Origin of the sequence: Paenarthrobacter histidinolovorans, assembly GCF_014647595.1 — a bacterium.
Classification (GTDB): Bacteria; Actinomycetota; Actinomycetes; order Actinomycetales; family Micrococcaceae; genus Arthrobacter; species Arthrobacter histidinolovorans.
On record NZ_BMPM01000004.1, the window covers coordinates 113,819 to 171,489 of the forward strand.

At 62.8% G+C, this 57,671-nt stretch carries 53 protein-coding genes (2 of these 53 running past the window's edge); 45 read left to right on the forward strand and 8 right to left on the reverse strand.

Annotated elements, in window-relative coordinates:
* The 7 genes from IEY62_RS11265 to IEY62_RS11295 form a co-directional block, all read left to right on the forward strand.
* Window positions 1-157 carry the 3' end of an FAD-dependent monooxygenase gene (locus IEY62_RS11265; RefSeq protein ID WP_189017595.1) on the forward strand. It extends 899 nt beyond the left edge of the window, so 157 of the gene's 1,056 nt are visible here — the last part of the coding sequence; its start codon lies beyond the left edge, outside the window; the stop codon is at window positions 155-157.
* A gap of 82 nt (window positions 158-239) precedes the next feature.
* A complete protein-coding gene (locus IEY62_RS11270; RefSeq protein ID WP_189017598.1) occupies window positions 240-572 on the forward strand; it encodes a DUF6504 family protein in 333 nt (110 codons plus the stop codon).
* A gap of 3 nt (window positions 573-575) precedes the next feature.
* Window positions 576-4,112, forward strand: coding sequence for a DNA polymerase III subunit alpha (locus IEY62_RS11275; protein ID WP_189017601.1), 3,537 nt, complete (start codon window positions 576-578; stop codon window positions 4,110-4,112).
* Between the two features lie 129 nt (window positions 4,113-4,241).
* Window positions 4,242-6,251, forward strand: a complete 2,010-nt coding sequence (gene thrS / locus IEY62_RS11280; protein WP_189017604.1) for a threonine--tRNA ligase — start codon at window positions 4,242-4,244, stop codon at window positions 6,249-6,251.
* An 18-nt stretch (window positions 6,252-6,269) separates the two neighbouring features.
* A complete protein-coding gene (locus IEY62_RS11285) occupies window positions 6,270-6,863 on the forward strand; it encodes an HIT family protein (RefSeq protein WP_189017607.1) in 594 nt (197 codons plus the stop codon).
* On the forward strand, window positions 6,853-7,479 hold the full coding sequence (gene pgsA, locus IEY62_RS11290; protein WP_189017610.1) for a phosphatidylinositol phosphate synthase: 627 nt from the start codon (window positions 6,853-6,855) through the stop codon (window positions 7,477-7,479). The genes IEY62_RS11285 and pgsA overlap by 11 nt, the downstream gene beginning before the upstream one ends.
* A 214-nt stretch (window positions 7,480-7,693) precedes the next feature.
* Window positions 7,694-8,536, forward strand: a complete 843-nt coding sequence (locus IEY62_RS11295) for a pyridoxal 5'-phosphate synthase subunit PdxS (RefSeq protein WP_189017613.1) — start codon at window positions 7,694-7,696, stop codon at window positions 8,534-8,536.
* A gap of 61 nt (window positions 8,537-8,597) precedes the next feature.
* On the opposite strand, the gene IEY62_RS11300 is transcribed toward IEY62_RS11295, so the two are convergent.
* Entirely contained in the window at window positions 8,598-10,610 is a 2,013-nt protein-coding gene (locus tag IEY62_RS11300; protein WP_189017616.1) for a M3 family metallopeptidase, read from the reverse strand.
* A gap of 81 nt (window positions 10,611-10,691) precedes the next feature.
* On the opposite strand from IEY62_RS11300, the gene IEY62_RS11305 reads away from it, so the two are divergent.
* Window positions 10,692-11,948: a CapA family protein gene (locus IEY62_RS11305; RefSeq protein ID WP_407671497.1), complete on the forward strand. Its 1,257-nt coding sequence runs from the start codon at window positions 10,692-10,694 to the stop codon at window positions 11,946-11,948.
* Window positions 11,949-11,951: 3 nt separating this feature from the next.
* On the opposite strand, the gene IEY62_RS11310 is transcribed toward IEY62_RS11305, so the two are convergent.
* Together IEY62_RS11310 and IEY62_RS11315 are read right to left on the reverse strand one after the other, a co-directional pair.
* A complete protein-coding gene (locus tag IEY62_RS11310; protein WP_189017619.1) occupies window positions 11,952-12,719 on the reverse strand; it encodes a type 1 glutamine amidotransferase in 768 nt (255 codons plus the stop codon).
* On the reverse strand, window positions 12,716-14,044 hold the full coding sequence (locus IEY62_RS11315) for a Mur ligase family protein (RefSeq protein WP_189017622.1): 1,329 nt from the start codon (window positions 14,042-14,044) through the stop codon (window positions 12,716-12,718). Before IEY62_RS11315 ends, IEY62_RS11310 begins: the two co-directional genes overlap by 4 nt.
* Window positions 14,045-14,146: 102 nt before the next feature.
* Here IEY62_RS11315 and pdxT point away from each other — a divergent pair, with 102 nt between their 5' ends.
* From pdxT to IEY62_RS11360, 9 genes are all read left to right on the forward strand, one after another.
* The gene (gene pdxT, locus IEY62_RS11320; RefSeq protein WP_189017625.1) at window positions 14,147-14,848 is read left to right on the forward strand and encodes a pyridoxal 5'-phosphate synthase glutaminase subunit PdxT; all 702 of its coding nucleotides are present in this window, start codon (window positions 14,147-14,149) and stop codon (window positions 14,846-14,848) included.
* Between the two features lie 3 nt (window positions 14,849-14,851).
* Window positions 14,852-15,607: a YebC/PmpR family DNA-binding transcriptional regulator gene (locus tag IEY62_RS11325; RefSeq protein ID WP_189017628.1), complete on the forward strand. Its 756-nt coding sequence runs from the start codon at window positions 14,852-14,854 to the stop codon at window positions 15,605-15,607.
* 44 nt (window positions 15,608-15,651) lie between these two features.
* A complete protein-coding gene (gene ruvC, locus IEY62_RS11330) occupies window positions 15,652-16,221 on the forward strand; it encodes a crossover junction endodeoxyribonuclease RuvC (RefSeq protein ID WP_189017631.1) in 570 nt (189 codons plus the stop codon).
* A gap of 79 nt (window positions 16,222-16,300) precedes the next feature.
* Complete coding sequence (ruvA, locus tag IEY62_RS11335) at window positions 16,301-16,945, forward strand: Holliday junction branch migration protein RuvA (protein WP_189017634.1); 645 nt, start codon at window positions 16,301-16,303, stop codon at window positions 16,943-16,945.
* Window positions 16,938-18,014 carry a Holliday junction branch migration DNA helicase RuvB gene (gene ruvB, locus IEY62_RS11340; protein WP_189017636.1) on the forward strand — a complete coding sequence of 359 codons (1,077 nt, stop codon included), beginning with the start codon at window positions 16,938-16,940 and terminating at the stop codon, window positions 18,012-18,014. Before ruvA ends, ruvB begins: the two co-directional genes overlap by 8 nt.
* A gap of 145 nt (window positions 18,015-18,159) precedes the next feature.
* Entirely contained in the window at window positions 18,160-18,543 is a 384-nt protein-coding gene (gene yajC / locus IEY62_RS11345; protein ID WP_189018305.1) for a preprotein translocase subunit YajC, read from the forward strand.
* Window positions 18,544-18,657: 114 nt separating this feature from the next.
* Window positions 18,658-20,409 (forward strand): protein translocase subunit SecD, encoded by a 1,752-nt coding sequence (secD, locus tag IEY62_RS11350; RefSeq protein WP_189017639.1) that lies wholly within the window; start codon window positions 18,658-18,660, stop codon window positions 20,407-20,409.
* Window positions 20,409-21,398 carry a protein translocase subunit SecF gene (gene secF / locus IEY62_RS11355; protein WP_189017642.1) on the forward strand — a complete coding sequence of 330 codons (990 nt, stop codon included), beginning with the start codon at window positions 20,409-20,411 and terminating at the stop codon, window positions 21,396-21,398. Before secD ends, secF begins: the two co-directional genes overlap by 1 nt.
* A 161-nt stretch (window positions 21,399-21,559) precedes the next feature.
* Window positions 21,560-23,953: a RelA/SpoT family protein gene (locus tag IEY62_RS11360; RefSeq protein WP_189018308.1), complete on the forward strand. Its 2,394-nt coding sequence runs from the start codon at window positions 21,560-21,562 to the stop codon at window positions 23,951-23,953.
* 9 nt (window positions 23,954-23,962) lie between these two features.
* Here IEY62_RS11360 and IEY62_RS11365 read toward each other — a convergent pair whose 3' ends face one another.
* The 3 genes from IEY62_RS11365 to IEY62_RS11375 form a co-directional block, all read right to left on the reverse strand.
* The gene (locus IEY62_RS11365; RefSeq protein WP_189017644.1) at window positions 23,963-24,574 is read right to left on the reverse strand and encodes a hypothetical protein; all 612 of its coding nucleotides are present in this window, start codon (window positions 24,572-24,574) and stop codon (window positions 23,963-23,965) included.
* A 94-nt stretch (window positions 24,575-24,668) separates the two neighbouring features.
* The gene (locus IEY62_RS11370; RefSeq protein ID WP_189017647.1) at window positions 24,669-26,156 is read right to left on the reverse strand and encodes a DUF349 domain-containing protein; all 1,488 of its coding nucleotides are present in this window, start codon (window positions 26,154-26,156) and stop codon (window positions 24,669-24,671) included.
* A 66-nt stretch (window positions 26,157-26,222) separates the two neighbouring features.
* Window positions 26,223-27,017, reverse strand: a complete 795-nt coding sequence (locus IEY62_RS11375; protein ID WP_189017650.1) for a peptidylprolyl isomerase — start codon at window positions 27,015-27,017, stop codon at window positions 26,223-26,225.
* 206 nt (window positions 27,018-27,223) lie between these two features.
* On the opposite strand from IEY62_RS11375, the gene hisS reads away from it, so the two are divergent.
* The 3 genes from hisS to IEY62_RS11390 all read left to right on the forward strand — a co-directional run bounded on the left by hisS (window position 27,224) and on the right by IEY62_RS11390 (window position 31,364).
* Entirely contained in the window at window positions 27,224-28,579 is a 1,356-nt protein-coding gene (gene hisS / locus IEY62_RS11380; protein WP_189017653.1) for a histidine--tRNA ligase, read from the forward strand.
* A 126-nt stretch (window positions 28,580-28,705) separates the two neighbouring features.
* A complete protein-coding gene (gene aspS, locus IEY62_RS11385) occupies window positions 28,706-30,499 on the forward strand; it encodes an aspartate--tRNA ligase (RefSeq protein ID WP_189017656.1) in 1,794 nt (597 codons plus the stop codon).
* 88 nt (window positions 30,500-30,587) lie between these two features.
* On the forward strand, window positions 30,588-31,364 hold the full coding sequence (locus IEY62_RS11390; RefSeq protein WP_189017659.1) for a GNAT family N-acetyltransferase: 777 nt from the start codon (window positions 30,588-30,590) through the stop codon (window positions 31,362-31,364).
* On the opposite strand, the gene IEY62_RS11395 is transcribed toward IEY62_RS11390, so the two are convergent.
* Window positions 31,328-31,972, reverse strand: coding sequence for a Vms1/Ankzf1 family peptidyl-tRNA hydrolase (locus IEY62_RS11395; protein WP_189017662.1), 645 nt, complete (start codon window positions 31,970-31,972; stop codon window positions 31,328-31,330). The two genes, IEY62_RS11390 and IEY62_RS11395, sit on opposite strands and share 37 nt — an antisense overlap.
* A gap of 41 nt (window positions 31,973-32,013) precedes the next feature.
* Here IEY62_RS11395 and IEY62_RS11400 point away from each other — a divergent pair, with 41 nt between their 5' ends.
* The 14 genes from IEY62_RS11400 to nusB all read left to right on the forward strand — a co-directional run bounded on the left by IEY62_RS11400 (window position 32,014) and on the right by nusB (window position 45,661).
* Window positions 32,014-33,456, forward strand: coding sequence for a replication-associated recombination protein A (locus IEY62_RS11400; protein ID WP_189017665.1), 1,443 nt, complete (start codon window positions 32,014-32,016; stop codon window positions 33,454-33,456).
* A gap of 189 nt (window positions 33,457-33,645) precedes the next feature.
* Complete coding sequence (gene rpsD, locus IEY62_RS11405) at window positions 33,646-34,266, forward strand: 30S ribosomal protein S4 (RefSeq protein ID WP_018777746.1); 621 nt, start codon at window positions 33,646-33,648, stop codon at window positions 34,264-34,266.
* A 158-nt stretch (window positions 34,267-34,424) separates the two neighbouring features.
* Entirely contained in the window at window positions 34,425-34,799 is a 375-nt protein-coding gene (locus tag IEY62_RS11410; RefSeq protein WP_018777745.1) for a DUF948 domain-containing protein, read from the forward strand.
* 22 nt (window positions 34,800-34,821) lie between these two features.
* Window positions 34,822-35,052, forward strand: a complete 231-nt coding sequence (locus IEY62_RS11415; RefSeq protein WP_026267164.1) for a hypothetical protein — start codon at window positions 34,822-34,824, stop codon at window positions 35,050-35,052.
* A 115-nt stretch (window positions 35,053-35,167) separates the two neighbouring features.
* Window positions 35,168-37,846, forward strand: a complete 2,679-nt coding sequence (gene alaS, locus IEY62_RS11420) for an alanine--tRNA ligase (RefSeq protein ID WP_189017668.1) — start codon at window positions 35,168-35,170, stop codon at window positions 37,844-37,846.
* Window positions 37,847-37,848: 2 nt separating this feature from the next.
* Window positions 37,849-38,439: a Holliday junction resolvase RuvX gene (ruvX, locus tag IEY62_RS11425; RefSeq protein WP_189017671.1), complete on the forward strand. Its 591-nt coding sequence runs from the start codon at window positions 37,849-37,851 to the stop codon at window positions 38,437-38,439.
* A complete protein-coding gene (gene mltG, locus IEY62_RS11430; protein WP_189017674.1) occupies window positions 38,436-40,283 on the forward strand; it encodes an endolytic transglycosylase MltG in 1,848 nt (615 codons plus the stop codon). Before ruvX ends, mltG begins: the two co-directional genes overlap by 4 nt.
* On the forward strand, window positions 40,280-41,134 hold the full coding sequence (locus IEY62_RS11435) for a shikimate dehydrogenase family protein (RefSeq protein ID WP_189017678.1): 855 nt from the start codon (window positions 40,280-40,282) through the stop codon (window positions 41,132-41,134). Before mltG ends, IEY62_RS11435 begins: the two co-directional genes overlap by 4 nt.
* A gap of 26 nt (window positions 41,135-41,160) precedes the next feature.
* The gene (gene aroC / locus IEY62_RS11440; protein ID WP_189017681.1) at window positions 41,161-42,360 is read left to right on the forward strand and encodes a chorismate synthase; all 1,200 of its coding nucleotides are present in this window, start codon (window positions 41,161-41,163) and stop codon (window positions 42,358-42,360) included.
* The gene (locus IEY62_RS11445) at window positions 42,360-42,926 is read left to right on the forward strand and encodes a shikimate kinase (RefSeq protein ID WP_189017684.1); all 567 of its coding nucleotides are present in this window, start codon (window positions 42,360-42,362) and stop codon (window positions 42,924-42,926) included. The genes aroC and IEY62_RS11445 overlap by 1 nt, the downstream gene beginning before the upstream one ends.
* Window positions 42,923-44,014, forward strand: coding sequence for a 3-dehydroquinate synthase (aroB, locus tag IEY62_RS11450; protein WP_189017687.1), 1,092 nt, complete (start codon window positions 42,923-42,925; stop codon window positions 44,012-44,014). Before IEY62_RS11445 ends, aroB begins: the two co-directional genes overlap by 4 nt.
* Entirely contained in the window at window positions 44,011-44,532 is a 522-nt protein-coding gene (locus tag IEY62_RS11455; RefSeq protein WP_189017690.1) for a tetratricopeptide repeat protein, read from the forward strand. Before aroB ends, IEY62_RS11455 begins: the two co-directional genes overlap by 4 nt.
* A gap of 155 nt (window positions 44,533-44,687) precedes the next feature.
* On the forward strand, window positions 44,688-45,251 hold the full coding sequence (gene efp / locus IEY62_RS11460) for an elongation factor P (protein ID WP_011774957.1): 564 nt from the start codon (window positions 44,688-44,690) through the stop codon (window positions 45,249-45,251).
* Complete coding sequence (gene nusB / locus IEY62_RS11465) at window positions 45,251-45,661, forward strand: transcription antitermination factor NusB (RefSeq protein WP_189017693.1); 411 nt, start codon at window positions 45,251-45,253, stop codon at window positions 45,659-45,661. Before efp ends, nusB begins: the two co-directional genes overlap by 1 nt.
* Window positions 45,662-45,755: 94 nt before the next feature.
* Here nusB and IEY62_RS11470 read toward each other — a convergent pair whose 3' ends face one another.
* Complete coding sequence (locus tag IEY62_RS11470) at window positions 45,756-47,051, reverse strand: PrsW family intramembrane metalloprotease (RefSeq protein WP_189017696.1); 1,296 nt, start codon at window positions 47,049-47,051, stop codon at window positions 45,756-45,758.
* A gap of 110 nt (window positions 47,052-47,161) precedes the next feature.
* On the opposite strand from IEY62_RS11470, the gene pyrR reads away from it, so the two are divergent.
* From pyrR to coaBC, 11 genes are all read left to right on the forward strand, one after another.
* Window positions 47,162-47,746 carry a bifunctional pyr operon transcriptional regulator/uracil phosphoribosyltransferase PyrR gene (gene pyrR / locus IEY62_RS11475; RefSeq protein WP_018777733.1) on the forward strand — a complete coding sequence of 195 codons (585 nt, stop codon included), beginning with the start codon at window positions 47,162-47,164 and terminating at the stop codon, window positions 47,744-47,746.
* A complete protein-coding gene (locus IEY62_RS11480) occupies window positions 47,743-48,771 on the forward strand; it encodes an aspartate carbamoyltransferase catalytic subunit (protein WP_189017699.1) in 1,029 nt (342 codons plus the stop codon). The genes pyrR and IEY62_RS11480 overlap by 4 nt, the downstream gene beginning before the upstream one ends.
* Window positions 48,771-50,096 carry a dihydroorotase gene (locus tag IEY62_RS11485; protein ID WP_189017703.1) on the forward strand — a complete coding sequence of 442 codons (1,326 nt, stop codon included), beginning with the start codon at window positions 48,771-48,773 and terminating at the stop codon, window positions 50,094-50,096. The genes IEY62_RS11480 and IEY62_RS11485 overlap by 1 nt, the downstream gene beginning before the upstream one ends.
* On the forward strand, window positions 50,096-50,617 hold the full coding sequence (locus IEY62_RS11490; protein ID WP_189017706.1) for a PH-like domain-containing protein: 522 nt from the start codon (window positions 50,096-50,098) through the stop codon (window positions 50,615-50,617). Before IEY62_RS11485 ends, IEY62_RS11490 begins: the two co-directional genes overlap by 1 nt.
* A complete protein-coding gene (carA, locus tag IEY62_RS11495; RefSeq protein WP_189017709.1) occupies window positions 50,598-51,842 on the forward strand; it encodes a glutamine-hydrolyzing carbamoyl-phosphate synthase small subunit in 1,245 nt (414 codons plus the stop codon). The genes IEY62_RS11490 and carA overlap by 20 nt, the downstream gene beginning before the upstream one ends.
* Window positions 51,842-55,150, forward strand: coding sequence for a carbamoyl-phosphate synthase large subunit (carB, locus tag IEY62_RS11500; RefSeq protein ID WP_189017712.1), 3,309 nt, complete (start codon window positions 51,842-51,844; stop codon window positions 55,148-55,150). The genes carA and carB overlap by 1 nt, the downstream gene beginning before the upstream one ends.
* Window positions 55,143-56,012 (forward strand): orotidine-5'-phosphate decarboxylase, encoded by an 870-nt coding sequence (pyrF, locus tag IEY62_RS11505; RefSeq protein ID WP_189017715.1) that lies wholly within the window; start codon window positions 55,143-55,145, stop codon window positions 56,010-56,012. The genes carB and pyrF overlap by 8 nt, the downstream gene beginning before the upstream one ends.
* Window positions 56,013-56,169: 157 nt before the next feature.
* Complete coding sequence (gene mihF, locus IEY62_RS11510) at window positions 56,170-56,496, forward strand: integration host factor, actinobacterial type (RefSeq protein WP_189017719.1); 327 nt, start codon at window positions 56,170-56,172, stop codon at window positions 56,494-56,496.
* Window positions 56,497-56,517: 21 nt separating this feature from the next.
* Window positions 56,518-57,090: a guanylate kinase gene (gene gmk / locus IEY62_RS11515; protein WP_189017722.1), complete on the forward strand. Its 573-nt coding sequence runs from the start codon at window positions 56,518-56,520 to the stop codon at window positions 57,088-57,090.
* Between the two features lie 38 nt (window positions 57,091-57,128).
* Window positions 57,129-57,389, forward strand: a complete 261-nt coding sequence (gene rpoZ, locus IEY62_RS11520) for a DNA-directed RNA polymerase subunit omega (protein ID WP_017197559.1) — start codon at window positions 57,129-57,131, stop codon at window positions 57,387-57,389.
* Window positions 57,390-57,416: 27 nt separating this feature from the next.
* On the forward strand, window positions 57,417-57,671 hold the 5' portion of the coding sequence (gene coaBC, locus IEY62_RS11525; protein ID WP_189017725.1) for a bifunctional phosphopantothenoylcysteine decarboxylase/phosphopantothenate--cysteine ligase CoaBC. The gene runs 1,005 nt beyond the window's last position; the window shows 255 of its 1,260 coding nt (coding positions 1-255); it begins with the start codon at window positions 57,417-57,419; the stop codon falls past the right edge of the window.

Here is a 57,671-nt window from a genome sequence, read left to right on the forward strand (position 1 = left end):
CAAGCGCGTACTGCGCACCCAGCAGCTAAGGATCGCCTCGGCCCTCATGGGAAGCGTCGCAATGGCCCAGGGGATGCAACCGCTGCGTGACGGCGTGCTGAAGCGGGTTGGAAAGCGTGTCTCCAAGGCTTCTGCACAGGCAGGAACTTCGAAGTAGGTTTTGCCCGGGCCTCGGCGTAAACTGGAATTATTCGAACATACTTTCGAATCAAACCGGACCGGCGTAATTGAGGTGTGAAATGGGGCTGTTCAGCGAGTCCGTCGGAGTGATCTGCACGGAAACAGGCCAGCCACAGGAAGTCCAATGGAAAGGGACGCACTACACCGTTACCAACGAGCCCGTCCGCTGGTTCGAACGTCGCCAATGGTGGGCCGAAGAAAACCGTGCACCCATCGGAGCCGGCGCAGGCCTGGTCGACCACGAGATCTGGCGCGTCCAGCTTCAACCACAGCAGAGCGGCCAAACCATCACACTTGACCTTGCCAGGCACGTCGGCAGCGGGCGTTGGAGACTGATTCGAATCCACGACGCCGCGCCCGCCCGATCCGTTGAACCAGACGAAGCAGCGTGAACCTTGAGCTTTACCCACCTGCACGTCTCAACAGCCTTCAGTGCACACTACGGCGTCTCCTGGCCCGATGAACTCGCCCAAACAGCCGCAGCAGACGGAGCAACCGCGCTCGCCTGCACAGACAGAGATGGCCTGTACGGCACCGTCAAACACCTCAAAGCCTGCATGGAAGCAGGCATCGACCCCATCGTCGGTGTAGACCTGGCAGTCTTCGACGACGACGGCGACCACCGCACCCAGGTCGCGGGCCGCGTCGTCGTACTGGCCCACGGCCATAACAACGGCGCCGGATACCGCGCACTGTGCCGCCTGGTATCCGATGCCCACGCCCGCACCTCGGGAAAAGCCGGAGGCAAGGTCCCCATTGCACTGACCCGAGGCGAACTTGCCTCCAGGACCCTGGACCCCAAAACCCTCAAACCCGTCCTCACGGTCATGATCGGACCGGACTCGGATGTCGGAAGAGCCATGGGCGGACGCAAATACCTGAGGCCCAGAACCCTCTTCAAACAATGGATCGATGCCATGCCACCAGGCACCATCGTCGCCGAAACTGTGTCCCACCTCAGCGCCCCGGGCGAACCCCTCAGCACGGCCCATGCCGTACGGATGCTGAAGCTGGCCCTCGAATACAACGTCCCCGCCATCCTTAGCAACGCCGTGCGCTATTGCGCCCAGGACGGGGCGGCAACCGCAGACGTCCTGGACTCAGCGCGCACCCTGAAATCCCTCCCCGAACTCTCCGCCGCACCCATGCTTCAACCCACAGTCATGCTCCAACCCACAGTCCTGCTCCAACCCACAGGGCAAGGCTGGCTGAAAAACCGCCACCACATGCTCCAGCTCGGCAAGGAAATCATGAATGCAGCCGGCCTGGGCCAAGCCGACCTCAACAAACTGCTCGCCAACACCGAAGCGCTCGCCGACAAATGCCGTATTGACCCTGTCCTGGACATGGGATGGAAACAGCCAGTGGTGCCCGAAGCCTCCATCATCGGCATCGACAACCACCCCATGGTGGAGCTGACCCAACGCTGCGAAGCAGGAATCACCAGACGGTTTCCCGGCATCAGCACAGAAGCGGAGAGCCGGGTGCGCTCGCGGCTGGAGCATGAACTCGGGATCATTGGCAGGCTCGGCTTTGGGTCCTACTTCCTCACCGTGGCAGAGGTTTCCAGAATGATCCTTGACATGGGGGTCAGGGTTGCCGCGCGCGGCTCAGGCGCCTCCAGCCTGGTGAATTACCTGATTGACATCAGCCAAGTGGATCCCATCCGCCATGACCTCATTTTTGAACGGTTTCTTTCCGGACGCCGGTCCACGCTGCCTGATATTGACATCGATGTTGAAAGCGCGGAACGCCATAACGTCTACCGGAAGATCTTTGATCGGTTCGGGGCTGAACGTGTGACGCTCATGAGCATGCAGAACGGGTACCGGGCCCGCGGCGCAGTCAGGGATGCGGGGATGGCACTGGGGATGGATGAGAGTGAAGTCAGTGATATCGCCAAGCAGCTGTGGAGATTCTCCGCGAGGAAATTCCGGGAAGCATTGGTGGAAAAGCCGGAGCTTCGTGACTTTGCCGGCCGGGTGGAACGCGGTGGAGTGGAGGAAAACCAGCAGCTCGATCTCCTGGTGGACCTGACGGAAAGGCTGGACAGGTTACCCCGGCACATTTCCATGCATCCGTGCGGGGTCATCCTGGGAGATGCAACGCTCCTTGACCGGACCCCTGTCCAGCCCAGTGGGCTTGGCTTGCCCATGAGCCAGTTCGACAAACACGACATGGATCCCATGGGCATGCTCAAACTGGACGTCCTGGGCGTGCGGATGCAAAGCGCTATGGCCTTCGCTGTACGGGAAGTGATCCGGTTGCATCCTTCCAAGGCTGAAGTGGTGGCTGCTGGAAGGCACCCGGTGGGCCCACAAGGCTCAGGACCCGACTTCATTGCCGAGGACGGCAGGATTGAGCTCAATGCCGTTCCTTTTGACGACGAGCCAACATTCGAACTGATCCGAAGTACCCACACCCTGGGGTGTTTCCAGATCGAGTCACCAGGCCAACGGGAACTCATCGGGAAGATGGCCCCGCGTGAATTCAATGACCTCATCATTGATATTTCATTGTTCCGGCCAGGGCCCATGAAGTCGGATATGGTGCGTCCTTTCCTGGAGCACAGGCACGGTTTTGCACCGGAGGTCTATCCGCACCAGGACCTCAAGCCTGTGTTGGAGGAAACCCATGGCGTGACGGTGTTCCATGAGCAGATCCTGAAGACGTTCGATGTCATGACCGGTTGCGGGCTGGCAAGGGCTGATGAGTTCCGGCGGGCGCTCGGTGATGAAGTCCGCGAACCCGAGGTGGAGAAGTACTTCCGACGTGAGGCGATCAGGAACTACACCCCTGAGGTGGTGGACAAGGTCTGGGGGACGCTGAAGGCCTTTGGCAGCTTTGGTTTCTGCAAGGCGCACGGGGCTGCTTTTGCTGTTCCTACCTACCAATCGGCGTGGCTGAAAGCCCATCATCCCGAAGCCTTCCTGGCGGGGCTGTGGGAACATGATCCCGGAATGTATCCCAAGCGGCTGTTGGTGGCTGAAGCCCGCAGGCTCGGCATTCCCATTTTGCCGCTGGACATCAACCGTAGCCAGGCTGAGTACAGGGTGGAGAAGATCGCAGAGGGCCCCGACCACGGCAAACTGGGCATCCGGTTGAGCTTGTCAGGGATTTATGGGCTCTCAAAGGCTGAGCTGAAGAGAATCGTAGCGGGTCAACCCTTCGATTCTTTGGCTGATCTCCGGGCCCGTGCGAGGGTGAGCAAACCAAACATCAAAAGGCTGGCCCAACTCGGCGCCTTCGATGCCTTGCATAAAGATTCCGGCGGAAAAGCAAACCGGGCGGACCTTGTCCAGCATCTTCAAGCATTGCAGGGCAGTCCTTCAAAGAAACCGAACGGTGTCATCGAAGGGCAGTTGTCGTTTGCGCTGGGGGACGTCGAGCTGAAGAACCTTGCCCCGGAACTTCCTCCCACCACAATGATTGAAAATGTCAGGGCGGAGCTTGACCTCATGGCTGTGGATGTCAGCGAACACCTGATGGAGAGCCACCGCCCCCTCCTGGCGAAATTGGGGGTGACGACTGCCGACAAACTCCTTGGCCTGCGCAACGGAACAGAGGTGCTGGTGGCCGGTGTGCGTGTTGCCACCCAAACTCCTCCCATGCGCGGTGGACGGAGAGTGGTTTTCATCAGCATCGATGACGGCACTGGATGCGTGGATTCGGTCTTCTTCCACGAAGCCCAGGAAGAATCGGGACCACTGCTGTTCGGCACCCGGCTGTTGCTGATCAGGGGAACCACCAGGAGGACAGGTCCCAAGGGCATCAGCCTGAGCGCAAGCAAAGCCTGGGACCTTGGCCGGCCCGAATCGTTGCCGTACCCGGACCTCATCCAAGGCGGCGAGGTGCCGGCAGACGAATACCCGCTTCACGGCCCGCTTCATGGCATTTCAAGGAACCTTGCCATTACCGGCCTTGGAAGCTGAACGCCCCTGAATCCAGGCACGGCGTGCTGCTTTGGCCCCCCTAGCCGAAGCGGATACGATTGACGGTGGCTGGCTGTGGTCCCCGTACGCCACAAGCTATGAAGCCTTAACTATGAATAGGAGACACCCGTGTCAGATGCCCAACAGATCACCCTCATCGTCGATGGCGAAGAGACAAAGGTGACGGAAGGGACTACCGGCGCGGAACTCTTCTTCGAGCGCCGCGACGTCGTTGTAGCCCGTGTCAACGGCCAGCTCAAGGACCTGGACCAGGTTCTTCCCGCCGACGCCGACGTCCAAGGTGTCACCATCGAATCTCCCGATGGTCTCAATGTTCTCCGTCACTCCACTGCGCATGTCATGGCCCAGGCCGTGCAGCAACTGCGCCCTGACGCCAAGCTTGGCATCGGCCCCTACATCACCGACGGCTTCTACTTTGATTTCGATGTCGCCGAGCCCTTTACTCCGGAAGACCTGCGCCAGCTGGAAAAGATGATGCAGAAAATCATCAACCAGAACCAAAAGTTCGTCCGCCGCGTGGTCACCGAAGAAGAAGCCCGCGAAGCCATGGCCGGCGAGCCCTACAAGCTGGAACTGCTCGGCAAGAAGAACGACGCTGCCGACGCCGCTGAAGGCGTCAACGTTGAAGTCGGTGCCGGTGACATCACCATCTACGACAACGTGGACAGGAAGAGCGGTGAAAGCGTTTGGTGCGATCTGTGCCGTGGGCCGCACCTTCCGAACACCAAGATCATCTCCAACGCTTTTGCTCTGACGCGTTCTTCGGCCGCCTACTGGCTGGGCAACCAGAACAACCAGCAGCTGCAGCGTATCTACGGAACCGCCTGGCCCACCAAGGAAGCGCTGAAGGCCTACCAGGAGCGTATTGCCGAGGCTGAGCGCCGCGACCACCGCAAGCTCGGTGTCGAGCTGGATCTTTTCTCCTTCCCTGACGAGCTGGGCTCCGGCCTGCCGGTGTTCCACCCCAAGGGCGGCATCATCCGCAAGGCCATGGAGGACTACTCGCGCCAGCGCCACGTGGACGCCGGGTACGAATTTGTCTACACGCCCCACATCACCAAGGGGCACCTTTACGAGGTCTCCGGCCACCTTGACTGGTACAAGGACGGGATGTTCCCCGCCATGCAGGTGGACGCAGAATTCAACGAAGACGGCACAGTGCGCAAGCCGGCCCAGGACTACTACCTGAAGCCGATGAACTGCCCCATGCACAACCTGATCTTCCGTTCACGGGGCCGGTCATACCGTGAACTTCCGCTGCGTCTTTTCGAATTCGGTTCGGTGTACAGGTACGAGAAGTCCGGCGTTGTGCATGGGCTGACCCGTGTTCGCGGAATGACACAGGACGATGCCCACATCTACTGCACCCGCGAGCAGATGAAGGACGAACTCACCACCACGCTGAACTTCGTCCTCGGCCTGCTCAAGGACTACGGCCTGGATGATTTCTACCTGGAACTGTCCACCAAGAACGAAGAGAAGTTCGTTGGTGACGACGCCGCCTGGGAAGAAGCAACCCGCACTCTTTCCGAGGTAGCGGCAGCTTCCGGACTGGAGCTCGTGCCGGACCCGGGTGGAGCTGCGTTCTACGGCCCCAAGATTTCGGTTCAGGCGAAGGATGCTCTGGGCAGGACCTGGCAAATGTCCACCATCCAGCTGGACTTCAACCTTCCCGAACGTTTCGAGCTGGAATACCAGGCGGCCGATGGAACGCGCCAGCGTCCCGTCATGATCCACCGGGCCCTCTTCGGTTCGGTTGAGCGCTTCATGGGTGTCCTCACCGAGCACTATGCCGGAGCATTCCCGGCCTGGCTGGCCCCGGTCCAGGTAGTGGGCATCCCTGTTGCAGAGGCATTCAACGACTACATGTTCGACGTCGTCGGACAGTTGAAGGCTGCAGGCATCCGTGCCGAGGTGGACATTTCCTCGGATCGCTTCCCCAAGAAGATCCGTACAGCCAGCAAGGACAAGATTCCCTTTGTGCTGATTGCCGGCGGTGAGGATGCCGAGGCAGGCGCCGTGTCGTTCCGGTTCAGGGACGGCAGCCAGGATAACGGCGTTCCAGTGGCAGAAGCGGTCCGCAGGATAGTCGACGCCGTAAAGAACCGCGAGAGCTGACGGAACGGAAAAGTGACGGTGCAGGAGAACACAGGCGCGGCAGCTGACCTTCCGGGCGACGCAGACGTAACCGATGATTTCGGACTCGCAGGCGTTCCGGATGCGTTTCAGCGCCTGTGGACTCCCCACCGCATGGCCTACATCAAGGGCGGGCAGGATCAATTCAAGGACAAGAATGACTGCCCGTTCTGTGTAGGTCCCACCCGCTCTGACGAGGAGTCTCTCATCGTCCACCGGGGAAAGACCTGCTACGTGGTGCTCAACCTGTTCCCTTACAACCCGGGCCACTTGTTGATCTGCCCTTACCGCCACGTGCCTGATTACACGGATATTACGGTGGAGGAGACGGCAGAGTTCGCCGATCTTACCCAGACCGCCATGCGTGTGCTTCGGAAGGTCTCGAATCCGAGCGGTTTCAACCTGGGCATGAACCAGGGTGTTACCGGCGGGGCGGGTATTGCTGCCCATCTTCACCAGCACGTCGTTCCGCGCTGGGGCGGGGACGGCAATTTCTTTCCCATCATCGCCCAGACCAAAGCCATTACGCAGACCTTGGACGAGGTCCGCAAACTTGTGGCCGAAGCCTGGCCGGGGGAGTCGAATGCTCAATAGGCATGCGCGCGGCTTTTTCACTTCACTCTTTACTCCGTTGGCGCGCTGGCTCCTGCGGATCGGCGTGTCACCCGACGCGATCACCATTGCAGGCACTGCCGGCGTCATCCTGGGTGGACTCATCCTCTACCCGTTGGGCCACCTGTGGTGGGGTTCTGTGGTGGTTGCCTTCTTCGCTTTCTCGGACGTCGTGGACGGCATCATGGCCCGGCTGCAAGGCAGGAGCGGCGGCTGGGGAAACTTCCTTGATTCCACGTTGGACCGTTTGGCCGATGGCGCCATTTTCGCGGGCCTGACCATTTGGTTCTTCACAGGAGGCAGGGACGCCGCCATCGGAACGGCCGCCGTCGTCTGCCTGGTTCTGGGCATGGTTGTCTCCTACGCAAGGGCCAAAGCGGAATCACTGGGTTACCAGGCCAGCGTTGGAATTGCCGAACGGGCCGAACGGCTGGCGTCGGTCCTGCTGATTGCCGGGCTGACGGGACTGGGCCTTCCACCTGTCGTGCTGTTTGCAACACTTGTCCTGTTGGCACTGGCCAGCGTTGTCACGATAGTCCAGAGAATGGCCGTAGTTCGCAGACAAGCCATGGCAGAAGCCGAGGGAACTGGCATCTGACCAGAGTCGGCTCCCGCCAATTGTGCAGGTGTCCTACCACACCGGTGTTTATTGGCCTGCAAGGCGGTAATGAATGTACTGCCGCCATGCAACCTGCGACTACTATTACTAGTACTTGGTCACCTTGACCTGAAACCCGGTGTGCGCTGAACGCGGTCGTGTGGCTGCGCGTGCCTCCGGCAAGAAGGTCGTTTATCTACCCATAGGGGTTTTTGTGTCTACACCAGATGTAAGCAACGAAGCCGGTTCGTCCGCGAACAGCGTCACGGGCAGCAGCCGCGTTAAGCGGGGCATGGCTGAGATGCTCAAGGGCGGCGTCATCATGGACGTCGTTAACGTCGAGCAGGCCCGCATCGCCGAGGATGCCGGTGCTGTCGCCGTCATGGCGCTTGAGCGTGTCCCGGCTGATATCCGCGCCCAGGGTGGCGTGTCCCGGATGTCCGATCCGGACATGATTGATCAGANTGACTACATCGACGAGTCCGAGGTCCTGACCCCGGCGGACTACATCAACCACATCGACAAGTGGAACTTCACCGTCCCCTTCGTCTGTGGCGCCACCAACCTTGGTGAGGCGCTGCGCCGCATCAACGAGGGCGCAGCGATGATCCGGTCCAAGGGCGAAGCCGGCACCGGCGATGTTTCCAACGCCACCGGCCACATGCGCAAGATCCGTTCGGAGATCGCCAAGCTCGCCGCCCTCCCCGAGGACGAGCTGTACGTTGCGGCCAAGGAGTTGCAGGCCCCGTACGAGCTGGTCAAGGAGATCGCTGCCACGGGCAAGCTTCCCGTGGTGTTGTTCACTGCCGGTGGCATCGCGACCCCGGCTGATGCTGCGATGATGATGCAGCTCGGCGCCGACGGCGTGTTCGTTGGCTCGGGTATCTTCAAGTCCGGCAACCCCGCAGAGCGTGCGGCCGCCGTCGTCAAGGCCACCACCTTCTACGATGACCCCGATGTTATTGCCAAGGTCTCCCGTGGCCTGGGCGAAGCGATGGTCGGCATCAACGTCGACGACATCCCGCAGCCGCACCGCCTCGCGGAACGCGGCTGGTAAAGAGCAAAAGAAGTACGACGCCGGGCCGGTCACCTTCAAAGGTGACCGGCCCGGCGTCGTACTACTCAAGTCCGCGTCGCTTCAAAAGCGGCTCCAAGGTGGCGTCGCGGCCTCGGAACGAACGGAATGACTGCAGAGGGTCACGGCTGTTCCCCCGTGAAAGCAGTTCGGACCTGAACCGGTCCCCGTTCGAGCGCGTCAGGCCGCCGTTTTCCTGGAACCATTCCACCGTGTCCGCATCAAGGACCTCACTCCAGATGTACGAGTAGTACCCGGCTGCGTAGCCCGCTCCGGCGAAGACGTGCTGGAAGTAGCTCGTGCGGTACCGGGGCGGGATCAAGGGGTGGGCGATGGACGCCTCGGCAAGTGCCTTGGCTTCGAACGCCAGGACGTCCCGGGGTATGTCCGCCTGGGGAAGCACGTGCCAGGAAAGGTCCAGCAACGCAGCGCCAAGGTATTCCGTCGTAGCGAAGCCTTCACCCCACAACACCGAGTCATTGAGCTTGTCCACGATGTCTTGGGGGAGTGTTTCACCTGTGATGTGGTGCCGAGCGTAATTGGCCAGGACCTCAGGCCACATGATCCACATCTCGTTGACCTGCGATGGGTACTCAACGAAGTCCCGGGGCACGGATGTCCCGGAGAAACGTGGGTACGTGACATTGGAGAACAGGCCGTGCAGGGCATGGCCGAATTCGTGGAAAACTGTCCGGACTTCGTCCAGAGACAACAACGTGGACTCGCCGGCAGCGGGCTTGGTGATGTTGAGGTTGTTGATCACGACCGGACGCGTACCCAGCAGACCGGACTGTTCCACGAGGGAGTTCATCCACGCCCCGCCACGCTTGCTCTCCCGGGTGTAGTAGTCGCCAAGGAACAGGCCAATGCCGCTCCCGTCTTCGTCCTGGAGCTCCCATACGCGCACATCGGGGTGGTACCCCTCAAGGTCTTCGCGTTCATGGAATGTGATGCCATACAGCTGGGTCGCAGCGTGAAAAACGCCGTCGGTCAGGACCGTTTCCAGGGAAAAATAGGGACGGAGGGCCTGCTCGTCCACCTGGAATTTTTCCTTCCGGACCCGGGCTGAGTAGTACGCCCAGTCCCACGGCTCGAGGTGGTGTCCGGCGGATCGGGCCAGGGCATCGGCCTCGGCCTGGGCGTTGCGGACGGCTGCGGGCGCCAACCGGCGCAGCATTGTCCGGACATCGCTGAAGTCCGGCGCGGTCTGTTGGTCCACCACAAGTTCGGCAAAGTTGGCGAATCCGAGCAGGGCTGCCTTTTCCGCGCGAAGCCGGGCGGTTGCCGTCACCAGCTCCCGCACGTCCAGCGGTCCGCCGTCGGTACCGCGCGACACGGAGGCAACAAACAAACGACGCCGGATGGTCCGGTTTTCGAGTGATGCGAGAGCGGGCTGGTTGCTGGGTTGGATCAAGGTGAGAAGGTACTTGCCGTCGTGCCCGCCGGTTTTCGCGGCCTCAGCGGCTCCCGCGACGTCCTCTTCCGGCAAGCCGGCAAGGTCAGCCGGGTCGTCGAGAAGCAGCGCGGAGGCCTTCATGGCTTCTTTGGTCCGCTGGCCGAATTCAGTGCCAAGCCGGGAGAGTTCGGCGTTGACTTTCCGGAGCCTGTCTTGTCCGGCGTCATCAAGTTGGACGCCCGATTGGCGGAACTCTTTGAGGTATTCCTGCACCAGTCGGACGGACTCTGCGTCGAGGCCGTCTACGTCAATGGCAGAGAAGCGTTCGTAGAGGCCGCGGTTCATGTACACGGCATCCTGGTGGGCCGAAAATTTGGGGGAAAGTTCTGTTTCAAGCGCCTTGATCTCATCGTTTGCATCCGCTGACACGAGGGTGAAGAAGGCCGCAGCTGCCCTGTTCAGGAGACTGCCGGAGCGCTCCATCGCCACCGCAGTGTTCAGGAAGGTGGCGGGTTCCGGATTGTCGGTGATCGTATAAATCTCCTCCATGTGCGCTGCCAGCCCGGCCTCTACTGCCTCGGCATAGTGGGCTGCGGAGATTTCCGCGAAGGGCGGCAAACCGTAGGGCAGGGGGCTGGGGTCGAGCAGGGGATTGGTCATGAAGTGACTCTTTCACGTAAGAATCGTGTCCTCAAGGGTGGCACGCCTGCTTCCGCGCCACTTCGCCGTAGGATGAAAATCATGGGGAATCTCACATCCGGGACGCGATGGATCCGGCTCCGCCGAGCGGCGGCACCTGCCATGGTGGCCGTCCTCGCGATGACCCTTGGCGCCTGCGGAGTCATCGCCGAGAACACAGATCCGGACCGGACCAGCGCCGCAACGTCATCCGCAGCCGGGTCGCCCACACCCACACGTACTCCTGCTCCCAATCCAACCCCAGGCAAAGGGCCAGCCTGCCCCGAACTCCGCTGCACCTCCATCACCGTGACGGGGGACATGCTGGTCCACACCCAGCTATGGCAGCAGGCGCGGGCTGATGCCGCCGCCGCCGGAGTGCCCGGCTATACCTTCGTCCCGCTCCTCGAAGGACAGCGGCGCTATGTAAACAGCAGCGACCTCGCGATCTGCCACCAGGAGACCCCGGTGGCCACCCCCGAAGGTCCTTTCTCCGCCTACCCGTCCTTCAACGTACCGCCGCAGATCGTCGCGGCCTCAAAGGACATTGGCTACCAGGCCTGCACCACGGCCAGCAACCACACCATTGACCGCGGCACGGAGGGGCTGCTCAGGACCCTGGATGCCCTCGATGCCGCAGACCTGAAGCACACGGGCTCGTATCGGACGGAGGCTGCCTCAAAGGAAATCCTGATGCTTCAAACGGACGCGGCCAAGGTAGCGGTCATCGTCGGAACCTACGGCCACAACGGACAGATTCCGGAGTACCCCTGGCTTGTGGACGAACTCGACCCCGCAACCATGATTGCGAAGGCAACCCAAGCGAGGGCTCTGGGCGCTGACATTGTCCTGGGGGTCATGCACGCGGGCGACGAGTACGCGAGCGAACCCAATGCCCAGCAGCAGGAGGTCGCCCACGCACTCGTGGACAGCGGGCAATTCACCATGATCTATGGGCATCACACCCACTCCGTGCTGCCGATCGAGAATTACAAGGGCACCTGGATCGTGTACGGACTCGGCAACGGCATCACCGAATTGTCGCCGTGGTACGTGGTCAATAACGAAGGACTGCTGGTGAGGGCACAGTTCAGCCAGAACGCTGCGGGCACCTGGACTGCCTCCGACCTTGCATGGGCGCCCTCAGTGATTGTCCGGGACCCCTACCGCTGGTGCTCAGTGGCCAGCGATGCCCCGCAAGGCGTGTGTGCCACCCCGGCGGCGGACGCCGGAACGCACCAGAGAACCCAAGCGGTCGTCGAATCCATGGGCGCTGCCACTGCAGGCGCCCATGAACTCTTGATCACCAAGGAAAAGTAACTCCTAGCGGGGTCGGCGGGCGGCGTGTTCCCGCGCCAGGCGGGCGTAGTCGTCGTCGGGGGATCCAGGTACGAAGGTGCCGAACTTCCGTTCCGCAGCCGTGCGGATCAGGAAGTCGGCGATGGCCGGGTTCTTCGGCAGCAGTGAACCGTGCAGGTAGCTGGCCACAACGTTGTTGTACCTGGCGCCTTCATGGCCGTCCTTGCTGTTGTTGCCGGCCCCTTTTGTGACAGTTCCCAGGGGCTGCACGCCAGGACCCAGGGTGGTCTGCCCGCTGTGGTTCTCGTAGCCCATGATGTCGCCGAACTCGGCGGACTTCATGATCACGTTGCCGATCAGTCGTTCGTCCGTACCCTGGGTCTCGACGTCCAGGATGCCGATTCCGGGGATGGTGGGTCCAGTACTGGTCTTGAAGAACTTTCCAAAGAGCTGGTAAAGACCGCAGATCACAAGCATTGGTGCGCCATTGTCGGCCAGCTCCCTCAACTGGTCCGCGCGTGCCTGCAGATCATCCTGGATGACGAGCTGGCCGCTGTCCTGCCCGCCGCCGCCCACAATGATGTCTACGTCGTCCGGGAAATCATCCCCCACGTTGTACTCCAGCAGCTCCGGGGTGTATCCGTGCCACTTGATGCGCTGCTTGAGCACCAGGGCATTGCCCCAGTCGCCGTAGATGTTCATTTCGCGCGGGTACAGCTGGAGGACGCGGATGGTGCCCTTGCTGGACTGGCCCTCAGATTGTGGCGTGGCGGGCTGGGTTTCCGAGGTCATGAGACCACCTCAACTATGGTGATTTTGGCGAGTTCGCGGCGGATGGCCAGCATTGATGTGTACGTGCAGAAAATGCGTTTGGGTTTGCCGCGGGAGCCGTCGATGAAGGTCCGAAGTGCTGCTGTGATGTCGGGTTCAACGGTGCCGAAGGGTACGTCGTCGTATTGCAGCCGGAGGGCCATGTCGTAGGCCCTGACTCCGGTGAGGACATCCACTCCGCCTTCACGCAGGGACTCGAACTCCACGTCCCACAGCCACGACATGTCCCTGCCGTCGGCATAGTTGTCGTTGATCGCAATCATGGTCGCGTAGCCGCCGGCCGGGAACGACTTCAGGCCAAGCCGGAAACCGCTGGGATTCTTCACCAGCACCAGTTCGAGCGGTTGGCCGTCCACAGTCAGGCTTTCGCCGCGCCCGAAAGCGGGGGCCACGTCGCCCAGGGCCTTGACCAGCTTGGGAGTGTCAATGGGGCCGGTTCCCAGAACTGCGCGGGTCAGCGACAACGCCGCAGCAGCGTTGAAGATGTTGTAAACACCGCGCAGCTTCATGGTGGTGGTCACGGTCTTGCCGTCGAACTCAAAGTCAGCGTCCTGGGCACCTACCCGGCGGAGCACGACGTCGGCGTCCGGCAAGTCGACTGTCTCACCAGGAGCTGCGGCCACGGACGTGCCGGAAGGGGATGGTCCACTGCCTGTCCGCATTTCGTCGTCGTTCGGGAAGGTGCTGCGCAGTGATTCGTCCAGGCCGAAGTACCGCACCTCGGGGTGATGAACGGCGTCGAGGGTGTTGATGGTCTTGGCGATCCGCGCAACGCGGGGATCTTCCCGGTTCAGCACCACGGTGTCGGTTGTCTTGGAAGCAATGTGCTCCAGGAGTCGGGCGGTCTTGTCGATCTCGCCGAAGCGGTCCAGCTGATCCCTGAGAACGTTCAGGAGCAGACTGTAACGGGGAGGAACTTTGTTAACGAAGTGGACGGCATGCGCTTCATCGAGTTCAAGAATGGCGATGTCGGCGTCGAGGCGCCCACGCCAGTCCACCTCGCCCAGCAGGGACGCTGCCACTCCGCGGGTGAAGTTGCTGCCGGACCGGTTCGTGAAAACCTTCAGGCCTTGGCTTTCGAGGAGCTCCACCACCATTTTGGTTGTGGTGGTCTTGCCATTGGTACCGCTGACAACTGCGACACCATGTGGCAGTGACGCCAGCGTTCGCTGCATGAACCGGGGATCGATTTTCTCGACCACGAGCCCGGGAAACGCTGACCCGCCGCCCCGCAGCCGGGACAGTGTACGGACCAGCTTGCCGAGGGGAACGCTGAAGGAAAGCATGCTCTGTAATATATCCCAGACGCGGCATGGAACCCGGGTCGCGTCAGCCCGCAGAGCCCTGACCGAAGCCGGCCGGGCGACCGGGAGCACTATGATGGTCCAATGACCAACCCCCTTTCCGACGCTTCGTCACGCGTGGGTTCAGGCCTCCGGATCGGCGTCCTGGCACTCCAGGGCGATTTCCGCGAGCACATCCATGCTGTTGAGTCCGCGGGAGCCTCAGGCGTGGGTATCCGCCGGCCTGCCGAGCTGGACGAGATCGACGGCCTGATCATCCCCGGTGGCGAATCCACCACCATCGACAAACTGTCCAGGATCTTTGAACTCCGTGATCCCATCCAAAAGCGGATAGCTGATGGCCTTCCGGTTTACGGCTCCTGCGCCGGCATGATTCTGCTGGCCGACGAGATCGCAGACCCTGCCACCGACCTGCAGGGAAACCCGCAACAGACGTTCGGTGGCCTCGATATCACGGTTCGCCGCAACGCATTTGGACGGCAGCGGGAATCCTTCGAAACGGACCTCGATTTCAAGGGCCTGGAGTTCAGCGCCGACGAGGACGGCGTGGACCCCGTTCATGCTGTGTTCATCCGCGGCCCTTGGGTTGAGCGGGTAGGTGCTGGGGTGGACGTCCTGGCACAAGTCGATCCTGACCACGCCAGCCACACCGCCGCTTTGCATGGAGTGGCTAGAATTGTTGCAGTGCGCTCCGGCCATTTGCTGGCCACCTCCTTCCACCCGGAAGTGACAGGGGAGAAGCGTGTGCATGAACTCTTTATTCGAATGATCAGAGGAGAAGCGTAAAGCATGTCAGGCCACTCCAAATGGGCGACCACCAAGCACAAAAAAGCCATCATTGACAGCAGGCGTGCAAAGTCGTTCGCGAAACTGATCAAGAACATCGAAGTTGCTGCCCGCATGGGTGGACCGGACCTGGCCGGCAACCCGGGCCTGGAACTCGCCGTCACCAAGGCCAAGAAGACTTCGGTCCCCAACGACAACATCGACCGTGCCATCAAGCGCGGCGCCGGTCTCACCGGTGAGGTCGTGGACTACACCGAGATCATGTACGAAGCCCGCGGACCGCAGGGTTCGGCCTTGTTGATCGAGTGCCTTACCGACAACAAGAACCGGGCAGCCTCCGAGGTGCGCCTGGCCATCTCACGCAATGGCGGGACCATTGCAGACCCCGGCTCCGTCAGCTACCTGTTCGCCCGCAAGGGCGTCGTGGTCCTGCCGAAGAACGGACTCAGCGAAGACGACATCCTCATGGCTGTCCTGGAAGCCGGTGCCGAAGAAGTCAAAGACAGCGGCGAGAACTGGGAAATCCATTCCGAGCCGTCGGACCTCCAGGCCATCCGGGACGCCCTCAAGGAAGCCGGAATCGAATACGAAACCGACGAAGCGGAGTTCGTTCCGTCCATGCAGGTTGAGCTGGACATCGATGGCGCCAAGAAGTTCATGAAGCTCGTCGACGCGCTCGAGGACCTGGATGACGTCCAGAATGTCTACAGCAACGCGGACTTCAGCGAGGAAGTGCAGGCTGCCCTCGACGCCGAATAGGCGTGGCAGCACCCAATTTTGATGACAAACAGGAAGGCCCGGACTTGACTCTTCGCGTATTGGGAGTCGATCCGGGCCTTACCCGTTGCGGCATCGGTGTGGTGGACATCGAGCGTAACCGCAGGGCAACCATGGTCGCTGTCGGTGTGGTGGGGACTTCCGCGGAACTGACGCTGGACAAGCGCCTGCTGGTCATAGCCAAGGCCATCGACGAGTGGCTTGACCTGCACCAGCCGGACGTCGTCGCCGTCGAACGTGTCTTCTCCCAAATGAATGTCAGCACGGTCATGGGCGTTGCACAGGCCTCAGGCGTCGTCATTGCGGCCGCTGCCCGCCGCGGCATCCCGGTGGCGTTGCACACGCCGTCGGAAGTAAAAGCCGCCGTTACCGGAAGCGGCACAGCCAACAAAGACGCCGTAACCAAGCTCGTGACCAAGATCCTGCGCCTGGACGCTCCACCCAAACCGGCAGATGCGGCAGACGCACTCGCGTTGGCCTTGACGCACGCATGGCGTGCAGGCAATGGAATGGGTGCCGCGTCGGGCACCGGATCCCTGACTCCGGCGCAAAAGGCCTGGGCCGAAGCCGAAGCAAAAGCGCGCCGGAAACGCTGATTGCCGGCTGCGCTTGCTAGGGTATTCGTAGATATGTTCGGATAGTTCGCTTTGGCCGCAATAATTCAGGAGCCGGGTCTTGATCAGTTTTCTTCGTGGAACCGTTGCCCACGTTGGTTTGTCCACCGCCGTCATTGACCTCAATGGTGCCGGCATGAGCGTCTACGCCACGCCACAGACCCTGAGCCACCTTCACGTGGGCACTGAAGCCAAGCTCTTCACCTCCATGATCGTCAGGGAGGACTCTCTGACGTTGTTCGGCTTCGCGGACGACGACGAACGTGAAGTTTTCGATGTCCTGCTCAGTGTCAGCGGGGTTGGCCCGCGTTTGGCCCTTGCTGTCCTGGCCGTGCATGAGCCCGAAGCCATCCGGGTGGCAGCACACACCGGCGACAACAAGGCTTTCACCAAGGTGCCTGGCATCGGGCCCAAAGTTGCGGGCAGGATCGTCCTTGAACTCGCCGGGAAGTTGGTTCCGCACGGTACCGGCAGCGGTGCTGCTCCTGAAACTGCCATCAAGGCTGAATGGAAGCCGCAGGTTGTTGCGGCCATGACCAGCCTGGGTTGGTCGGAGAAGGATGCCACCGGGAGCATCGACAAAGCCATGGCTGACTCGCCTGAGCTCGTTGAGGCAGGAAACGTCGCGCAGATCCTCCGGGCTACGCTCCGTTGGCTTGGCCAGGACGGCGCACGCGCCGGAAACCGCGTAGGCTCCCGTGGCTGAGCAGTCACTTGTCAGCGGGGGAGAGGAACCGGAAGAGCGGGTCATTGAGGCCGCGCTCCGTCCGAAGAACCTGCATGACTTCGTGGGCCAGCACCGGGTCCGCAAGCAGCTTGCCTTGGTACTCGAGGCGTCGAAGATGCGTGGACGCAGCGCCGATCACGTTCTCATGTCCGGACCACCGGGCCTGGGCAAGACCACCCTCGCAATGATCATTGCGGCGGAAATGAACGCACCACTGCGCATCAGCAGTGGTCCGGCCATCCAGCATGCCGGGGACCTCGCGGCCATCCTTTCCTCCTTGTCGGAGGGCGAGGTCCTGTTCCTGGACGAAATCCACCGCATGTCCAGGCCTGCAGAAGAAATGCTTTACATGGCCATGGAGGATTTCCGTGTGGACATCGTGGTGGGAAAGGGTGCCGGCGCTACCGCGATCCCCCTTGAGCTGCCGCCGTTTACCCTGGTAGGCGCCACAACGCGCGCCGGGCTTCTTCCCGGCCCCTTGAGGGACCGGTTCGGTTTCACGGGGCACCTGGAGTTCTACTCCGTGGCTGAACTTGAGCTTGTCCTTCGGCGGTCGGCAGGTTTGTTGGATCTCAAGGTCAATTCGGCCGGGTTTACGGAAATCGCCGGCAGGTCACGCGGCACGCCTCGTATCGCCAACCGGTTGCTTCGCCGGGTTCGCGACTGGGCATTGGTTCACGGCATTGATCAGATAGACGCCAGGTCGGCGTCAGCTGCGTTGGATATGTATGAGGTGGACCAGCGCGGCCTTGACCGTCTGGACCGCTCCGTCCTTGAAGCCTTGATCACCAAGTTCAACGGCGGCCCGGTGGGACTGTCCACCCTGGCGATCGCTGTTGGTGAAGAGCCGGAGACTGTCGAGACCGTGGCGGAGCCGTTCCTGGTGCGCGAAGGGCTGTTGGGACGGACGCCCCGGGGCCGGATAGCCATGGCTCCGGCGTGGACACACCTGGGGTACGCCGTGCCGACCGGCGTGTTCGGACAAGAGACCCTTGCGCTCTTTGACGAGGACGAAAACCACGCCGAAAGCATCGATACTGCCGGTTAACACCCTGTGTTCAGCTTTTCCCTCTAGACTGGTATGACGCTCGGCACGTTCGAGTCCTTGATCCATGCGCCAGCCTCGCGGATCTGCCAGGGACGTTGCCGTGAACCAAAACGTAAGTACAGAACGGAACTTCCCTGTGGATCCAATGACCATATTGCTGTTCGTCATGCTTGGACTTTTTGTCTTCATGATGTTCCGCCGCAACAAGAAGACCCAGCAGCAGCAGGCTGAGATGCAGTCCAAGTTCGCTCCGGGAGTCGACGTCATGACCAGCTTCGGCCTTTTCGGCCGGATCGTGTCCATCGACGAAGCGGAAAACAAGGTCGTTATCGAGCTTTCGCCGGGCAACCTGGCCACAGTCCACCGCCAGGCTGTCACCAAGGTGGTTGAGGCCGCTCCGGAGGAAGCCCCGGTGGTTCCCGATGACGCTTCTTCCCTGACCGTGGCGGGTACTGAAACGCCTTCGGCCGTCGAGACGCCGGAAGAGACCATCGCGCGCCTCAACAAAGAGGACAAGAAGGACAACTAGCACCGTAAGTCGCGGCATCACCGCGCAAGGAAACTTCTACGGCAGCGGAGAGCCGCCGGCAGACGCTTACCAGCGTCCGCCGGCGGCTGTCCGGCGATAACAGGAAGATCGATAATGGCACGGACCGGCCCCAAAAACTCAGCCCGCAGGGTGCTGACCTGGCTTGGAGCAATTTTCGTTGTACTCACCGCTGTCCTGGCTGGCGGGGTGATGACCGGCCATGCGAGCTGGGCGCCCAAGCTCGCACTGGACCTCGAAGGTGGAACCCAGATGATCCTGGCACCCCGTGTTGAGGGTGCAAGCGACATCAATGAGGAACAGTTGAACCAGGCTGTGGCGATCATCCGCCAGCGTGTCGACGGATCCGGCGTCGCCGAGGCAGAGATCAGCACGCAGTCCGGCCGCAACGTTGTGGTCAGCCTGCCGGGTACACCCTCCAAGGAAACCCGGGACCTCATCCAGGCATCTGCCGACATGAACTTCCGCCCCGTGATCGCCGCTGGCGACCCCGCCGCCGTTCCTGCAGAGCAGCGGACGCCGGATGACAAGCTGCCCCAGCCCACTGCGGCGCCGGCCAACGCCAGCGACAACAACTGGGTCACCGGCGATGTCGTCAAGGAATTCGAAGCGCTGGACTGCGTCAACCCGTCCACGGAGAAGCGCGACCGCTCCGATCCTGCCAAACCGTTGGTGGCCTGTGAGCCCGCCACGGACAAGACTCCCGCTGCCAAGTACATCCTTGGCCCGGTAGAGGTCAAGGGCCAGGACATCAGCGATTCCACGTTCTCCCAGGTCCAGGGTGCGCAGGGTTCGGTGACCAACTCCTGGGGCGTGAACATCGTCTTCAACGGTGACGCAACCGCAAAGTTCAAGGCAGTTACCGAACGGCTCAACCAGTTCTACGTGGCGGCCCAGGCTCAAGGCTCGGACGATCCCAAGTCCCAGTTCGCCATCGTCCTCGATGACAAAGTGATCTCAGCACCCCGTGCGCTTGCCGTCATCACCGACGGAAAGCCGCAGATCACCGGCAACTTCACCCAGGCCAGTGCCAAGGCTTTGTCTGACCAGCTGCGCTACGGTGCGCTTCCGATCAGTTTCGAGATCCAGTCCCAGGAGCAAATCTCGGCCACCCTTGGCGGGGACCAGCTCCGGCTCGGCCTGCTGGCCGGCATGATCGGCCTGCTCCTGGTTGTTGTCTATTCGCTCTTCCAGTACCGGGCTTTGGGATTTGTCACGATCGCTTCCCTGGTGGTTGCCGGGTTGTTGACATACCTTGCCATCGCGATCCTCGGCTGGACCGAGAACTACAGGTTGTCCCTGGCAGGTGTCGCAGGTCTGATTGTGGCCATTGGCCAGACCGCGGACTCGTTCATCGTCTACTTCGAACGCATCCGTGACGAACTGCGCGATGGGCGCGGACTGGTATCCGCCGTCGAGAATGGCTGGAAGCGCGCCAAGCGCACCGTCCTGGCCTCCAAAGCCGTCAACCTTCTGGCTGCGCTGGTCCTGTACTTCGTGGCGGTCGGAAACGTGCGTGGCTTCGCGTTCACGCTTGGCCTGACAGCTCTCGCCGACCTCCTGGTTGTGTTCATGTTCACGCACCCGATGCTGCAGGTCCTGGCCCGCACCAAATTCTTTGGTGAAGGACACCGGTTCTCCGGATTGTCGCCTGACCGTCTGGGCGCGGTGCCGCTGTACCGGGGAGCCGGACGGCTCCGGACCCCGGATGAAAAGCCGACGCCGGTCCGCCCCCGCAACGCCGGAGCGGCCGCTGAAGCGGAACGACGCATGACCATCGCCGAACGGCGCCTTGCCGCGAAGGGCCAGCTGACTGGTTCTTCCAACGGCAGCAAGGAGGAGAAGTAATGACTACGAGCTTCGCAACCTTCGGCCATGAGCTCTACACGGGCAAACGTTCCTACAACTTTGTCAATTCAAAGAAGATCTGGTTCATCATCGCTGCCGTCGCCGTAGCGTTGTCCATCCTGATCCCGGTGGTCAAGGGCGGCTTCAACCTTGGCATCGAGTTCCGCGGCGGCTCGGAGTTCACGGTTTCAAATGTGAGCACCACGGACGCAGCGCTGGGGGAGCGGGCAGTCCACGATGTCGTGCCCGATGCCATTCCGCGCGTGGCAAACGTGGCGGGCAACACCATGCGGATCCAGACGGATCAGCTGACCGACGACGAGACCAACCGCATCAAGGACGGACTCACAAGCGCATATGGCGTAACGGAGAACGAGGTCACCTCCAACTTCGTCGGACCCACCTGGGGCCAGGACGTTACCCGGCAGGCCCTCATCGGTCTGGTGGTCTTTGTCGGTTTGGCCGCGGTACTCATGGCCCTGTACTTCAGGACCTGGAAGATGTCCTTGTCGGCCCTCGTTGGCATGCTCGTCACGATGTTTACCACTGCGGGCGTCTACGCCTTGAGCGATTTTGAAGTGACGCCGTCGGCCATCATCGGCTTCCTCACCGTCCTGAGCTACTCGCTCTATGACACCGTGGTGGTCTTCGACAAGATCCGCGAGAATACGTCAGACATCTCCACGTCCACCCGCCGTACCTTTGGCGAAGAGGTCAACCTCGCCGTCAACCAAACCCTGGTCCGGTCCATTAACACCATGATGGTTGCCGTCCTTCCTGTGGCCGCCATCCTCTTCATCGGTGCAGGACTCCTGGGCGCGGGTACTCTGCGCGACCTGTCACTGGCGTTGTTCGTAGGTATCCTCATTGGCACTGCGGCCACGATCTTCATCGCGGCCCCGCTCTACGCCTGGTTGCGCCAGGGAGAGCCGGAGCTCGTCAAGCAGGCAAAGAAAGTAGCGCACCGACGCGCCGAAGCCACCGTTTAGGGGGCAAAGGAGCCATTACGGTCCAAAGAGCCGGTCACCGCCACAGTGCGGTGGCCGGCTCTTTGACTTGCCGGTGCGATCGTCATGTGCTGTCCAGTTGCAGATGCATTCGCTTCCGGGAATAGACTGGGAGAATTAAATCGGTTGTGAGGGGTACTTCTGTGGAAGAACGTGCGACGTCGGCACCACCGGCGGGCGGGGAAGACGACCGCAAAGCAGTAGCGGTCCCTGTAACAGGCGTGCCCGCCCGGGCGTCAGGCGCTGTTCCGGTGGACATGCCGGGAGCCCGCCCCACGTTCCCAGGCCGGCGGGAGCGCACGCGTTCGCGTCTGGCACGCCTGACCGGACGGGGCGTTGCTCCGTACTCTCCTATCCTCGAGCCGCTGCTGCGGACCGTCAGGGCCAACAACCCCAAAGAAGACTTTGACCTGATCCAACGGGCATTCGCTGTGGCGGAGCGGAGCCACCAAGGACAGAAGCGCAAGAGCGGTGATCCTTACATCACCCACCCGGTAGCTGTGGCCACCATCCTGGCCGAACTCGGCATGACAGGCACCACATTGGCCGCCGCCCTGCTCCACGACACCGTGGAGGACACTCCCTACACATTGGCGGACCTCACACGGGACTTCGGCCCCGAGGTTGCCATGCTGGTGGACGGCGTCACGAAGCTGGACAAGGTCAGCTTTGGCGAGGCAGCCCAGTCCGAAACCGTCCGCAAAATGGTCGTGGCCATGGCCAAGGACATCCGGGTCCTCATGATCAAGCTGGCCGACCGTCTGCACAATGCACGCACCTGGCGCTTCGTTTCCGCGGAGTCATCCTCGCGCAAGGCACGCGAAACGCTGGAAATCTTTGCCCCGCTGGCTCATCGCCTGGGTATGAACACCATCAAATGGGAGCTTGAGGATTTGTCCTTCGCAGCCCTCTACCCGAAGGTGTACGAGGAAATCGTCCGGATGGTGGGGGACCGTACGCCGGAGCGCGAGAAGAGCCTGAGCGTGATCCGCAACCAGATCGCCGACGATCTTCGGACCGCCAGGATCAAGGCAACCATCACGGGTCGTCCCAAGCACTATTACTCCATCTATCAGAAGATGATCGTCAGGGATAAGGACTTCGACGACATCAATGACCTCATGGGCGTACGGGTGCTGGTGGACTCCGTCCGCGACTGTTACGCGGCCCTTGGCACCCTGCATTCGCGCTGGAACCCGCTCCCGGGCAGGTTCAAGGACTACATCGCGATGCCGAAGTTCAACATGTACCAATCGCTGCACACCACAGTGATCGGCCCGGGCGGCAAGCCGGTGGAGATCCAGATCCGCACGCACGAGATGCACCGGCGCGCGGAGTATGGCGTGGCCGCCCACTGGAAGTACAAGGACCAGCCGAACCGGACCGCGCAGGGTCCGGGCAGCCCGCGCGACGGCGACATGGGCTGGCTGCGTTCCCTGGTTGACTGGCAGCAGGAGACCTCCGATCCTGGCGAGTTCCTTGATTCCCTGCGATACGAAATAAACGCCCGCGAAGTCTTCGTTTTCACGCCCAAGGGCGAAGTCATGGCCCTGCCCGCGGGTTCCACCCCTGTGGATTTTGCGTACGCCGTCCACACTGAAGTTGGACACCGCACCATCGGTGCGCGGGTCAACGGCAAACTGGTGCCGTTGAACAGTGAGCTGAGCCACGGCGACTGGGTGGAGATCTTCACCTCCAAAGCTGAAGGTGCCGGTCCGAGCCAGGATTGGCAGCATTTCGTCAAGTCCGCACGGGCGCGCAACAAGATCAGGCAGTGGTTCACCAAGGAGCGTCGCGAAGAAGCGATCGACCGTGGCAAGGACATGCTCACCCGCGCCATGCGGAAGCAGAACCTTCCCCTGCAGAGGCTCATGACACACGATGCCTTGTCTGCGGTCGCGGAGGATTTCCATTACGTCGATATCTCCGGGCTCTACGCAGGCGTCGGCGACGGGCATACTTCGGCCCAGTCAGTCATGGAAAAGCTCATGGAGCACCTCGGTGGCCATGAGACCCCGGATGAGGACCTTGATGAGGTAAGCATCCCCACCCAGGTAGCCAAGTCCAAGTTTTCGGATTCAGGCGTCATTGTCAGGGGTGTGGGCGATGTGTGGGTCAAGCTGGCCCGATGCTGCACGCCGGTGCCCCCGGATCCCATTCTTGGCTTCGTGACCCGCGGTTCCGGTGTTTCCGTTCACCGGACAGACTGCACCAATGTCTCAGGCCTGCGGGACCAGCCTGACAGGATCGTCGACGTCGAATGGGCGCCAACGCAGTCCAGCGTGTTCCTGGTGGAGATCCAGGTTGAAGCGCTGGACCGGAAATCGCTCCTCTCCGATGTGACGCGCATTTTGTCGGAGAACCACGTCAACATCCTGGCCGCATCGGTTCACACGTCCAGCGACAGGGTGGCCATCTCGAAGTTCGCCTTCGAGATGGGTGATCCCAAGTACCTGCACCACGTTTTGAATGCTGTGCGCCGTATTGATGGTGTTTTCGATGTCTACCGCACCACAGGTAACCGGCGCCGGAGCTAGGGGGCGCTGCTAACCCGGTACGTTGACCGGCGTCAACTGGGCCAGGGTGGCCAGGGCACGCTTTTTGTGGGGGACCCTCGGAGCTGCCTCCACTGCCAGGACCAGCAGGCGTAGCCTGACGCCCAATTCCTGCCGGTTCAGCAGCCGCTTGAGCACAGGAAGGGCGCGATCAGTCTCGACATGGAGGGCAATGTCCGCTGCGGTACGCAGTGGGGTGCTCACCAGCATCCCGCCAAGGCTCACTGCATCCATCTGGCCCAGCCGTACTTCATGGAGGCTGCAGGGCAGGGTGCCGCGAAGGCTGGAGATCCGGTGTTTGGCATCCACCAGCAGCGATAATTTCTCGGGTGGTGCGGCGCAGCCATAGATCCAGGCGGCGGTAAGCCTGCCCGCCACCACTTTCGTGCGGATGCGCTCCGGTACGCTCAGGGCCGCCGCGCGGGCGCGCAGCCGGTGGGTGATGGCTACACCGGGCGATGCATAGTTCTTCCCGTACAGCGGCAGCAGGATGCCATCGAACGCCATGCCTTGCAGTTCATTCCACGTAAAGATGCGGCCAGGGGCATAGAGCTCCGGAATAACCGGTTCCAGCAAGTGCGGGGATGTGGGAGCAGGGGCCATCCATCGATCATTCCGTGGCGCCCCTTAACGAGTACAGGCTCCGGGCCGGCTATGTGGATAACCGGCCCGGAGCCTGCAACAGCGTCAGAACATACTATGCGAGATCGCTGGCCGAACGCTGGATCTGGTCGAGCCATGCCTGGCGTGCTTCCAGGGCTTCGCGTGCAGCCTTGATGCGGCGCTGGTCGCCGGCCTTTTCAGCCTTGTCCAGATCGTCCTTGAGGCCTGCGATGGCTGCTTCGAGCTGTGTCAGGGCGCTGTTGGTACGCGCCTTGGTTTCCGGATTGCTCCGGCGCCACTTCTCTTCCTCGGCGTCGCGGACGGCATCTTCGACCTTGCGGAGGCCTGCCTCAATCCGGCCCATATCGGCGCGCGGGACCTTGCCGGCATCTTCCCAACGGTCCCGAATGGACTGAAGAGCCTTCTTGGCAGCGTTGAGGTCCTTGATGGGAAGCAAGCCCTGGGCCTCGACCACGAGTTGTTCCTTGACAGCCAGGTTCGCCGTGTATTCCTGGTCGATCTGGTCATTGGCGGCCTGGCGGTTGCTGAAGAAGACATCCTGCGCGGCGCGGAACCGGCCCCACAAGGCGTCGTCATCTTTGCGGCTGGCGCGCGGGGTGGCCTTCCACTGATCCATCAGCCTGCGGTATTCACCGGCGGCATAGCCCCAGTCAGTGGACGAGGAAAGTGCCTCGGCCTCTGCAATCAGGGCCTCCTTGGCGGACTTCGCGGCAGAGTTGTTGCTGTCCAGCTGGGAGAAATAGGCGCGGCGGTGACGGTCGAAAACGGTGCGGGCCGAGCGGAAGCGCTTCCACAGGGCGTCCTCGTTGCTGCGGCCAAGCCGGACGCCACTCTTCTGCGCAGACTTCCAGGATTCGAACAGCTCGTTCATGCGCGCGCTGGAGGTTTTCCACTGGATCTGTGCGGGATCCTGCCCGGCAATGGTCTCTGCCTCGGCCACGATGGCCTCGCGCGCAGCAAGCTCGCTTGCACGAACGGCCTCGTGGGCTGCCTTCTCGGACTTCTCCAGCTCGACGATCTGCGTTGAGAGGGCTTCCAGACGGGCCTCGGCGGAACGGATATCGCCCACCATGTTGCGCTCGGCCAATTGCTCGCGCAAGTGCGTGACCGTCTTCTGCATGTCAGTTGCCGGCGCTTTGGATTCCACCCGGTGTTCCAGGAGGACCACCTGGGCAATGACGTCGTCGAACTTCCGGGCGAAGTACCCCAGGGCTTCGTCGGGGCTGACTCCCGGGTACTGACCGACGGCGATTTCCTCACCGTCGAGGGTGAGGAACACGTGGCCATCGCCTTCGGCCCGTCCCCACTTTGCTGCTTCTGCGAGCGAGGCTGCAGATACTGCGGGTGCGGCAGGAACAACAGCGGCGGGTGCCTTGGGGCGTGCTGCAAAAGCCGCGGGCGACGGCGCTGCCGACGGCGCGGGGCGAGGTGTGACGGGTTCGTTGGAAGCCGTGCCGGGGGTTGCTTCGGGTGAAGCCCCGGCCTCGGTCGTTTCGATCACCTCGACCGCTTCATCGTTGGCCACTGCTGCTGTTTCGTCGGATTTCTGACTGTCTGTCACCGCTAAAAGTCTTTCGCTTGGAGGGACTGCTAAGGCAAGGCACCCCGGGCCGGGGCCTGGGGCTGGTTACTTCAGAGAAAACGAGTCTATCGTGACAGGTGCCACAGGGGCGCCGTCGCTGGTGTTTTGGCCGGCTTTGAGACCGGCTGCGGCGATCTTCGAGACGACATCCAGCCCGCTGGTGACCTTGCCAACAACGGTGTATCCACCGGCCGTGTCGGCTGGAATGGTGGTGTCCTTGTAAACAATGAAGAACTGGTGGCCGTTTCCGTAGGCATTGTTGCCCGTGCGGGCGACGGCGATGGTCCCGGCCGGGTACTTGTTGTCTGCCGGTGTATTTTCGAGGGGGCCCCAGCGATAGTTGGGGTCGTCCGCGCCGTCCTCGGATTTCGCGCCACACTGCAGGAGGCCAAACGTCTCGGAGGTGGTCAAGCGGTGGCAGTTGGCCCCGTTGTAGTAGCCGGCGTCAGCGAGCGATTTCAGGACGGCAGCAGCCTGGGGCGCCGCCGTACCGTTCAATTCCACTCCCACTACGCCGCTGTTCAAGGCAAGTTCGCCTGCGAATGTCTTCCCGGCCGCCGTATCCGGGCTGGGAATGTCGGCACTGTTGGAGGCAGCGGGGGACGCCGAAGGCGAACTGAGACCCGCCTCTGCGGCAGCAAACTCGGCTTCCGTGGGGTTGGAGCTGAAAACCGTCAGCTGCAGCACCACAGCAAGGATCACGGAGGCCGCACCGGCGCCGATGGCAATGGTGTTGTCGCGTTTGCGGCGCTTTCCCTGTTCCTGCCGCAGGGCACGCTTGGCTTCCATTTGCCTGATGCGACGTTTCGCTTCGCGGTCATCCCGCGACCTTGTTGCCAAGAGTCCTCCTGATTGTGTCCGCTTCGGATGGCTGCCGACAGGAACCCGGCATGCTGCATTAGATGTGCACGCGCGGAAAGCATAAACTGGCTGCCGCACATAGTTTATGCATGACCGGCTGGACGCCCGCCTTCTAAACGCCGAACGGGCGTTTAAAGCGTGGCGCCGAAGCCCGGTTCAGCTTTCTTCGAGGAGACAATTCCACCATGGCACGTACCGCCTCCCTGTCCGGATTCCCCGAGTGGCTTCCCCAGGAGCGGTTGGTGGAGCTCCATGTGCTGGATACGCTCCGGAAAATATTCGAGTTGCATGGCTTTTCTTCCATTGAGACGCGCGCTGTCGAAACGGTGGGTCAGTTGCTCCGCAAGGGCGAGATCGACAAAGAGGTCTATGGCCTGAGCAGGCTCCAGGATGACGAGGGCGAGGCTGCGAAGCAGGGCAGCCCGGACAAATCCGATCCCAACGCACTTGCGCTGCATTTCGATCTGACCGTTCCCTTTGCCCGCTATGTCGTGGAAAACGCCGGGTATCTGGCTTTCCCGTTCCGCCGCTACCAGATCCAGAAGGTGTGGCGCGGCGAACGTCCCCAGGAAGGCCGGGCCCGCGAGTTCACCCAGGCCGATATCGACGTCGTGGGCGACGGCGAACTGCCGTTCCGCTATGACGTGGAAATCGCCCTGGTCATCGCTGAGGCCCTGAGCGCCCTCCCCATTCCGGATTTCCGGCTTCGGATCAACAACAGGAAACTGGCCGAGGGTTTCTACCGCGGCATTGGCCTGACGGACACCACCGGTGTGCTGCGCAGCATCGACAAACTGGAAAAGATCGGTGCCGACAAGGTGGCCGGTTTGCTCAAGTCCGAGCTCGGCGCCACGGATGAGCAGGCGGCCCTGGCCCTGCAGCTGGCCACGATCCGCACCGAGGACACCTCCTTCGTGGAGCAGGTCCGCGCACTCGGCGTGAAGGACGACCTCCTTGAAGAAGGCCTGAGTGAGCTCCAGCAGGTCATCGAAGCTGCCGTCCAGCGCGCACCGGGCAAGGTGGTTGCTGACCTGAGCATCGCCCGGGGCCTGGATTACTACACCGGTACCGTCGTTGAGACCGTCCTTGTGGGACACGAGCAGCTCGGTTCGATCTGTTCAGGCGGCCGTTACGATGCCCTCGCCAGCAAGGGCAACCGCAAGTTCCCCGGCGTCGGGCTTTCGATCGGCGTGACGCGCCTCGTGTCCCGCATCCTCAGCCAGGAACTTGCCACGGCCTCACGCGCAGTACCCACCGCGGTGCTGGTTGCTTTGAACGCGGACGACAGCTGGTCGGCCGCCCAGGACATCGCTGCACAGCTGCGAAGCCGGGGCATTGCCACGGAGGTTGCAGCCAAGGCCGAGAAGTTCGGCAAACAGATCAAGTTTGCAGACCGCCGCGGAATCCCCTTCGTCTGGTTCACCGACGACGACGGCAAGCACCAGGTCAAGGACATTCGCTCAGGTGAACAGGTGGATGCCGATCCCGCAAGCTGGACGCCTGCCGAGGAGGACCTCCACGTCCGCGTGACCACGGCCTGATCTGAACACGGCCTGATCTGAACACGGCCTGTCCCGCCTTTGGCGGGACCCGCGGCCGGGGCGGGTAAACTCGGACGGGACCGCTTTTGCAGCGGTCCCTCTAAATTTCATGCTGAAAGGAATGCTGTGCTGCGCACACATGACCTCGGATCACTTCGTTCCGAGCACATTGGACAAACCGTTACCCTTGCCGGCTGGGTGGGCCGGCGCCGTGATCACGGTGGCGTTGCATTCGTTGACCTGCGCGACGCCTCCGGCGTAGCCCAGGTGGTTGTCCGTGAGGAAGAGGTCTTCCATGGCCTGCGGAACGAGTACGTCCTGCAGGTGACGGGTACTGTCAACAAGCGTCCCGAAGGCAACGAGAACCCGGCCCTGGCGACCGGCGGGATCGAGGTCATCGCCGACAAGGTGGTTATCCTCAACACTTCCGAGCCCCTCCCGTTCCAGATCGACGAGCACGTTGAGGTTGGTGAAGAAGCACGCCTTAAGCACCGCTACCTCGACCTTCGCCGCCCCGGCCCGGCACGCAACATGCGCCTGCGTTCGGAAGCGAACCGTGTGGCGCGCGAGCTGCTGCACCAGCGCGGCTATGTCGAGATCGAGACGCCCACGCTGACGCGTTCGACGCCGGAAGGCGCCCGCGACTTCGTTGTACCGGCTCGTCTGGCACCGGGTTCCTGGTACGCGCTGCCGCAGTCGCCGCAGCTTTTCAAGCAGTTGCTCCAGGTAGGCGGCTTTGAGAAGTACTACCAGATTGCCCGTTGCTACCGTGACGAAGACTTCCGTGCGGACCGACAGCCGGAATTCACGCAGCTGGACATCGAAGCCAGCTTCGTTGACCAGGACGACGTCATTGAACTCGGCGAAGCAATCGTCAAGGCGCTGTGGCAGCTGATCGACGTTGAAATCCCCACGCCCATCCGACGCATGACGTACCTGGATGCCATGGCCAAGTACGGCTCCGACAAGCCGGACCTGCGTTTCGGCGTGGAGCTGACTGAGCTCACCGAGTTCTTCAAGGACACCAATTTCGGCGTCTTCAAGGCACCGTATGTCGGCGCCGTGGTCATGCCGGGCGGCGCTTCCCAGCCCCGCCGTACCCTGGACGGCTGGCAGGAATTCGCCAAGCAGCGGGGGCACAAGGGCCTGGCCTACGTTCTCTTCAAGGAGGATGGCGAGCTCGCCGGCCCTGTTGCCAAGAACCTCACGGAAGAAGAGCGTGCCGGCCTGGCCGATGCTGTTGGCGCCAAGCCCGGTGACTGCATCTTCTTCGCGGCCGGCGAAAAGTCAGCTGCCCGCGCTTTGCTCGGCGCTGCCCGCGTCGAAATTGGCCACCGTACCGGCCTGATCGATCCCAATGACTGGGCCTTCGTGTGGATCGTTGACGCCCCGATGTTCGAGCCTGCGGCCGCTGCCGTCGCTTCCGGTGACGTGGCAGTGGGCGCTGGCCAGTGGACAGCCGTGCACCACGCCTTCACCTCGCCCAAGCCCGAATTCCTGGACACGTTCGACAAGGACCCTGAGTCGGCCCTGTCCTACGCCTACGACATCGTCTGCAACGGCAACGAAATCGGCGGCGGTTCCATCCGTATCCACGACCGTGCGGTGCAGGAGCGGGTGTTCCAGCTCATGGGCCTGGACAAGGAAGACGCTGAAACGAAGTTCGGGTTCCTCCTGGAAGGCTTCAAGTACGGCGCGCCTCCGCACGGCGGAATGGCCCTCGGCTGGGACCGCGTGGTCGCATTGCTCGCCGGAGTGGAGTCCATCCGCGATGTCATCGCTTTCCCGAAGTCGGGCAATGGCTACGACCCACTGACTGCGGCGCCTGCTCCGATCACGGCGCAGCAGCGCAAGGAAGCAGGCGTTGACTTCAAGCCTGAGGCCAAGCCGGCGGTCGCGCCGGAAACCAAGTCCGAGTAATACCGTAGCCAGAAGGCTCTCCACCGTGGTGGGGGGCCTTTTGGCGTTCCCGACGCACATAAGATCCCGCACATGAGAGGTGCCGCAGATGGTGGAGCAAGCACTCCTGGAAGACCTCATGGACAAGGCCTGGCCTGCCCTTGACCGGGAGGAAAAAGGACAGTGGGTGCTTCGCGCTTCCGAGGGAGTGACGCAACGGGCAAACTCAGTGTGGCCCCGGGTACCGGACCAGGCGGGACACGACAGCATTGCCCGGTCGGTTCAGGCCGCCGGGCGCTGGTACCGGACCCGACGCCTTCCACTGATCTTCCAGGTCTTCACCGATCCCCGCAGCAAAGCCCTCAATACCGTCCTGGACGAGCAGCGGTTCACCCGGCAATCCGAGACAAGGATCATGGTCAGGGGCGCTGTTGACACGTCCGTCGCAGAGACCGGGCCCGCCGTGGAACTGAGCGACCATCCCACCGGGGAATGGCTGGACCTGTGGTGGTCGGTGGACGGCCGCGGCGGCGAGGCGGAACTGTCGGTCGCCCGCAGAATCCTTACCGCTTGCCCGTCGCTTTACGCACTGCTGAGGGACGACGACGGCGTTCCGGCCGCCGTCGGGCGTCTCGCCTTGGTGGAGGGCTGGGGCGGTATCTACAGCATGGCAACGTCGCCGGCGCACCGCCGGCGGGGTTACGGGACGAGAGTCCTCCAAGAGTTGCTGCGGGCCGGCAGCCAACGGCGTCTTGAAGGATTTTGGCTGCTGGTCACCTCGGCCAATCAGGGAGCCCGGGACCTCTACTCGCGGGCGGGTTTCACCGACCAAGGCGGTTATCTTTATCGTCAGGCGCCGCTGAAACGAGCTCCCGGCGGCTGCTGAGGAGGCTGCTGAACAGGAGCATCCGACACGGTAATCCGGATGGAGCAGGCATCGGCGGCAGCTTTTGGGAGACCGGCCGACTTTGGTTCCTGGACATCCAGGAAGGCAAGCCTCGTCCTGCCCGCCACCGCCTTGAGTGATGGATGCGCGAGGACCTGGTCCACCAACGTCCGGTCGCCGCCGGGTACGAGGTATTCGATCCTGTGGCTGGAGAAGATCCGGGCGGCGTGTTCAGCGGTGGTTTTGGCGTCGATGAAGCGGGAGCCGCTTTTCGAAGCCAGGATGCTGGAACCGCTGGCAGCAGCCAGGGCGAACCCGCCCCGTCGAACCAGCAGCAGTCCGAGTCCGCGTTCCTGGGCGGCGAGCGAAGCGAGCCGGTCCAGCTCTGTTGCTCCGCGGCCTGGCCTTCCGTCGGCCGGCCATGGCGGCCGGAGCAGGGCCTCGCTTCCGTCGGCCGCCCGCAGCAGCAAGCCGCCGTCGTCAAGGTCTTCCTCAACCGGGCCGTGGCTTGAAGCGAACCGGTCAACCCACCCTTGCAACCTTTCCGCGGGCACTAAAGCGGTCCTGTTGCCGCCCCGGCGGCGCGGGGCTGAAGCTGGGCGGTGCACGTCGATATCTCCTTTGCTGGAACTATGAGTAGCCTATCCATGTGGAAGATCTCTTTGGTGCCGGCGCAGTGGACGACGACGAGTCGGAGGACCAGCCCGCGGCAGGGGGACCCTTGGACGCCAACTGGATGGCGTCCCAGCGCAGTCCGCTGGCAGTGCGGATGCGGCCACGGACCTTGGATGACGTTGTAGGGCAGCAGCACCTGCTCGGGCACGGTTCCCCGCTCCGGCAACTGGCGGCCGGTGCGGAGGCTGCCGGTCCGGCCGGACCCAGCTCGGTGATCCTCTGGGGACCCCCGGGAACAGGCAAAACCACCCTGGCGCATGTGATCGCCCGCGGTCCCGGCCGGAAATTCGTTGAGTTATCTGCCATCACTGCAGGTGTCAAAGACGTGCGCCGGGTCATGGACGAGGCCCTGACGGCCCGTGACCTGTACAAGAAGACCACTGTCCTGTTCCTGGACGAGATCCACCGCTTCAACAAGGCCCAGCAGGATGCCCTCCTGCCCGGTGTAGAGAATCGCTGGGTTGTACTGGTGGCAGCAACAACGGAAAACCCGTCCTTCTCGGTGGTTTCGCCCCTGTTGTCGCGTTCGCTGCTGCTGACGTTGAAGCCGCTCACTGACGACGACATCTCGGGCCTGCTGCAAAGGGCCGTGTCCGACGCCCGCGGGCTCGCGGGCCGCGTGGAGCTCAGCCCGGCGGCGTTGGACCACCTCGTACGGCTGTCCGGAGGCGACGCCAGGCGCGCGTTAACGGCGTTGGAAGCCGCCGCCGGCGTGGCTTTCGGTGACTCGGCCGCCGTCGAAGACCCCGCCGCCGTCGAAGATGAGGCGTCCGGGGCCCCGGTGCTGGTGGAACTGCGCCACACAGAACGTGCCCTCGATGCTGCCGCAGTCCGCTATGACCGCGCAGGGGACCAGCACTACGACGTCGCCAGCGCGTTCATCAAGTCCATCCGTGGCTCGGACGTCGATGCGGCACTGCACTATCTGGCCCGGATGCTCGAAGCCGGGGAGGATCCGCGCTTCGTGGCCCGACGTATTGTGATCTCAGCGGCCGAAGACATCGGCATGGCCGACCCCACAGCGTTGCAGACCGCCGTGGCAGCGGCGCAAGCCGTGCAGCTGATCGGCATGCCTGAGGGGCGCATTGTGTTGGCCGAAGCCGTAGTGCACCTTGCCACGGCGCCCAAATCCAACGCCGCCTACATGGGCTTGAACAAAGCGGTGGCTGATGTGCGTGCAGGCTATGGTGGCGGCATTCCCATGCACTTGCGCGATGCCCACTATCCTGGTGCCAAACAACTGGGCCACGGCACGAGCTACAAGTACGCCCACGATGAGCCGCACGGAATAGCCACCCAGCAGTATCCGCCGGACGACCTCGTAGGCAAGGACTACTACCAGCCCACCAACAACGGCGCGGAACGGGATATAGCTGCCAGGTTGGAACGGCTCCGGAAGATCGTCCGCGGCGGGTAGCGGGGGCGGACGGCCCCAGTGCCCGTGGTAGTATTGATCCTTGTCTGGCATGACCCGACGCCAAATCCCTTGAAGATTTCTTCAATGGTGCTGCGCGCCCGGGCCAGTAGCAAGAGGCAGCGGTTGGCCGATGCTCTCCCTGATGGAGGCCAGTAACACAGATACACCGCAGTAATTGGAAGGACACAAGTGGCTAACAACACTCGTGCTCGCCGTACCGCACGCCTTTCGCGTGCACTCGGCATTGCTCTGACCCCCAAGGCCGCCAAGTACATGGAGCGCCGCCCGTACGGCCCCGGTGAGCACGGCCGTGCCCGCAAGAAGCAGGACTCCGACTACGCCGTACGTCTGCGCGAAAAGCAGCGTCTGCGCGCCCAGTACGGAATCCGCGAAGCCCAGATGACCCGTGCCTTCGAAGAAGCACGCCGCACCAAGGGCCTGACCGGTGAAAACCTGGTTGAGCTGCTCGAAATGCGTCTGGATGCCCTCGTGCTCCGTGCAGGCTTTGCCCGCACCATCGCACAGGCCCGCCAGCTCGTTGTGCACCGCCACATCATGGTTGACGGCGTCCGCGTGGACCGCCCGTCCTTCCGCGTTGGCGAAGGCCAGCTCATCCACGTTCACAGCCGCTCCGAGGTCATGGCACCGTTCCAGGTCGCAGCTGCCGGTGCACACGTCCTGAACAACGTGCCCGCGTACCTGGACGTCAAGATCGACGCCCTGCAGGCACGCCTGGTTCGTCGCCCGAAGCGCTCTGAGGTCCCCGTGATCTGCGAAGAGCAGCTCGTCGTCGAATTCTACGCTCGCTAATTTCAAGCAGCACAGACAAAGAAGCCCGTGGCAACCGCCGCGGGCTTCTTTGTCTATAAGGTACCGGGCCACTATAGGTAAGGTACTGGGGGAGGCCTTGGCCAAAGCCGCGGTGCGGCAGGTACAAGGCAGCGCAACGATCCTAGGAGAAGTGTTCTATGTCTGGTGGCGACATTGCCGGTCTCATCGCAGCAGGAGTCTTTGCGCTCCTGGTTCTGCTGTTGGCTGTGCCCATTCTGAAGTTGGGCGGCGTTTTCGACGAGGTCCGCACCTCCATCCGTTCCATCAGCGACGGCGCCACGCCCCTGATGGACGAGGTGACCGCCACGGTCACTACCACCAACCAGCAGCTGAAGAAGGTCGATGGCATCGCGTCCAACGTTTCGGATGCGTCAGCCAACATCTCCGCGCTGTCCTCGCTCGTGGCCGCCACGGTAGGTTCACCGCTGATCAAGGTGGCTGCCTTCAGCTACGGCGTCCGCTCGGCTTTTGCCGCACGCCGCACCCCTTCCTCCGGCCGTCGCAGCCGCTGAATCAACGGGAGAGCATAAACCGATGAAGAGAATAGTTTGGATGGGCATTGGCGTTGCAATCGGCGTCATCGCCTTCCGCAAGATCACCGAGGCACAGGCAAACCTGGGCCCCGAAGGCTTGAACCGTGCAGTTGGCCGGATGGCCGACGGGCTCTTCGACTTCGCCGATGCCGTGCGGTCCGGCATGCACCAGCGGGAAGAGGATCTCCGGGCAGCGCTTGGGATCGATGACGCCGTAGCAGGCGGCCGGTAGCAGGAGCGGTTCGCTCCCAGGCCCTCAACAGGGCAGAATGGAAAGCTGCGGAACGGCACCAGCCGGTACCGCGCACATCGTGTGCAGTGAATTGAGAAGGGTAAGTAATCAGCTAATGAAGTCGCAGGAGATCACCAAGCGCTGGGTGGACTTTTTTGTCAGCAAGGGCCACACCGCCGTTCCCTCCGCGTCGCTCGTTTCCAGCGACCCGTCACTTCTCTTCACTGTGGCCGGAATGGTGCCGTTCATTCCTTACCTGACCGCCCGCGAAGAGCCGCCCTACAGCCGCGCCACAAGCGTGCAGAAGTGCATCCGCACCGGTGACATCGAGGAAGTGGGCAAGACTGCCCGCCACGGCACTTTCTTCCAGATGTGCGGCAACTTCTCCTTTGGAGATTACTTCAAGGAAGATGCCATTAAGTTCGCCTTCGAGCTGCTCACCACCAGCGTGGACGACGGCGGTTACGGACTGCCTGCCGAGCGTCTCTGGGTGACGGTTTACGAAGAGGACGACGAAGCCAAGGAACTGTGGCTCAAGAACACCGGCATCCCGGCTGAGCGCATCCAGCGTATGGGCAAGGCTGACAACTACTGGTCCACCGGCCAGCCCGGCCCCGCCGGCCCCTGCTCGGAAATCTACTATGACCGCGGCCCGGCCTACGGTATCGAAGGCGGCCCGCTGGCCGACGAAACCCGGTACATCGAAATCTGGAACCTCGTGTTCATGCAGTACCAGATCGAGAACGTCCGCTCGAAGGTGGACTTCGATATTGTCGGGGAACTGCCGAAGAAGAACATCGACACCGGCCTGGGCATGGAGCGCCTGGCGATGATTCTCCAAGGCGTCGAAAACATGTACGAGACCGACCAGGTCCGTCCGGTCATTGACAAGGCTGCCGAACTTTCCGGCCGCGAGTACACCTCCGCCGAGTCACCGGAGGATCCGCACCACACCGATGACGTCCGTATGCGCGTCGTTGCTGACCACATCCGGTCCGCCCTGATGCTCATTGCCGATGGTGTGGCGCCTTCCAACGAAGGCCGCGGCTACGTGCTGCGCCGCCTCATCCGCCGTGCTGTTCGCGCCATGCGGCTGCTCGGCGTCGAGAAGGCATGCCTTCCGGACCTTCTTCCCGCCTCCCGCGACGCCATGAAGGGCGTCTACCCGGTGGTGGAAACCGACTTTGCCCGCATCAGCCGTATCGCCTACGCCGAGGAAAAGGCGTTCCTCCGCACCATTGCTTCGGGGACGGCCCGCCTGGAAGACGCTGTGGCGGAATCGAAGGCAGCAGGAGTTCCGTTGTCCGGCGCCGATGCCTTCGCGCTGCACGACACTTACGGCTTCCCGATTGACCTGACCCTGGAAATGGCCGAAGAAGCCGGCCTTAGGGTCGACGAAGCAGGTTTCCGTGCGCTCATGCTTGAACAGCGCCAGCGCGCCCAGGCCGACGCGAAGGGAAAGAAGGGCGGCCACGCCGACCTCAGCGCCTACCAGGAGCTTCTCGGCAAGGGCGAAACCGTCTTTACCGGGTACGACGAGCTTGAGGGCGAAGCAAAGGTCCGGGGCATCGTCAGCGCCGGCCGTGCTGTTGCGCACGCCTCCACAGGCGACGAAATCGAGCTTGTCCTCAACGAAACCCCGTTCTACGCCGAAGCAGGCGGCCAGTCGGCAGACACCGGCCTCATTACCGGCGATGGCTTCGTGGTTGAAGTGCTGGACGTCCAGCGTCCCATCAAGGGCCTGAGCGTCCACAAGGCGATCGTCCGCGAGGGCGAGATTGCCTCCGACGCGTTGGTGCGTGCCGCCGTCGACCGTGAACGTCGCCACGCCGCAGAGCAGGCCCACACGGGAACGCATATTGTCCATGCCGCCCTCCACCAGATCCTTGGGCCCGAAGCCACCCAGCGCGGCTCCTACAACAAGGCCGGCTACCTGCGCTTCGACTTCGCATGGGGTGAGGGCCTGAGCCCCGCCACGCGCTCCGAGATCGAAGAAGTCTCCAACATCGCCATCCGCAACAACTACCGCGTTGATACCAAGGTGATGGGACTTGCAGAGGCCAAGGCGCTGGGCGCCATGGCCCTCTTTGGCGAGAACTATGGCAGCGAAGTCCGGGTCGTGGAGATCGACGGCGCATGGTCACGTGAATTGTGCGGTGGCACGCACGTGTCCAACACGTCCCTCATTGGCAGCCTTTCGCTGCTTGGCGAACAGTCGGTTGGTTCAGGAAACCGGCGCGTTGAGGCCTTCGTGGGCCTGGACGCATTCCGTCACCTCGCCGCGGAGCGCGCCCTTGTGACGGAACTGACGGAGCTTTTGAAGGTTCCCTCCGGCCAGCTTGCTGATCGTATTTCGAGCACGTTGAACAAGCTCAAGGCGACGGAGAAGGAACTCGACCGTCTCCGCAAGGAACAGCTCGCAGCAGCTGCCGCGAACCTGGTGGGGACAGCCAAGGACGCTGCAGGCGTTCGCGTTGTTGCCCACGACGCCGGACAGGTGGGTGGTGCAGACGACCTGCGGAACCTTGCCTTGGACCTGCGCAGCCGTCTCGGTTCGGAGGCCGCTGCGGTGGCCGTTGCCGGCGTCAGCAACGAACGCCCGGTCATCCTGATCGCCACCAACGAGGCCGCCCGCGACGCCGGAGTGAAGGCCGGTGCGCTGGTTCGCTTGGCTGCAGGCATCCTCGGTGGCGGCGGTGGCGGCAAGGACGACGTCGCCCAGGGCGGTGGCACCGACGCTGCGAAGGTCTCTGAGGCCCTCGCAGCGGTGGTGGACTCGATTGCCAAGCGCTGACGGTGTCCGCCCGTACTAACGATGACGTCTACCCCCGCGGTATCAAGCTGGGGGTAGACGTCGGTACCGTCAGGGTTGGCCTTGCGCAGTGCGATCCTGACGGCATTCTCGCCACACCGTTCAAGACGGTTGGGCGCGATGCCAAAAAGAACTCCGACGTCCGCGTGGTGGTCAAACACGCCGCGGAATTGCCTGCAGTGCAAATATTTGTCGGCCTGCCCCGGACCATGAAGGGGGAAGAACGCGGCTCGGCAGCCATGGCCACCGAGTACGCCATGCTGCTGGTCGGCGAGCTGGCCCGCGTCGGTCTGGACATTCCCGTGAACCTGGTCGATGAGCGGCTTTCCACTGTTACGGCACACCGCAACCTGCACGAAGCTGGCATGAGCAGCAGGAATCACCGTAAAGTGGTTGATCAGGTTGCTGCTGCTGGAATACTCCAGCACGCGATCGACATGCAAAAAGCCAGAGGAACGGACATTGGCCGCCGAGTGCAGGCACCGGCGGAGTCCGCAAAGCCCAGCAGTGCCCCAACGCTGCAGGCTGCCTCAGGCAGTGAACCCGATTCTTCTACGAGGGGACTGCAACTGTGAGCCCGGTCAACAACGACCCCTCCAGCGGTACCGCTGGCGGCGGCATGCCGCTGACCCGCAAAGAGTTGCGGGCGCGGGAACGATTCCTCGCCACGCAGAACCACAACGTCGTACCCGTTCCCGAGGCGACCCCGGGGGAGGAATCCCCGACAGTCGATGCAGAGGCTGAACTTCCGCGTCCCGTTCCTGCTGTTCCAGCTCCTAGAGTCCCTGAAACACCGCCGGCTTCCGCGGCCACGTCTGCGCCCACCCCTCCGGCAGCCCCTGCCGCTCCGCCGGTCCCGCCGGTTCCCGCCCAAAAGCCGGTTGCCGAGTCCCTGCCTGTGCAGGGGAATGTCGACCGTGACCATGCGGTGCCTGCGCCGACAGTCTCCGAAGCGGGGGACCCTGCGCCCGTCGAACATGATCCGATTGACCACGCGCCTATTGACCCCGCGCCGATCGACAACGCGCCGACTGACCATGCGCCCGTCGTCCATGAGCCGATCGACCACGAACCAATTGACCACGAGCCGATTGACCATGAAGAGTTCGACCACGCCCATGCCGGGCATGGTGACGAAGAACTGGTCCACGCAGAGCATTCCGCGTTGCCCCTGGAGGCCCATGAGTACGCCGAACATGACGCGCATTACGGCGTAGCGGCGCATGACGGGTTCCACAATGAGCTCCACCCGGACGAGATTCACCCGGAGGAGCTCCACCATGACGAGCTCCACCACGACGATCATCCCCACGAGCTGTTGGCGCCTGCTGTGACCACAGCGTCGGCCAAAGCAGCCGCGAAGAAGGCGCGCCGCCGCCGTCGTGTCCTGGCCCTCCTCCTGACGCTGGGAGTGTTCGTCGCCGCGATCGCTGTCGGCGCGCAGTTCCTGAAGCCCTTGCTGGGCATGGACAAGGTCACCGACTATCCGGGACCCGGCACGGGTTCCGTTGTTGTCACCGTCCCCCAAGGCTCAGGACCAAAGGCTGTAGCGAACGACCTCGTGCAGAAGCATGTTGTGGCGGACGCCGATTCGTTCGTCAAGGAATTTGCCAGCCAAGGCGGCGAGTTGTCGCCGGGAGATTTCACGTTCCGAACAGAGATGAAGAACTCCGACGCCGTTGCGGTCCTGGTCAATAAGGACACGTCCAAGGTCATGTACTTTGCGTTGAGCGCAGGATTGCGGATCGGTGAATCACTTGAGGCCATCTCCAAGGGCTCAGGCATTCCCCTGGAGCAGCTCAACGCCCTCAACCAGGCGCCTGGACAGTTCGGCGTTCCGGCCAAAGCCAAGAACCTCGAAGGCTTCCTGGCGCCGGGGGAGTACCGTTTCGAACTCGGTACCCCGGCCAAGGACATCATCCAGAAGCTGGTAACCACCACCTTGGATGAACTCAAGTCCCAGGGAATCACCGACCCCGCCAAGCAGTACGACACCGTGACCATCGCCAGCATCGTGCAGGCGGAGGGCGGACAGGCGGACTACGGAAACGTGGCGGGCGCCATCTACAACAGGCTCAAGCCCAACAACGTCGAAACCAGCGGGCTCATCCAATCGGACGCCACGGTAACCTACGGTCTGGGCAGGAAGTCCTTCCACGTCACGGAAGAAGAAAAGGCCGACAAGTCCAATCCGTACAACACGTACGCGAATGTTGGTCTGCCGGTGGGGCCCATCGGTTCACCGGGTAAGACCGCGATCGATGCCGCAGCCAAGCCGACACCCAACGACTACCTCTACTGGGTGACCATCAACCTGGACACCAAGGAGACCAAGTTCTCCAAGACCCTGGCTGAGCACAACACTTATGTTGAGCAATACAACGCATGGTGCCAGGCCAACGCGGGACGGTGTGTGTGAGTCGTCGGGCTGCGGTCCTGGGCCATCCGATCTCCCACTCGAAGTCTCCGGCGCTGCATACCGCTGCCTACGCCAAACTGGGTGTGGACATTGGGTACTCGGCCATTGATGTCACCGTTGCCGGCCTTCCGGCATTCATGGAGTCGCTCCGCGAAGATGGGTCCTGGTGTGGCCTGTCGGTCACCATGCCGCTGAAGTCGGCCATGGTCCGGGAAGTCGACGAAGTCCGCGGGGCAGGCGCTCTGTTGGGCGTCATCAACACCGTCGTTTTCGAGAACGACGGCGGCACGGTGCGTCGGGCGGGATACAACACCGACGTCGCGGGCATCGTGGAGTCGGTCCGCTACGCAGGCGTGGCTTCTGCCCCCCGCGCCGCCATCCTCGGCGGCGGCGGTACCTCGGCTGCTGCAGTTGCCGCGGTCCAGCAACTTGGTGCGGGCCATGTTGATGTCTTTGTCCGCGACGCCGGGCGAGCCGGTGATGCGGAAGCCGCCGCGGCCGCCGTCGGGATTTCCCTGTCCGTCAGGCCGCTGACGGAAGCTGCCTCGGCTGTGGCAGGCACGGACCTGGTGATCTCCACCTTCCCGCCCCGCGCCGCTGACGACTTGGCTGGGGAACTGGCGGCACTGCCGGGAACCGGAGCCGGTGTCCTGCTGGATGTCGCCTACGATCCTTGGCCGAGCCGTATTGCCGAAGTCTGGCGCGGCCACGGGGGAGCGGTAGTCCCGGGGTTGGAGATGCTGATGTACCAGGCGGCAGAGCAGATAAGGCTCTTCAGCGGCTATGACGTTGATACCGCCGTCATAGATGTGATGTGCGACTCAGTCGGGCTTCCCCGGCGGGTGTTCTAGAGGCCCTACATGGCAGGATTGGTTATATGTTGCGTTGGTTGACTGCCGGTGAATCCCACGGTCCGGCTCTGATCGGAATTGTTGAAGGCGTGCCCGCCGGTGTTGAACTCACCAGCGGGCAAATTCGTGACGCGTTGGCGCGTCGCCGCCTGGGCTACGGACGTGGCGCCCGCATGAAGTTTGAACAGGACGAGGTCACCATCATGGGTGGCGTCCGGCACGGGCTCACCCAGGGCGGCCCGGTGGCCATCCAGGTGGGAAACACCGAATGGCCCAAGTGGGAGCAGATCATGTCTGCTGATCCTGTGGACCCCGAGGTCCTCGCCGACCAGGCGCGAAACGCCCCTTTGACCCGCCCCCGTCCCGGGCACGCGGACTTCACTGGGATGCAGAAGTACGGCTTCGACGAAGCCCGTCCGGTGCTTGAACGCGCCAGTGCGCGCGAAACCGCCACCCGCGTTGCGCTCGGTACGGTCGCTGCACAGTTCCTGAAGCAGCTTGGCGTGGAACTGGTGAGCCACACTGTCTCCATTGCCAGCGTCACCGTTCCTGAAGGCAAGCCGCTGCCCGGGCCCCGGGACGTGCTGGCCTTGGACGCCGACCCTCTTCGTTGTTTCGACCGCGAAACCTCCGACGCGATGGTTGCCGAGGTGGATGCTGCCCACAAGGAAGGCGAAACCCTTGGCGGCGTCGTTGAGGTACTCGCGTACGGGCTGCCTCCGGGACTGGGCAGCTACGTGCACTGGGACCGTCGTCTTGACTCGCGGCTTGCCGCTGCGCTCATGGGTATCCAGGCCATCAAGGGTGTTGAAGTCGGCGACGGGTTCCTTACGGCTGCCCGCCGCGGATCGGCTGCGCACGATGAAATCGTCAAGGACGACAACGGCAGGATTGTCCGCCAGACCAACCGTGCCGGTGGCATCGAAGGCGGAATGAGCATTGGGGAAGTGCTGCGTGTCCGCGCAGCCATGAAGCCGATCGCTACTGTTCCGCGCGCACTGCGTACCATCGACGTGAGCACGGGCGAGCCTGCCAAGGCGCACCACCAGCGTTCCGATGTTTGTGCTGTTCCCGCTGCCGGTGTTGTTGCCGAAGCCATGGTTGCCCTGGTTCTCGCTGAGGCCGTTGCCGAGAAATTCGGTGGCGATTCCGTGGCGGAGACCCAGAGGAACCTGCAAAGCTACCTTGACAGCATTCCGGCCACCTTGGACTCGGTCGGCCGGTAGTGGTTCGCTCCGTCCTGGATGGCTGCCCCGCCCATCCCGTTGTTTTGGTGGGCCCCATGGCTGTTGGCAAGTCCGCCATAGGCCAGCAGCTGGCCCAGCAGCTTGGTCTGCCGTTTGTGGACACTGACGCTGTGGTGGTTGCTGCCCACGGGAGCATAGCGGACATCTTCGCAGGACGCGGCGAGCATGCCTTCCGCGAGATCGAGGCCAGGGCCGTGGCGAAATCGATCGAGTCCGCCAAAATCCAGCCCGCGATCATTTCCCTGGGCGGCGGAGCGGTCCTTGATTCCGGAACCCAGCAACTGCTGGGGGAGTGCACCGTTGTTTACTTGGAATGCGATGCGGAAACTGTGGCGGACCGGATCGCGCGCAACACGGGAAGGCCCTTGCTGCAGGGTGACGCAATGGCCCGGTGGGAAGCACTCTTTGCCACCAGGCGTCCTGTGTACGAACGGCTCGCAGACATCGTCATGGATGTCCGTTCAGGATCCGTGGCGGAAATCGGCCTCCATCTGGAGGAAAGGCTGCGCCAGCATGCAGCCTTGAAAGAGGAAGTTGAAAAGTGAGCAACGAAGCAACTGTCATCAAGGTGACCGGCCAGTCAGTCAACGAAAACTACGACGTCGTGGTGGGCCGCGGCCTGTTGCAGACCCTTCCCGAAAAACTCGGCGAACGCGTCCGGCGGGTCCTGGTCATCCACCCGCGCGCCCTTCGGCTGACGGGCGATACCGTTCGCGACGAGTTGGAGAGTGCGGGATTCACCGCGCTCACAGCCGAAATCCCGGACGCTGAGGAAGGCAAGCACATCCAGGTTGCCGCATTCTGTTGGCAAGTATTGGGACAGAATGACTTCACCCGTTCGGACGCCATTGTGGCTGTTGGCGGTGGTGCAGTCACCGATCTTGCGGGCTTCGTGGCAGCCACCTGGCTTCGCGGCGTCAAAGTCATCCACATGCCCACGAGCCTCTTGGGGATGGTGGATGCCTCGGTTGGCGGCAAGACGGGCATCAACACCGCCGAGGGCAAGAACCTCGTTGGTTCGTTCCACCCGCCCGCTGCCGTCCTGGCCGATCTGGATACACTCCAAACCCTGCCGAAGAACGAGCTCATTTCCGGCATGGCTGAGGTCATCAAATGTGGATTCATTGCCGACCCCGCGATCCTCGAACTGATCGAGAAGAACACGGACTCCGTGATGGACCCCGGCTCGGACGTCGTTCGCGAACTTATTGAACGTGCCATCGCCGTCAAGGCCGACGTCGTTTCGCAGGACCTGAAGGAATCCGGCCTGCGCGAAATCCTGAACTACGGCCACACCCTGGGCCACGCCATCGAACTGGTGGAGCGGTATTCCTGGCGCCACGGTGCTGCCGTAGCCGTGGGCATGATGTTCGCCGCGGAATTGTCCCGCAGTGTTGGGCGTTTGTCCGACGCCGACGCCGACCGTCACCGCACCATCCTGGAAAGCCTTGGCCTGCCCATCACCTACCGCAGGGACCGCTGGCAGGGTTTGTTGGACGGCATGCGCCGGGACAAAAAGTCCCGCGGCGACCTCCTGCGCTTCGTCGTCCTCGACGGAGTTGCCAAGCCGGGGATCCTGGATGTCCCCGACACTTCCCTTCTTTTTGCCGCCTACCAGGAGATCGCATCATGACGATTGCCCTGCGCGAAGGGGTCAGTGACTGGCCAACAGCCGGCTTCCCCGGTGTTCGCATGAACCCGGACACACTCCTGCCCGTGGTGGTCAACGAGGAAGTCATGGAGACAGCGCTTGCGGCTTCGGATGACCCCGCGGACCGGATCATGGCACTCCTGCTGGAAAACCAACCCAAGGAAGCGGCTGAACTTCTGGCTGAGGCCCGCTACAAGGATCCCGAGTCGTTTCGGCTCAGGATCTTCGAGGCTGAAGTCCACCGGGCGACCAACCGCCATGACCGGGCAGTCCAGCTGTTCCGCCACCTGCTGCACGAGGTCCAGGGAACTTCCAAGGAAGCAGTAGTGCGCCAGTATCTTGGCCGGGCATACTTCGTGAGCGGCAACGCCTTGGCAGCCTCCGAAGAGTTCTCCAGGGCACTTGATTTGAGGGTGGCCATGGCCGCCGACGCGGCACTGATCTACTCGTCGGCTGTAGCCCTGCAACGGGCCCGGGATGTCCTGGAACTTGCTTCCTGAGAGCTGCCCGCAGGGCTGCCCGCAAGGAAACGCCGCATTTGCCGGTAGAATGGTTTTTGGATTTTTGATAAATACGCGCTGGCGCGCCGATGGGCACGCCTGCTTGGCATAGATAGCTGGCAGCTAGAACCAGTGCGATTAACCAGAGGATACGAGTGGCAACCACAAACGACATCAAGAACGGGACCGTACTGAAGCTCGAGGGCCAGCTCTGGAACATCATTGAGTTCCAGCACGTCAAGCCGGGCAAGGGCGGCGCCTTTGTCCGCACCAAGATGCGCAACGTCATGTCCGGCAAGGTGGTCGACAAGACCTTCAACGCCGGCCTGAAGATTGAAACCGCAACGGTTGACCGCCGCGACTACCAGTACCTGTACCAGGATGGCGAAGACTTCGTTTTCATGGACACCCAGGACTACGACCAGATCACCGTCTCCGGTGCGACCGTCGGCGACGCCACCAACTTCATGCTCGAGAACCAGATGGTCAACATCGCCATCCACGAGGGCACGCCGCTGTACATCGAGCTGCCCCCGAGCGTCGTTCTCGAAATCACCTACACGGAGCCCGGCCTGCAGGGTGACCGCTCGTCCGCCGGAACCAAGCCGGCCACCGTGGAAACCGGCTACGAGATCCAGGTACCGCTGTTCGTTGAGCAGGGCACCAAGGTCAAGGTCGATACCCGCGATGGCAGCTACCTGGGCCGGGTCAACGACTAGTGAGCGCACGCGGTAAAGCCCGTAGCAGGGCCTTGGAAGTACTTTTCGAAGCGGAGCAGCGCTCAGTTTCGGCTTTTGATGCGATGACAGCGCGTCGGGAGAAAACAGACCTCGTCATCAACCCCTACACGGTGGAAATCGTGGAAGGTGTTGTGTCCATGCAGTCAACCATCGACGAGTTCCTGGAGACATACGCGCAAGGCTGGACCCTGGAGCGCATGCCTTCCGTTGACCGCATCATTCTTCGCATCGGTGCGTGGGAACTTCTCTACAATGACGAAGTTCCCGACGGCGTGGCCGTGAGCGAAGCCGTCGCCCTCGCCAAGACGATGTCCACCGACGAGTCCCCGGCGTTCATCAACGGGCTGCTGGGGCGTCTGCAGAAACTCAAGCCGTCTCTGCTGGCCTGACTGCCAGGACAGCATCGAAAAATGGACCCTCCTCCCCGGAAACCCGGGAGGAGGGTCCATTTTTTACGAGTTACTGGCAGGCAACCATCCGGAACTACTGGAGGACGGCGGCCCTCAACGCCGGTATGAGGCGAAGGTGTTCGAGTTCATCGTGCTGGTGCACCGGGACATCGCGGCCACTGAGTATGCGCTGGCGTGTGAAAGCCAAGGCGGTCGCTCCCTTGATGAATGCCTTCATCTGTCCGCCCCGGCCCCTTGACGCTGCCCAGCGAAGTGCCTGGCGCCTACCTCTGGACGTCGCCAGCATCTCCACCTCGGCAGGCGTGAACCAGCCCGCGCGGGCATACTCCAGAAGCCGTTGGCGGGTCAGTTTTCCCTCAGCGACGCGAAGCACGATGATGCCGGCTGCTGCGATCAGGAAGATCGGAACCTGGACAACGAAGTACTCCACCAGGAAGTTCTGCCCCATGCTGTTCCAGCGGTTGTGCAGGAACATTGCCGGCAGCAGGCCGATGAAGAAGGCCAGGACCGCATATCCAGGGTGCCATTTCCTGGCAGCGAACCCCATGATCAGTCCTGTCGTGCCCGTGAACACCGCGTGGGCAAAGGGAGACATGACGCCTCGGAGGATGAAGATGCGGACCAAGTCCGTGCCGGGATCAGTGGAAGAGGCTATTTCACGTCCGAAGTAGAGGATGTTCTCGGTGAAGGCGAACCCCGCAGCGATGGTGAACGCGAACACCACGCCATCCACGGGACCATCGAAGTACTTACGGGCTGCCAGGATCAGGACCAGAAGTCCCAATGACTTGGTGAATTCCTCCACGATCGGGGCCTGGACCGTGGCCATGAAATAGGCGAAGGCTTCCTCGCTGCCAGTGGGAGCGGCAAGCGCGAAAAGTGGTTGGATCAACAAGGTGCCGGCTATGGATACGGCTGCACCCCAAGTAAAGGCGAACCAGAGGAGCCGCGGCGGCTCCGGTTCCCACCGGTCGATGAGGCGCACCGTCAACAGAACCACGGACAGTGGGATCAGTGAGACCAGGAAGCCGATGACGAACCCTGCGATGCCCGTATTGCCCAAGAGGAAAGGGATCACCAACAGCAGACTCCCCAGAGCCAGGATGGAGCCCACGATGAGCAGGGGAAGGGTGCCCCTGTTCCGGGGTGCACGCGGTGCTGGTGGCGTGGCCCAGCCTTGCGGCGGCAGGGGCGACGGGTTGCCCGGCGCCGTCTGGTAGTTCCCCGGCTGAACGCGGCCGATCCAGGTGGGATTGGCGCCTGGCTCCAGGTAGGGCCTGGGATAAGGACGCCGGCCATGCTGACCGGGTTGGTTCATGCTCATGGGAAAGAGCCTATTCCACGCCCGGAAATGTGAGCTTAAACTCATGGCCCGCTCAGGACCCCGCGCTGTGGGCACATGGGCGCTGTGATAGTTTTGAGGAGCAAATATTCCTTTTTTAATTCCGTCCCGTGAGGCGGGGAAAGGGGAGACGAGCGATGACTGAAGTCACTTCTGCGCACGTGCCGTCGCGGGTTGTACTCAACCAGGCGGATATCGATCGTGCGCTTACTCGTATCGCCCACGAGATCCTCGAAGCCAACAAAGGCTCGCAGGACCTGGTTCTGTTGGGCATTCCCAGCCGCGGTTACCCGCTGGCCGTGCGGCTCGCCAACAAGATCGCCGCAGCCGATCCCACGGTTAATGCCGGGGCCATTGTCGGCCAGCTGGACGTCACCATGTTCCGTGACGATCTCTCCCATCAGCCCACCCGGCCGCCGCACCACACGCGGCTTCCGCTGTCGGGCATCGACAACAAAGTCGTTGTACTCATTGACGACGTCCTCTACTCCGGACGCACCATCCGGGCAGCCCTGGACGCCCTGGTCGACCTTGGCCGTCCCCGTATCGTCCGCCTTGCGGTCCTGGTGGACAGGGGCCACCGCGAACTTCCCATCCGTGCCGACCACGTGGGCAAGAACCTGCCGACCTCCTCAGCGGAAAAGGTCCGGGTGCACCTTGAGGAAACTGATTCCGTGGATGGGACGCCCGTCAATGAGGTAGTTATCGAGGCAGGCAAGTGAAGCATCTTCTTTCCACTGAAAACCTGGTCGCATCCGACGCCATCCGCATCCTGGACACCGCGGAAGAGATGTCCGCAGTGGGTGACCGGGAGGTCAAGAAGCTCCCCGCACTCCGCGGCCGCACGGTAGTGAACCTCTTCTTCGAGGACTCCACGCGCACCCGGATCTCCTTTGAAGCGGCAGCCAAGCGCCTGTCCGCCGATGTCATCAACTTCGCAGCCAAGGGATCCTCCGTGTCCAAGGGTGAGTCCCTCAAAGACACCGCCCAGACCCTCGCTGCCATGGGGGCGGACGCCGTCGTCATCCGCCACTGGGCTTCGGGTGCCCCGCACCGCTTGGCTGCCACGGACTGGATCGACGCCGCAGTCATCAACGCCGGCGACGGTACCCACGAGCACCCCACGCAGGCGCTTCTGGACGCCTTCACCATGCGACGGCATTGGTCCAAGCTCAGCGGCGTGGCATCCACTGGGGCAGACCTCAAGGGCATGCGCGTCGCCATTGCAGGGGACGTGCTGCACTCCCGCGTGGCCCGGTCCAACGTCTGGCTGCTGAAGACCCTGGGTGCCGAGGTCACGTTGGTGGCGCCACCCACCCTGCTGCCCATCGGCGTCGAGCACTGGCCGTGCAAAGTCAGCTACAACCTGGACGAAACGCTGGAGGCCGGCATCGACGCCATGATGATGCTGCGCGTCCAGGGCGAGCGGATGAACGCCTCGTTCTTCCCGTCCACCCGCGAATATTCACGCCGTTGGGGCTTCGATGACGCCCGCCTCAAAGCTTTGGATGACCTGGGTATGAAGGACACCATCATCATGCACCCCGGTCCCATGAACAGGGGCCTGGAGATTTCATCCGCCGCCGCCGACTCGCCCCGCTCCACTGTGCTTGCGCAGGTTCGCAACGGCGTTTCGGTCCGCATGGCGGCCCTGTACCTGCTGCTGTCCGGGGATACCCGCGAAGCAGCCCCACTGAACACAGTCACACCGGCTTTCGCAAGCCCGTCCAGCAAGGAGAGCAACTGATGGCCGAGAACACCTATTTGATCCGCGGGGCCGCCATCCTCGGTGGCGAAGCCCAGGATCTGCTCATCCACGACGGCGTTATTGCCGCCCGGGGCACCGACCTCTCCGAGGAGGGCGCCACCGTCATCGACGGCAAGGGCCTGGTAGCTCTTCCGGGCATGGTGGACGTCCACACGCACTTGCGTGAACCCGGTCGCGAGGACGCGGAAACGGTCGAGACCGGCACCCGCGCGGCTGCCCTCGGGGGTTTTACGGCCGTCCACGCCATGGCCAACAGCAACCCTGTGGCTGACACTGCCGGCGTGGTCGAGCAGGTCCACAGCCTGGGCCGTGCGTCCGGCTGGGTTGATGTGCGTCCGGTCGGCGCAGTCACCGTGGGCTTGGCCGGCGAGCAGCTCGCCGAGCTGGGCGCCATGGCCGACTCCCGCGCCCAGGTGCGGATGTTTTCCGACGACGGCATGTGCGTTCATGACCCGGTACTCATGCGCCGCGCGCTTGAGTATGTCAAAGCGTTCGACGGCGTGGTGGCCCAGCACGCGCAGGAACCCCGCCTTACCGCCGGGGCACAGATGAACGAGGGCACAGTCTCTGCCGTTCTGGGACTGACCGGCTGGCCCGCCGTTGCCGAGGAAAGCATCATTGCCCGCGACGTCCTGCTCACCCAGCACGTCGGTTCCAGGCTGCACGTGTGCCACGTTTCCACTGCGGGGTCCGTTGAGATCGTCCGTTGGGCGAAAGCCCGGGGGATCAACGTCACTGCCGAAGTGACCCCGCACCACCTTCTCCTGACCGATGAACTGGTCCGCAGTTACGACCCCGTCTACAAGGTCAACCCGCCGCTGCGCACGGACGCTGATGTGCAGGCCCTGCGTGAAGGACTGGCCGACGGCACCATCGACGTCATCGGAACCGACCACGCCCCCCACCCCAGCGAGCACAAGGAGTGCGAGTGGGCGCAGGCGGCCATGGGCATGACGGGCCTTGAAACGGCGCTCTCGGTAGTGCAGGAAACCATGATCGAAACCGGCCTCATGACTTGGGCCGACTTCGCCAGGGTCACCTCGTTCACACCCGCCGCCATCGGCCGAGTGGCCGACCAGGGCCGTCCGCTGGAGGTTGGGGAGCCGGCCAACGTCATCCTGGTGGACCCGGCTGCGCGTTGGACGGTGGACCCCCATAAGATGGCAACCATGGGCCGCAATTCACCGTTCAAGGGCAGGGAGCTGCCCGGATCTGTGGTGGCTACCTTCTTCAAGGGCCACCCCACGGTCCTCGACGGCCGGCTCAACACGCCCTACAAGCATCCGGCAGTCAGCAGCAACTGATGAGCAACCAAACACTGACCGTGCTCATCACGGTGCCACTGATCGTCGTCGTCCTGGCGATGATCTGGCTCGGGTGGCGCAACCGGCTGAGGCGACAAGCCGACGTCGAACGCCTCCCCGGGGTACCGGAACAGCTGACGCCGGCGAGCGTCGTCGCTGATGGCCAGTACGTGACCACCACGACGGCGGGCGACTGGCTCGACCGCATCGCGGTCCAGGGATTGGGTATCCGGACCAACGCGGAACTGAGCATCCACGCTGAAGGCGTGCTGTTCGACCGCTCCGGCGCCGCCCCCGTCTTCATCCCGCGGCGGGCCCTGGTGGACAGTCGCGAAGCCAACGGCATGGCCGGAAAGTTCGTCGAAAAGGACGGCCTCCTGGTCATCAGCTGGCGGCTGGGCGCCCGGGAACTCGACACCGGGTTCCGGTCCAGGCACTCAGCCGACAAGAAGCTCCTCCTTGAAGCCCTCCAGGAATTGATCTCCGCAGCCCCTCAGGCAGATGCCGATAGTGGAAAGTAATAAAGTGACGGAAAGTAACGCAGCCACCAAAACCACCCCCTCAGCAGCAGTACTGGTGCTCGAAGACGGCCGCATGTTCCGCGGCCGCAGCTACGGCGCCCAGGGAACCGCTCTGGGAGAGGCCGTCTTCGCCACCGGAATGACCGGCTACCAGGAGACCATCACCGATCCCTCGTACGCCCGTCAGCTCGTCGTGCAGACAGCGCCGCACATCGGCAACACCGGAGTCAACAGCGAAGACGCTGAATCCCGCCGCATCTGGGTTGCGGGGTACATTGTCCGCGATGCCGCGCGCCGGCCCTCCAACTGGCGCTCCGAGCGAAGCCTTGACGAAGAACTCGTCGAGCAGGGAATCGTGGGCATCCAGGGCGTTGACACCCGTGCCATCACCCGCCACCTCCGCGAGCACAAGACCATGCGGGCAGGTATCTTCTCGGGCGAGGCCGCCCAGGCCACTGACAAGGAACTGTTGGACGCCGTCCTCGCCAGCGCACCCATGGAGGGCGCAGCCCTGGCCGAGGAAGTCTCCATCGACGAGGCCTACGTGGTTGAACCCAAGGACCACGGCTGGGAGGGCGAACCCCGCTTCTCCATCGCCGCAGTGGACCTCGGCATCAAGGCTATGACTCCGGTGCGCTTCGCCGAGCGCGGCGTACGGGTACACGTCCTGCCTGCCACGTCCACTCTGGAGGACGTCAACGCGGTCAAGCCCGACGGTTTCTTCATGTCCAACGGACCCGGCGACCCCGCCACCGCCGACCACCAGGTTTCCCTGCTGCGTTCTGTGCTGGACGAGAAACTGCCGTACTTCGGAATCTGTTTCGGCAACCAGATCCTGGGCCGGGCGTTGGGCTTTGGCACGTACAAGCTCCGCTACGGCCACCGCGGCATCAACCAGCCTGTGATGGACCGCCGCACCGGGAAGGTGGAAATTACTTCCCAGAACCACGGCTTCGCAGTGGACGCGCCGCTGAACGGATCCACGGTGGCGCCGGAAGAGCGTTACGGCCGGGTGGAAGTCAGCCACGTCTCCCTGAACGACGACGTCGTCGAAGGCCTCGCCTGCCTCGACATCCCGGCCTTCTCGGTCCAGTACCACCCGGAGGCAGCTGCCGGCCCGCACGATGCCGCGTACCTCTTCGACCGCTTCATCGACCTCATGGCCGATACCAAAGCCGCCGCTCCCGCAAAGAACAACGACTCCAAGACTGAGGACAAGAAGTAATGCCCAAGCGTACAGATCTCAAGAGCGTCCTTGTCATCGGTTCCGGTCCCATCGTCATTGGCCAGGCGGCCGAGTTCGACTACTCCGGCACCCAGGCCCTCCGGGTCCTCAAGGAGGAGGGCCTTCGGGTCATCCTGGTCAACTCGAACCCGGCCACCATCATGACGGACCCGGAGTTCGCCGACGCCACCTACGTTGAACCCATCACCCCGGAGGTGGTGGAGAAGATCATCGCCAAGGAGCGTCCGGACGCCATCCTGCCCACCCTGGGTGGCCAGACGGCCCTGAACACGGCTATTGCCCTGGATAAGAACGGCGTACTGGAGAAGTACAACGTCGAACTCATCGGTGCCAACATTGCGGCCATCGAGCTCGGCGAGGACCGTGAAAAGTTCAAGGGCGTCGTGGAGCGTTGCGGCGCCGAGTCGGCCCGCAGCCACATCATCCACACGATGGAAGAGGCTTTTGCTGCTGCAGAGGACCTGGGCTACCCCATGGTGGTCCGGCCTTCCTTCACCATGGGTGGGCTGGGTTCCGGCCTCGCGTACAACGAGGACGACCTCCGCCGTATTGTCGGACAGGGCCTCCAGTACAGCCCCACCACCGAGGTCCTGCTCGAGGAAAGCATCCTCGGCTGGAAAGAATACGAACTCGAGATGATGCGCGACAAGAACGACAACGTCGTTGTTGTCTGTTCCATCGAAAACTTTGATCCCGTCGGTGTCCACACCGGCGACTCCATCACGGTTGCCCCGGCGCTGACCTTGACGGACCGCGAGTACCAGAAGCTGCGCGACGTCTCCATCGCGGTCATCCGCGAAGTCGGCGTGGACACCGGTGGCTGCAACATCCAGTTCGCGATCGACCCCGCAACCGGCCGTGTTGTGGTCATCGAAATGAACCCTCGCGTGTCGCGTTCTTCGGCGCTTGCGTCCAAGGCCACCGGGTTCGCCATCGCGAAGATCGCCACGAAGCTCTCCTTGGGATACACCCTGGACGAGATCCCGAACGACATCACCCAGAAGACCCCGGCCTCCTTCGAGCCGACCCTTGACTACGTGGTGGTCAAGGTTCCGCGCTTCGCGTTCGAGAAGTTCCCGGCAGCAGACAACACGCTGACCACCACCATGAAGTCGGTGGGCGAAGCGATGGCCATGGGGCGCAACTTCACCGAAGCCCTGCAGAAGGCTCTGCGCTCACTGGAGCAGAAGGGCTCACAGCTGGACTTCAGTTCCGTTCCGGAATATGAAGTGGCTGAGCTGATCGAGAAGGCCAAGCGGCCCACCACGGACCGCCTGCACCAGGTGCAGCGCGCCCTCCTGGGCGGGGCTACCGTGGAGGACCTCTTCGAGGCCACCAAGATCGACCCTTGGTTCCTGGACCAGCTGCAGTTGCTCAACGAGACCGCCCAGGAAATCCGCAAAGCCGGTGTGCTGACGGAGGAAATGCTGCGGAACGCCAAGCGCCACGGCTTCTCCGATGAGCAGATCGGTGCCCTGACGCACAACAACGAGGCCGTGGTCCGCGGGGTCCGCCAGGCCCTGGGCATCCGCCCTGTCTACAAGACGGTGGACACCTGCGCAGCCGAGTTCGCCGCCTACACGCCTTACCACTACTCCTCCTATGACGAAGAGGACGAGGTTGGTCTCCACGCGAAGCCTTCCGTCATCATCCTCGGCTCCGGACCCAACCGCATCGGCCAGGGCATTGAGTTCGACTACTCCTGCGTGCACGCCTCCATGGCGCTGCGCAAGGCTGGCTACGAGACCGTCATGGTCAACTGCAACCCGGAGACGGTCTCCACCGACTACGACGTTTCCACGCGCCTGTACTTCGAGCCGTTGACCCTCGAGGACGTCCTTGAGGTCATCGCCGCGGAGGAGCGGACGGGCGGCGTCATGGGTGTGTTCGTACAGCTCGGCGGCCAGACTCCGTTGAAGCTTGCCCAGCAGCTTGCCGACGCCGGTGTTCCCATCCTGGGTACCTCGCCGGAAGCGATCGACCTTGCCGAACACCGTGGCGCCTTCGCCCGGGTCCTGGATGAAGCCGGCCTGACCTCCCCGAAGAACGGCACCGCCGTTTCCTTCGAGGACGCCAAGAAGATCGCCGACGAAATCGGCTATCCGGTACTGGTCCGCCCGTCCTACGTGCTGGGCGGCCGCGGCATGGAGATCGTTTACGACGAAGCCAACCTTTCCCGCTACATCGCGAACGCCACGGAGATCACCCCGGACCACCCGGTCTTGATCGACCGCTTCCTTGAAGATGCAGTGGAGATCGATGTCGATGCCCTCTTCGACGGCACGGACATGTACCTCGGCGGCATCATGGAGCACATTGAAGAGGCAGGCATCCACTCCGGTGACTCCGCTTGCGTCCTGCCTCCGATCACCCTTGGCAACAACGTGATCGAACGCGTGCGCACGGCCACCCGGGCCATCGCCGAGGGCGTGGGCGTCCGTGGCTTGATCAACATCCAGTTCGCACTGGCTTCGGACGTCCTGTACGTCCTGGAAGCCAACCCCCGGGCTTCCCGTACTGTTCCGTTCGTCTCCAAGGCAACGGGTGTACAGATGGCCAAGGCGGCAGCCCTCATCGGCACAGGCGTTACCATCAACCAGCTCCGCAGCGCTTACAAGATGCTGCCGGAGACGGGCGACGGTTCCACGCTGCCTTTGGACGCGCCGGTTGCCGTGAAGGAAGCGGTCCTGCCGTTCAGCCGCTTCCGCACCCCGGAAGGCAAGGTCGTCGACTCGCTGCTCGGCCCGGAAATGCGCTCCACCGGTGAAGTCATGGGTATCGACAAGCACTTCGATACCGCTTTCGCCAAGAGCCAGGCAGCGGCCAACAACGCGCTGCCCACCGAAGGGAAGATCTTCGTTTCCGTGGCCAACCGCGACAAGCGTTCGGTGATCATGGGCGTCAAGCGGCTCTCGGACCTTGGCTTCGAGATCGTATCCACGGGTGGCACCGCCGATGTCCTGCGCCGCAACGGCATCCAGGCGACTCCGGTCCGCAAGGTTGCCGAGGGAAGCAGCGCCGAAGGCGAGGGAACCATCGCGGACCTCGTCATCGCCGGCGAGATCGACATGGTCTTCAACACCCCGTCCGGTGGCGAAGCACGCAGCGACGGATACGAACTCCGCGCCGCAGCCACCTCCATCGGCATTCCCTGCATCACCACCGTTGCGGAGTTCAACGCGGCAGTCCAGGCGATCGAGGCCCTGCGGACCTATGAATGGTCGGTGACCAGCCTGCAGGAGCACGCAGCCAACCTGTCGGCCGCCATGGAAGCCGCACGTGGCTGAGTCTGCAGCATCGCAGCAGGCGCAGCCGGTCCGGGAGTCTTTCGGCTCCCGGCTGGCTGCGGCCATGCTTGAGCGTGGCCCGCTCTGCGTAGGCATCGACCCGCACCCCCAGCTTCTGGCTGACTGGGGTTTGAACGACGACGTCGCCGGGCTGGAGCGCTTCTCATTGACAGTTGTGGAGGCGGTGGCTTCCCTCGCTGCCGCAGTCAAGCCGCAGGTGGCACTGTACGAGCGCCACGGTTCAGCGGGCATGGCTGTGCTGGAGCGAGTGCTCGCCGCATCAGCGGAAGCGGGCGTTCTCAGCATCGCGGATGCCAAACGCGGAGACATCGGGTCAACCATGGCTGCTTACGCGGACGCCTGGTTGCGCGATGGTTCGTCTTTGGCCGCAGACTCGGTGACCCTGAGCCCTTATTTGGGATTTGAGTCGCTGCGTCCGGCTCTGGACCTCGCTGCCCAGTACGGCCGGGGAGTGTTCGTGCTTGCACTGACGTCGAACCCCGAAGGAAAGTCCGTTCAACATGTCGGAGGCGAGCAGTCCGTTGCCCGCAGGATCGTTTCCGCTGCGGCCGCAGAGAACCAGCGCTATGAAGGTGTCCTGGGGTCGGTGGGCCTGGTTGTCGGTGCCACGATTGGTTCGGCGCTGACGGACCTGGACATCGAGCTTGGCCCGGTCCGCGGAGCGATTCTTGCGCCGGGACTCGGAGCCCAGGGCGCGACGCCTGCCGACCTTCGTGCCACCTTCGCTGATGCCTATCCGCAGGTTCTGGCCACCTCCAGCCGGGGAATCCTGGCCGCAGGTCCTTCGGCGGCTGCGCTGCGCGATGCGGCCGAGGAGACGCTGGCCGGACTTCGTTCCTGAAGCAACGCGGGGTCACTTTTGGCCCATGATGGGCCTTCCAAAGGGCCATAAGTGACCCCGCGTTGCTCCAACTCATTGCGCAACCGGGTCCCTGGCGGTAGGTTCAGGATCAGTCGCGTGATGTGCATCACAAACTCGATCTGACAGGGGTTCGGCAGTGGGCCTGAAAGAGCTGACACCGCAAGAGCGTGCCGATGCGTTGGAAAAGGCCGCCAAGGCCAGGGCTGTGAGGGCCGCAGCCAAGGAGCGGCTGAAGCGCGGAGAAGTGAGTATCGCGGAGTTGATTGCCTCTGGCGACTCGGACGAGGCGATCGCGCGGATGCGCGTAGTGGAGTTGCTGGAAGCTTTGCCGGGCATCGGCCCGGTCCGGGCGGCGGGGATCATGGCGGATATCGGCATTGCCGGATCACGGCGCATCAGGGGGTTGGGAATCCACCAGGCCCGGGCGCTGGTAGATTTTATGGATACCCAACAAAGCGTTTGACGCATCTCCCCGAAGGAATCCGTGAGCAAGAATCCTGGACTGACCGTCCTTGCAGGCCCCACTGCCGTTGGCAAAGGAACCGTATCCACGTATATCAGGGACAACTATCCAGAGGTTTGGCTTTCGGTTTCAGCCACCACCCGGGCCGCCCGTCCCGGTGAGAAGGACGGTGTCCACTACTTCTTCAAGTCAGCAGAAGAGTTCGATGCCCTGGTAGCCGACGGCGAACTGCTCGAATGGGCGGTAGTTCACGGCCAGAACCGCTACGGGACCCTTCGCAGCACCGTCGATGCCGCGATCGCCGAGGGCAAGTCGGTCCTCCTGGAAATCGACCTCCAAGGTGCGCGACAGGTCAAGGCGGCTGTGCCGGACGCCAACTTCGTCTTCCTGGCCCCGCCCAGCTGGGACGAAATGGTCCGTCGCCTGGTCGGCCGCGGCACTGAAACGGCGGAGGAACAGCAGCGCAGGCTGGAAACCGCTAAACTGGAACTTGCTGCTGAACCGGAGTTTGACCACACCGTCATTAATGACGACGTTCGCCGGGCAGCGGACGAGCTTGTTTCACTCATGGGGCTTACCCCGCACGGACGCTAAAGCGTCTGTTTGTTGGCCCGCTAGAATTTGGAGAATTCGTGTCCACGAACCTTGAAGGCATCATCAACCCGCCGATCGATTCGCTGCTTGAGGCTGCCGATTCCAAGTACGGCCTGGTGATCTTCGGCGCCAAGCGTGCCCGCCAGATCAACGCTTACTACGCCCAGCTGCATGAGGGCCTGTTCGAGTACGTCGGTCCCTTGGTTGACACCAAGCTGAACGAGAAGTCGCTTTCGATCGCCCTCCGCGAGATCAACGAAGGCCTTCTGGTTTCCACGCCGATCGAGCCCGCAGAATAAAGCAGACTGCCTGTTGACGGAGGTCACGTGCGCATAGTCCTCGGAGTCGGGGGAGGGATTGCAGCCTACAAGGTTGCATCGCTCCTCCGGCTTTTTACTGAAGCCGGCCATCAGGTGACGGTCATCCCTACAGAGGCAGCCACCCGTTTTGTCGGGGTTGCCACGTGGGAGGCCCTTTCCGGCAACCCGGTGAGCAACAGCGTCTTCGACGACGTCGACAAGGTCAACCACGTGCGCCTGGGGCACCAGGCGGACCTGATCGTCATTGCTCCGGCCACTGCC

Coding starts and splice junctions, on each gene's coding strand:
- IEY62_RS11310 (WP_189017619.1), bottom strand. CDS start 12,719: ATGACCTCGGAAACCCAGCCCGCCACGCCACAATCTGAGGGCCAGTCC.
- yajC (WP_189018305.1), top strand. CDS start 18,160: ATGACCATATTGCTGTTCGTCATGCTTGGACTTTTTGTCTTCATGATG.
- carB (WP_189017712.1), top strand. CDS start 51,842: ATGCCCAAGCGTACAGATCTCAAGAGCGTCCTTGTCATCGGTTCCGGT.
- IEY62_RS11470 (WP_189017696.1), bottom strand. CDS start 47,051: ATGAGTTTAAGCTCACATTTCCGGGCGTGGAATAGGCTCTTTCCCATG.
- pdxT (WP_189017625.1), top strand. CDS start 14,147: ATGACCAACCCCCTTTCCGACGCTTCGTCACGCGTGGGTTCAGGCCTC.
- alaS (WP_189017668.1), top strand. CDS start 35,168: ATGAAGTCGCAGGAGATCACCAAGCGCTGGGTGGACTTTTTTGTCAGC.
- secD (WP_189017639.1), top strand. CDS start 18,658: ATGGCACGGACCGGCCCCAAAAACTCAGCCCGCAGGGTGCTGACCTGG.
- IEY62_RS11325 (WP_189017628.1), top strand. CDS start 14,852: ATGTCAGGCCACTCCAAATGGGCGACCACCAAGCACAAAAAAGCCATC.
- IEY62_RS11490 (WP_189017706.1), top strand. CDS start 50,096: ATGAGCAACCAAACACTGACCGTGCTCATCACGGTGCCACTGATCGTC.
- IEY62_RS11270 (WP_189017598.1), top strand. CDS start 240: ATGGGGCTGTTCAGCGAGTCCGTCGGAGTGATCTGCACGGAAACAGGC.
- IEY62_RS11390 (WP_189017659.1), top strand. CDS start 30,588: ATGGTGGAGCAAGCACTCCTGGAAGACCTCATGGACAAGGCCTGGCCT.
- IEY62_RS11485 (WP_189017703.1), top strand. CDS start 48,771: ATGGCCGAGAACACCTATTTGATCCGCGGGGCCGCCATCCTCGGTGGC.
- hisS (WP_189017653.1), top strand. CDS start 27,224: ATGGCACGTACCGCCTCCCTGTCCGGATTCCCCGAGTGGCTTCCCCAG.
- IEY62_RS11315 (WP_189017622.1), bottom strand. CDS start 14,044: ATGCTTTCCTTCAGCGTTCCCCTCGGCAAGCTGGTCCGTACACTGTCC.
- IEY62_RS11410 (WP_018777745.1), top strand. CDS start 34,425: ATGTCTGGTGGCGACATTGCCGGTCTCATCGCAGCAGGAGTCTTTGCG.
- pgsA (WP_189017610.1), top strand. CDS start 6,853: ATGCTCAATAGGCATGCGCGCGGCTTTTTCACTTCACTCTTTACTCCG.
- IEY62_RS11365 (WP_189017644.1), bottom strand. CDS start 24,574: ATGGCCCCTGCTCCCACATCCCCGCACTTGCTGGAACCGGTTATTCCG.
- carA (WP_189017709.1), top strand. CDS start 50,598: ATGCCGATAGTGGAAAGTAATAAAGTGACGGAAAGTAACGCAGCCACC.
- pyrR (WP_018777733.1), top strand. CDS start 47,162: ATGACTGAAGTCACTTCTGCGCACGTGCCGTCGCGGGTTGTACTCAAC.
- IEY62_RS11415 (WP_026267164.1), top strand. CDS start 34,822: ATGAAGAGAATAGTTTGGATGGGCATTGGCGTTGCAATCGGCGTCATC.
- IEY62_RS11455 (WP_189017690.1), top strand. CDS start 44,011: ATGACGATTGCCCTGCGCGAAGGGGTCAGTGACTGGCCAACAGCCGGC.
- secF (WP_189017642.1), top strand. CDS start 20,409: ATGACTACGAGCTTCGCAACCTTCGGCCATGAGCTCTACACGGGCAAA.
- IEY62_RS11300 (WP_189017616.1), bottom strand. CDS start 10,610: ATGACCAATCCCCTGCTCGACCCCAGCCCCCTGCCCTACGGTTTGCCG.
- aroC (WP_189017681.1), top strand. CDS start 41,161: ATGTTGCGTTGGTTGACTGCCGGTGAATCCCACGGTCCGGCTCTGATC.
- IEY62_RS11305 (WP_407671497.1), top strand. CDS start 10,692: ATGGGGAATCTCACATCCGGGACGCGATGGATCCGGCTCCGCCGAGCG.